64 protein-coding genes and 1 tRNA gene (2 of these 65 cut by a window edge) are annotated in these 54,110 nt (G+C 65.5%); 34 read left to right on the top strand and 31 right to left on the bottom strand.

The window, feature by feature from the left end:
- Both proB and proC read right to left on the bottom strand, forming a co-directional pair.
- Positions 1–346, bottom strand: partial view of a glutamate 5-kinase gene (gene proB / locus KM295_RS00945; protein WP_256027987.1) — the 5' portion only. 503 nt of this gene lie to the left of the window's left edge; only the first 346 of its 849 coding nucleotides appear in the window; it begins with the start codon at positions 344–346; its stop codon lies beyond the left edge, outside the window.
- Positions 339–1,082, bottom strand: coding sequence for a pyrroline-5-carboxylate reductase (gene proC / locus KM295_RS00940; protein ID WP_256027986.1), 744 nt, complete (start codon positions 1,080–1,082; stop codon positions 339–341). Before proC ends, proB begins: the two co-directional genes overlap by 8 nt.
- Between proC and KM295_RS00935 the strand changes: the two genes are divergently transcribed.
- Positions 1,081–1,356: a hypothetical protein gene (locus tag KM295_RS00935; RefSeq protein ID WP_256027985.1), complete on the top strand. Its 276-nt coding sequence runs from the start codon at positions 1,081–1,083 to the stop codon at positions 1,354–1,356. The genes proC and KM295_RS00935 overlap by 2 nt on opposite strands.
- A gap of 48 nt (positions 1,357–1,404) precedes the next feature.
- Complete coding sequence (locus KM295_RS00930; RefSeq protein ID WP_256027984.1) at positions 1,405–2,388, top strand: nucleoside recognition protein; 984 nt, start codon at positions 1,405–1,407, stop codon at positions 2,386–2,388.
- A gap of 40 nt (positions 2,389–2,428) precedes the next feature.
- Here KM295_RS00930 and KM295_RS00925 read toward each other — a convergent pair whose 3' ends face one another.
- Both KM295_RS00925 and eno read right to left on the bottom strand, forming a co-directional pair.
- On the bottom strand, positions 2,429–3,790 hold the full coding sequence (locus tag KM295_RS00925; RefSeq protein ID WP_256027983.1) for a glycerate kinase type-2 family protein: 1,362 nt from the start codon (positions 3,788–3,790) through the stop codon (positions 2,429–2,431).
- Positions 3,787–5,043, bottom strand: a complete 1,257-nt coding sequence (eno, locus tag KM295_RS00920; protein WP_256027982.1) for a phosphopyruvate hydratase — start codon at positions 5,041–5,043, stop codon at positions 3,787–3,789. The genes KM295_RS00925 and eno overlap by 4 nt, the downstream gene beginning before the upstream one ends.
- Positions 5,044–5,324: 281 nt before the next feature.
- Here eno and KM295_RS00915 point away from each other — a divergent pair, with 281 nt between their 5' ends.
- The 3 genes from KM295_RS00915 (at position 5,325) to KM295_RS00905 (ending at position 7,217) form a co-directional block, all read left to right on the top strand.
- Complete coding sequence (locus KM295_RS00915) at positions 5,325–6,407, top strand: THUMP domain-containing class I SAM-dependent RNA methyltransferase (RefSeq protein ID WP_256027981.1); 1,083 nt, start codon at positions 5,325–5,327, stop codon at positions 6,405–6,407.
- 206 nt (positions 6,408–6,613) lie between these two features.
- The gene (locus KM295_RS00910; RefSeq protein WP_256027980.1) at positions 6,614–6,820 is read left to right on the top strand and encodes a hypothetical protein; all 207 of its coding nucleotides are present in this window, start codon (positions 6,614–6,616) and stop codon (positions 6,818–6,820) included.
- A 223-nt stretch (positions 6,821–7,043) separates the two neighbouring features.
- On the top strand, positions 7,044–7,217 hold the full coding sequence (locus KM295_RS00905; protein WP_256027979.1) for a hypothetical protein: 174 nt from the start codon (positions 7,044–7,046) through the stop codon (positions 7,215–7,217).
- Positions 7,218–7,226: 9 nt separating this feature from the next.
- Here KM295_RS00905 and KM295_RS00900 read toward each other — a convergent pair whose 3' ends face one another.
- Together KM295_RS00900 and KM295_RS00895 are read right to left on the bottom strand one after the other, a co-directional pair.
- Positions 7,227–7,631 carry an RNA-binding domain-containing protein gene (locus tag KM295_RS00900; protein WP_256027978.1) on the bottom strand — a complete coding sequence of 135 codons (405 nt, stop codon included), beginning with the start codon at positions 7,629–7,631 and terminating at the stop codon, positions 7,227–7,229.
- Positions 7,628–8,161 carry an AAA family ATPase gene (locus KM295_RS00895; protein ID WP_256027977.1) on the bottom strand — a complete coding sequence of 178 codons (534 nt, stop codon included), beginning with the start codon at positions 8,159–8,161 and terminating at the stop codon, positions 7,628–7,630. Before KM295_RS00895 ends, KM295_RS00900 begins: the two co-directional genes overlap by 4 nt.
- Positions 8,162–8,268: 107 nt before the next feature.
- Between KM295_RS00895 and KM295_RS00890 the strand changes: the two genes are divergently transcribed.
- From KM295_RS00890 to KM295_RS00880, 3 genes are all read left to right on the top strand, one after another.
- Positions 8,269–8,372: transfer RNA gene (locus tag KM295_RS00890), tRNA-Arg, on the top strand.
- A gap of 179 nt (positions 8,373–8,551) precedes the next feature.
- The gene (locus KM295_RS00885; RefSeq protein ID WP_256027976.1) at positions 8,552–9,619 is read left to right on the top strand and encodes a DNA-methyltransferase; all 1,068 of its coding nucleotides are present in this window, start codon (positions 8,552–8,554) and stop codon (positions 9,617–9,619) included.
- Between the two features lie 82 nt (positions 9,620–9,701).
- On the top strand, positions 9,702–10,628 hold the full coding sequence (locus tag KM295_RS00880; RefSeq protein ID WP_256027975.1) for a peptidyl-alpha-hydroxyglycine alpha-amidating lyase family protein: 927 nt from the start codon (positions 9,702–9,704) through the stop codon (positions 10,626–10,628).
- Between the two features lie 28 nt (positions 10,629–10,656).
- On the opposite strand, the gene hisG is transcribed toward KM295_RS00880, so the two are convergent.
- Positions 10,657–11,502, bottom strand: a complete 846-nt coding sequence (gene hisG / locus KM295_RS00875) for an ATP phosphoribosyltransferase (RefSeq protein WP_256027974.1) — start codon at positions 11,500–11,502, stop codon at positions 10,657–10,659.
- Between the two features lie 167 nt (positions 11,503–11,669).
- Between hisG and KM295_RS00870 the strand changes: the two genes are divergently transcribed.
- The gene (locus KM295_RS00870) at positions 11,670–13,025 is read left to right on the top strand and encodes a protein kinase domain-containing protein (protein ID WP_256027973.1); all 1,356 of its coding nucleotides are present in this window, start codon (positions 11,670–11,672) and stop codon (positions 13,023–13,025) included.
- Positions 13,018–13,752 (top strand): hypothetical protein, encoded by a 735-nt coding sequence (locus tag KM295_RS00865; RefSeq protein ID WP_256027972.1) that lies wholly within the window; start codon positions 13,018–13,020, stop codon positions 13,750–13,752. Before KM295_RS00870 ends, KM295_RS00865 begins: the two co-directional genes overlap by 8 nt.
- Here the strand turns inward: KM295_RS00865 and KM295_RS00860 are convergent, their stop codons facing one another.
- Positions 13,753–14,067 (bottom strand): DUF7573 domain-containing protein, encoded by a 315-nt coding sequence (locus KM295_RS00860; RefSeq protein WP_256027971.1) that lies wholly within the window; start codon positions 14,065–14,067, stop codon positions 13,753–13,755.
- A gap of 86 nt (positions 14,068–14,153) precedes the next feature.
- Between KM295_RS00860 and KM295_RS00855 the strand changes: the two genes are divergently transcribed.
- A complete protein-coding gene (locus KM295_RS00855) occupies positions 14,154–14,375 on the top strand; it encodes a DUF8024 family protein (RefSeq protein ID WP_256027970.1) in 222 nt (73 codons plus the stop codon).
- On the opposite strand, the gene KM295_RS00850 is transcribed toward KM295_RS00855, so the two are convergent.
- Together KM295_RS00850 and KM295_RS00845 are read right to left on the bottom strand one after the other, a co-directional pair.
- Positions 14,329–15,318, bottom strand: a complete 990-nt coding sequence (locus tag KM295_RS00850; protein WP_256027969.1) for a 5,10-methylenetetrahydromethanopterin reductase — start codon at positions 15,316–15,318, stop codon at positions 14,329–14,331. The two genes, KM295_RS00855 and KM295_RS00850, sit on opposite strands and share 47 nt — an antisense overlap.
- A complete protein-coding gene (locus tag KM295_RS00845) occupies positions 15,315–16,067 on the bottom strand; it encodes a coenzyme F420-0:L-glutamate ligase (protein WP_256027968.1) in 753 nt (250 codons plus the stop codon). Before KM295_RS00845 ends, KM295_RS00850 begins: the two co-directional genes overlap by 4 nt.
- 110 nt (positions 16,068–16,177) lie before the next feature.
- On the opposite strand from KM295_RS00845, the gene KM295_RS00840 reads away from it, so the two are divergent.
- From KM295_RS00840 to KM295_RS00820, 5 genes are all read left to right on the top strand, one after another.
- Positions 16,178–17,443, top strand: coding sequence for an eIF2B alpha/beta/delta subunit family protein (locus KM295_RS00840; RefSeq protein WP_256027962.1), 1,266 nt, complete (start codon positions 16,178–16,180; stop codon positions 17,441–17,443).
- 78 nt (positions 17,444–17,521) lie between these two features.
- A complete protein-coding gene (locus KM295_RS00835) occupies positions 17,522–19,555 on the top strand; it encodes a PAS domain-containing sensor histidine kinase (RefSeq protein WP_256027960.1) in 2,034 nt (677 codons plus the stop codon).
- Between the two features lie 50 nt (positions 19,556–19,605).
- Positions 19,606–21,492, top strand: a complete 1,887-nt coding sequence (locus tag KM295_RS00830) for a NosD domain-containing protein (protein WP_256027957.1) — start codon at positions 19,606–19,608, stop codon at positions 21,490–21,492.
- Positions 21,489–22,214 carry an ABC transporter ATP-binding protein gene (locus KM295_RS00825; protein WP_256027956.1) on the top strand — a complete coding sequence of 242 codons (726 nt, stop codon included), beginning with the start codon at positions 21,489–21,491 and terminating at the stop codon, positions 22,212–22,214. Before KM295_RS00830 ends, KM295_RS00825 begins: the two co-directional genes overlap by 4 nt.
- Positions 22,211–23,080 carry an ABC transporter permease gene (locus KM295_RS00820; protein ID WP_256027955.1) on the top strand — a complete coding sequence of 290 codons (870 nt, stop codon included), beginning with the start codon at positions 22,211–22,213 and terminating at the stop codon, positions 23,078–23,080. The genes KM295_RS00825 and KM295_RS00820 overlap by 4 nt, the downstream gene beginning before the upstream one ends.
- Positions 23,081–23,196: 116 nt before the next feature.
- On the opposite strand, the gene KM295_RS00815 is transcribed toward KM295_RS00820, so the two are convergent.
- From KM295_RS00815 to KM295_RS00805, 3 genes are all read right to left on the bottom strand, one after another.
- Positions 23,197–23,796 carry a nitrous oxide reductase accessory protein NosL gene (locus tag KM295_RS00815; RefSeq protein WP_256027954.1) on the bottom strand — a complete coding sequence of 200 codons (600 nt, stop codon included), beginning with the start codon at positions 23,794–23,796 and terminating at the stop codon, positions 23,197–23,199.
- A gap of 78 nt (positions 23,797–23,874) precedes the next feature.
- Entirely contained in the window at positions 23,875–24,384 is a 510-nt protein-coding gene (locus tag KM295_RS00810) for a winged helix-turn-helix transcriptional regulator (RefSeq protein ID WP_256027953.1), read from the bottom strand.
- Between the two features lie 59 nt (positions 24,385–24,443).
- Positions 24,444–25,796, bottom strand: a complete 1,353-nt coding sequence (locus KM295_RS00805; protein WP_256027952.1) for an oxidoreductase — start codon at positions 25,794–25,796, stop codon at positions 24,444–24,446.
- A gap of 103 nt (positions 25,797–25,899) precedes the next feature.
- On the opposite strand from KM295_RS00805, the gene KM295_RS00800 reads away from it, so the two are divergent.
- Positions 25,900–26,301, top strand: coding sequence for a helix-turn-helix domain-containing protein (locus KM295_RS00800; RefSeq protein ID WP_256027951.1), 402 nt, complete (start codon positions 25,900–25,902; stop codon positions 26,299–26,301).
- 36 nt (positions 26,302–26,337) lie between these two features.
- Here KM295_RS00800 and KM295_RS00795 read toward each other — a convergent pair whose 3' ends face one another.
- Positions 26,338–26,613 carry a DUF7967 family protein gene (locus KM295_RS00795; RefSeq protein WP_256027950.1) on the bottom strand — a complete coding sequence of 92 codons (276 nt, stop codon included), beginning with the start codon at positions 26,611–26,613 and terminating at the stop codon, positions 26,338–26,340.
- Positions 26,614–26,958 carry a thioredoxin gene (gene trxA, locus KM295_RS00790; RefSeq protein WP_256027949.1) on the bottom strand — a complete coding sequence of 115 codons (345 nt, stop codon included), beginning with the start codon at positions 26,956–26,958 and terminating at the stop codon, positions 26,614–26,616.
- A 244-nt stretch (positions 26,959–27,202) separates the two neighbouring features.
- On the opposite strand from trxA, the gene KM295_RS00785 reads away from it, so the two are divergent.
- Positions 27,203–28,099 (top strand): MBL fold metallo-hydrolase, encoded by an 897-nt coding sequence (locus tag KM295_RS00785; RefSeq protein WP_256027948.1) that lies wholly within the window; start codon positions 27,203–27,205, stop codon positions 28,097–28,099.
- A 37-nt stretch (positions 28,100–28,136) separates the two neighbouring features.
- Here the strand turns inward: KM295_RS00785 and KM295_RS00780 are convergent, their stop codons facing one another.
- The 3 genes from KM295_RS00780 to KM295_RS00770 are packed head-to-tail and all read right to left on the bottom strand — an operon-like array spanning position 28,137 to position 30,495.
- The gene (locus KM295_RS00780) at positions 28,137–28,850 is read right to left on the bottom strand and encodes an ABC transporter ATP-binding protein (RefSeq protein ID WP_256027947.1); all 714 of its coding nucleotides are present in this window, start codon (positions 28,848–28,850) and stop codon (positions 28,137–28,139) included.
- Positions 28,847–29,617: an ABC transporter ATP-binding protein gene (locus KM295_RS00775; RefSeq protein ID WP_256027946.1), complete on the bottom strand. Its 771-nt coding sequence runs from the start codon at positions 29,615–29,617 to the stop codon at positions 28,847–28,849. Before KM295_RS00775 ends, KM295_RS00780 begins: the two co-directional genes overlap by 4 nt.
- Positions 29,614–30,495, bottom strand: coding sequence for a branched-chain amino acid ABC transporter permease (locus KM295_RS00770; protein WP_256027945.1), 882 nt, complete (start codon positions 30,493–30,495; stop codon positions 29,614–29,616). The genes KM295_RS00775 and KM295_RS00770 overlap by 4 nt, the downstream gene beginning before the upstream one ends.
- Positions 30,496–30,638: 143 nt before the next feature.
- Between KM295_RS00770 and KM295_RS00765 the strand changes: the two genes are divergently transcribed.
- The 3 genes from KM295_RS00765 to KM295_RS00755 all read left to right on the top strand — a co-directional run bounded on the left by KM295_RS00765 (position 30,639) and on the right by KM295_RS00755 (position 33,788).
- Positions 30,639–31,994, top strand: coding sequence for an ABC transporter substrate-binding protein (locus tag KM295_RS00765; RefSeq protein WP_256027944.1), 1,356 nt, complete (start codon positions 30,639–30,641; stop codon positions 31,992–31,994).
- A 12-nt stretch (positions 31,995–32,006) separates the two neighbouring features.
- Complete coding sequence (locus KM295_RS00760) at positions 32,007–33,188, top strand: branched-chain amino acid ABC transporter permease (RefSeq protein ID WP_256027943.1); 1,182 nt, start codon at positions 32,007–32,009, stop codon at positions 33,186–33,188.
- Positions 33,189–33,332: 144 nt separating this feature from the next.
- On the top strand, positions 33,333–33,788 hold the full coding sequence (locus KM295_RS00755; RefSeq protein WP_256027942.1) for a MaoC family dehydratase: 456 nt from the start codon (positions 33,333–33,335) through the stop codon (positions 33,786–33,788).
- Between the two features lie 18 nt (positions 33,789–33,806).
- Here the strand turns inward: KM295_RS00755 and KM295_RS00750 are convergent, their stop codons facing one another.
- Entirely contained in the window at positions 33,807–35,483 is a 1,677-nt protein-coding gene (locus tag KM295_RS00750; RefSeq protein WP_256027941.1) for an aldehyde ferredoxin oxidoreductase family protein, read from the bottom strand.
- Between the two features lie 92 nt (positions 35,484–35,575).
- Between KM295_RS00750 and KM295_RS00745 the strand changes: the two genes are divergently transcribed.
- From KM295_RS00745 to KM295_RS00730, 4 genes are all read left to right on the top strand, one after another.
- Positions 35,576–36,415, top strand: coding sequence for an MBL fold metallo-hydrolase (locus KM295_RS00745; RefSeq protein ID WP_256027939.1), 840 nt, complete (start codon positions 35,576–35,578; stop codon positions 36,413–36,415).
- Between the two features lie 4 nt (positions 36,416–36,419).
- Complete coding sequence (locus tag KM295_RS00740; RefSeq protein ID WP_256027938.1) at positions 36,420–37,379, top strand: alpha/beta hydrolase; 960 nt, start codon at positions 36,420–36,422, stop codon at positions 37,377–37,379.
- Between the two features lie 52 nt (positions 37,380–37,431).
- Positions 37,432–38,928: a sulfatase gene (locus KM295_RS00735; protein ID WP_256028170.1), complete on the top strand. Its 1,497-nt coding sequence runs from the start codon at positions 37,432–37,434 to the stop codon at positions 38,926–38,928.
- A gap of 72 nt (positions 38,929–39,000) precedes the next feature.
- A complete protein-coding gene (locus KM295_RS00730) occupies positions 39,001–40,194 on the top strand; it encodes an MFS transporter (protein WP_256027937.1) in 1,194 nt (397 codons plus the stop codon).
- A gap of 24 nt (positions 40,195–40,218) precedes the next feature.
- Here the strand turns inward: KM295_RS00730 and KM295_RS00725 are convergent, their stop codons facing one another.
- The 6 genes from KM295_RS00725 to KM295_RS00700 all read right to left on the bottom strand — a co-directional run bounded on the left by KM295_RS00725 (position 40,219) and on the right by KM295_RS00700 (position 43,767).
- Positions 40,219–40,341: a hypothetical protein gene (locus KM295_RS00725; RefSeq protein WP_256027936.1), complete on the bottom strand. Its 123-nt coding sequence runs from the start codon at positions 40,339–40,341 to the stop codon at positions 40,219–40,221.
- A gap of 92 nt (positions 40,342–40,433) precedes the next feature.
- Positions 40,434–40,850, bottom strand: a complete 417-nt coding sequence (locus KM295_RS00720) for an iron-sulfur cluster assembly scaffold protein (protein WP_256027935.1) — start codon at positions 40,848–40,850, stop codon at positions 40,434–40,436.
- Between the two features lie 62 nt (positions 40,851–40,912).
- Positions 40,913–42,151 carry an aminotransferase class V-fold PLP-dependent enzyme gene (locus KM295_RS00715; protein ID WP_256027934.1) on the bottom strand — a complete coding sequence of 413 codons (1,239 nt, stop codon included), beginning with the start codon at positions 42,149–42,151 and terminating at the stop codon, positions 40,913–40,915.
- Between the two features lie 94 nt (positions 42,152–42,245).
- Positions 42,246–42,536, bottom strand: a complete 291-nt coding sequence (locus tag KM295_RS00710) for a DUF424 domain-containing protein (RefSeq protein WP_256028169.1) — start codon at positions 42,534–42,536, stop codon at positions 42,246–42,248.
- A 5-nt stretch (positions 42,537–42,541) separates the two neighbouring features.
- Positions 42,542–43,279 (bottom strand): tetratricopeptide repeat protein, encoded by a 738-nt coding sequence (locus KM295_RS00705; protein ID WP_256027933.1) that lies wholly within the window; start codon positions 43,277–43,279, stop codon positions 42,542–42,544.
- Positions 43,280–43,407: 128 nt separating this feature from the next.
- Positions 43,408–43,767: a winged helix-turn-helix transcriptional regulator gene (locus tag KM295_RS00700; protein WP_256027931.1), complete on the bottom strand. Its 360-nt coding sequence runs from the start codon at positions 43,765–43,767 to the stop codon at positions 43,408–43,410.
- 376 nt (positions 43,768–44,143) lie between these two features.
- Here KM295_RS00700 and KM295_RS00695 point away from each other — a divergent pair, with 376 nt between their 5' ends.
- From KM295_RS00695 to KM295_RS00670, 6 genes are all read left to right on the top strand, one after another.
- The gene (locus KM295_RS00695) at positions 44,144–44,563 is read left to right on the top strand and encodes a DoxX family membrane protein (RefSeq protein WP_256027929.1); all 420 of its coding nucleotides are present in this window, start codon (positions 44,144–44,146) and stop codon (positions 44,561–44,563) included.
- A 4-nt stretch (positions 44,564–44,567) separates the two neighbouring features.
- Positions 44,568–45,398 (top strand): DsbA family protein, encoded by an 831-nt coding sequence (locus KM295_RS00690; protein WP_256027926.1) that lies wholly within the window; start codon positions 44,568–44,570, stop codon positions 45,396–45,398.
- Positions 45,399–45,459: 61 nt separating this feature from the next.
- Complete coding sequence (locus KM295_RS00685) at positions 45,460–46,452, top strand: glutathione S-transferase family protein (RefSeq protein WP_256027924.1); 993 nt, start codon at positions 45,460–45,462, stop codon at positions 46,450–46,452.
- 105 nt (positions 46,453–46,557) lie between these two features.
- Entirely contained in the window at positions 46,558–47,232 is a 675-nt protein-coding gene (locus tag KM295_RS00680) for an HAD family hydrolase (protein ID WP_256027922.1), read from the top strand.
- Positions 47,229–48,212, top strand: a complete 984-nt coding sequence (locus tag KM295_RS00675) for a phosphotransferase family protein (RefSeq protein WP_256027920.1) — start codon at positions 47,229–47,231, stop codon at positions 48,210–48,212. Before KM295_RS00680 ends, KM295_RS00675 begins: the two co-directional genes overlap by 4 nt.
- Before the next feature lie 202 nt (positions 48,213–48,414).
- Positions 48,415–48,645, top strand: coding sequence for a hypothetical protein (locus KM295_RS00670; protein ID WP_256027918.1), 231 nt, complete (start codon positions 48,415–48,417; stop codon positions 48,643–48,645).
- 9 nt (positions 48,646–48,654) lie between these two features.
- Here the strand turns inward: KM295_RS00670 and KM295_RS00665 are convergent, their stop codons facing one another.
- Positions 48,655–48,777, bottom strand: a complete 123-nt coding sequence (locus tag KM295_RS00665; RefSeq protein ID WP_256027917.1) for a hypothetical protein — start codon at positions 48,775–48,777, stop codon at positions 48,655–48,657.
- 347 nt (positions 48,778–49,124) lie between these two features.
- On the opposite strand from KM295_RS00665, the gene thpR reads away from it, so the two are divergent.
- Both thpR and gnd read left to right on the top strand, forming a co-directional pair.
- Entirely contained in the window at positions 49,125–49,673 is a 549-nt protein-coding gene (gene thpR, locus KM295_RS00660; RefSeq protein ID WP_256027916.1) for an RNA 2',3'-cyclic phosphodiesterase, read from the top strand.
- Positions 49,674–49,716: 43 nt separating this feature from the next.
- Positions 49,717–50,616, top strand: coding sequence for a phosphogluconate dehydrogenase (NAD(+)-dependent, decarboxylating) (gene gnd, locus KM295_RS00655; RefSeq protein ID WP_256027913.1), 900 nt, complete (start codon positions 49,717–49,719; stop codon positions 50,614–50,616).
- Positions 50,617–50,621: 5 nt separating this feature from the next.
- On the opposite strand, the gene KM295_RS00650 is transcribed toward gnd, so the two are convergent.
- Positions 50,622–50,912 carry a DUF7553 family protein gene (locus KM295_RS00650; protein WP_256027912.1) on the bottom strand — a complete coding sequence of 97 codons (291 nt, stop codon included), beginning with the start codon at positions 50,910–50,912 and terminating at the stop codon, positions 50,622–50,624.
- A 223-nt stretch (positions 50,913–51,135) separates the two neighbouring features.
- A complete protein-coding gene (locus KM295_RS00645) occupies positions 51,136–51,954 on the bottom strand; it encodes a nucleoside phosphorylase (protein WP_256027907.1) in 819 nt (272 codons plus the stop codon).
- 225 nt (positions 51,955–52,179) lie between these two features.
- Between KM295_RS00645 and KM295_RS00640 the strand changes: the two genes are divergently transcribed.
- Positions 52,180–52,509 (top strand): ArsR/SmtB family transcription factor, encoded by a 330-nt coding sequence (locus KM295_RS00640; RefSeq protein ID WP_256027905.1) that lies wholly within the window; start codon positions 52,180–52,182, stop codon positions 52,507–52,509.
- Here KM295_RS00640 and KM295_RS00635 read toward each other — a convergent pair.
- From KM295_RS00635 to KM295_RS00625, 3 genes are all read right to left on the bottom strand, one after another.
- Positions 52,506–53,195: a hypothetical protein gene (locus KM295_RS00635; protein ID WP_256027903.1), complete on the bottom strand. Its 690-nt coding sequence runs from the start codon at positions 53,193–53,195 to the stop codon at positions 52,506–52,508. The genes KM295_RS00640 and KM295_RS00635 overlap by 4 nt on opposite strands.
- A gap of 31 nt (positions 53,196–53,226) precedes the next feature.
- Entirely contained in the window at positions 53,227–53,487 is a 261-nt protein-coding gene (locus KM295_RS00630) for a glutathione S-transferase N-terminal domain-containing protein (protein WP_256027900.1), read from the bottom strand.
- Positions 53,488–53,680: 193 nt separating this feature from the next.
- A protein-coding gene (locus KM295_RS00625) for an acetamidase/formamidase family protein (protein WP_256027899.1) crosses the window boundary here: on the bottom strand, positions 53,681–54,110 show its end. 554 nt of this gene lie beyond the right edge of the window; 430 of the gene's 984 nt are visible here — the last part of the coding sequence; the start codon falls outside the window, past its right edge; its stop codon occupies positions 53,681–53,683.

The following is a 54,110-nucleotide window of genomic DNA, read 5'->3' as shown; positions in this document are numbered from 1 at the left end:
TCTGGTCGTAGCGATCGAAGCTCTGGGTGTAGTGTCGCATCAGCAGGCTCTGGCCGACCGTCGACAGCGCCTGGTTCTCCGCGACCATCTCGGTCTCCTGATCGACCCGACCGCGCCCGGCGCCGACTGCGCCCGAGGAGATCAAGATCACGTCCTTGCCCCGGTCGCGCAGGTCCATGATGTCGGCGACCAGTTTGTCGAGTTTCACGCGGTCGAGCTGTGAGTCATCGTCGGTCAGCGAGTTCGTCCCCGCCTTGACGACGACCAGCTCGGCCGCAGCCGCCCGGTTCCGGACGCGATCGACCGTTTCGGCGTCCACCGGCTCGATCGCAGCTGTCTCACTCATCGTCGAAGGCCTCGGCCAGTTCCTGGGAGCGTTCCTCGGCCGCAGCGACGGCGTCGATCACCGCCTCGTCGGCGTCGCTGTCCCACAGCACCTCCATCCCCTCGATCGTCGTCCCGTTCGGCGAACAGACCGCGTCGATGAGTTCGTCGACGCTTCGGTCGTCCCGGAGGACGGTCTCGGCGGCCCCCTTGAACGTCTGGGCGGCGAGCGTTTCGGCCTGGTCGGGCTCGAGGCCGCCGTCGACGCCGGCCTGCTTCATCGCGTCGATCAGATAGAAGACGAAGGCGGGACCGCTCCCGTTGACCGCCGTCGTGATGTCCATCAGTCCTTCGTCGATCTCGACGAACTCGCCGAGGTCATCGAGCAATCCCCGGACCTCGTCGGTGAGGTTCTCATCGGCCGCCGCGGCCGCCATGTTCCCTGTCTCGGCGGCGAGGTTCGGCATGATCCGGACGACGGAGGCGTCGGTGCGATCCGCGACGAACGCCCGGGAGACGCCCGCCGCGAGGGTGACGAGCGTCTGATCGGCGGAGAGATCGAGGTCCTCCAGCACCGCCTCGGCAATATCCGGCTTCACCGCGAGCACGACGATGTCGGCGTCCTTCGCCGCGTCGATGTCGTCGGTCGTCTCCGACGCGTCCGCCTCGACACCCGCGAGTGCCTCGGGATCGAGGTCGATCGCCGTCAGGTGGTGCGATCCGGTCCGGGCCAGCCCCTTCAGGAAGGCCCCGCCCATGTTCCCGCAACCGATAACGCTCACTCGTGTCATCTTGGCCGTACCGAGTGGACCGAACGCTATACCAACTGCGGTTTCCGTCGTCGGAACGCGAGGGGCGGGATTAACGACGATCGGCGAACACTACGACAGCCGCACCCCGGCGGACACCGACGCCCGGCCTATCGGGAGTCCCGTCCGTGACATCGACGACGCCGGGATCGACTGCTGTCTCCCGGCGAAACTCTCACAGACCGGCCTCGATACCGGTCGCGGGGCGTTCGAGGGAGGATAACCGACGAAGCACAACGGTTTCGGTCCCGCCGTCCGTTCTCCCGATCACATGGATCCCGCCATCGGCTCGCTCATCGTGGGCGAAGTGTTACCGCGAGTGCTGACCATCGCGGTCGCGATCGCCGGCGGGGTCGCCTTCGCGAACGTCCTCGTTTCCTTCGGTGCGATCCAGTACATCGCGGCGCTGTCGAAGCCGCTGACCGGCCCCGCGAACCTCCCCGAGGAGGTCGGCAGCGCGATCCTGACGACCGCCGCCTCCACGACGGCGGGTTACGGGATGCTCGCGGAGTACCGCGACTCGGGGCTGCTCGACGACCGGGCGACGCTCGTGGCGGTCACGATCAACACCTTCTTCGGGTTCGTCCAGCACATCTTCACCTTCTATGCACCGGTGTTGATCCCGATCCTCGGGCTGAGGGTCGGCCTCCTGTACGTCGGGACGCGGGCCGGAATCTCGCTTGCGATCACGGCCACCGGCGTCGTCGCCGGGGCGTTCCTGCTCTCCGAGCGGAACGTAAACCCCGACGCGATGGCCGACGTCGAGGGACGGCCCCGTGCCGACGGCGGCGACGACCGGACCACTTCCGAGAAACTGCGCGAGGCCGGCCGCGGCGGCCTCGAGAAGACCCGGGAGATCCTGCCGCGGCTGGTCGTCGTCTACACGCTCGTCGTACTGATAACGGCGACGTACGATCTGGAAGCGGTGACCGGCGGCGCGGCCGATCCACTCGCTTCGGTGACGGGGCTGCCGAGCGCCGCCGTCCCCGTCATCGTCATCTACGCGTTCGACACCACCAGCGGCGCGGTGACGATCGCCCCGCTCGTTCAGGACGGCACCTTCACCGCCAGGGCCGCAGTCGCGACGATGCTCATCGGCGGGATCGTCTCCTTTACCGTCTCGACGTTCAAACGTTCGATCCCGTTCCAGTACGGCATCTGGGGGGCCGAGTTCGGCACGAAGGTGATCGTCGTCAACACGTCGCTGAAGGTGCTCTGGATCTCGATCGCACTGGCGGGGCTTTTGGCGCTGTAGCCGCGGCGACGACCGACGGTCCGGTTTCGTCCGCCGGGAACTACTCGGAGCGGTCGGCGACGTAGACGAGCCGGAGATCGTTGACGTTCGTTCCGGGACGGGTGTACACGTCGTCTCCGATTTCGGCGAGCGCGGTCGTGGTGTCGTGAGCACGGAGCGCCGCATCGATATCGACGCCGGCGTCGGCCGCCCGTCTCGCGGTGTCCCCGTCGACGATCCCGCCGGCGCGTTCCGTCGGACCGTCGGTGCCGTCGGTGTCGACCGCGACGACGGTAACCGCGAGCCCATCGATCCGATCGGCACACGCGAGCGCGAACTCCTGGTTCGGGCCGCCGGTCCCGGCGTCGTCGGGAACCGTCACGGTCGTTTCGCCGCCGGAGACGAGTACGCAGGGCGGCTCGAACGGCCGGCCCGCTTCGGCGATTTCCGCCGCGATACTCGAGATCGTCCGCCCGACGGTTCGGCTCTCGCCCTCGATCGATGTCGAGAGGATCGCGGCCTCAAGCCCCCTCGACCGCGCGCTCTCTTTGGCCGCGTCGCAGGCGTCGGCACCGTCCGCGAGGACGGCTACCGCCGCCGGCTCGTGAAACGACGCCGGCGTCCCGCGTCGGTCGCCATCGCGGAGGTGTTCCCGAACGGCCCTCGGCGCTTCGTTCCAGCAGCCGTGGCGTTTCAGCGCCGCGATCGCGTCCGACGGCGTCGTCCGATCGGGGACGGTCGGTCCCCACGGCTCGCCCGCGACCTCGTCGATCACGACGAGGGTAACGACCGTCGCCGGCCGGAGCCGCTCGGTCAGCCGTCCGCCCTTGATCCGGCTCACGTGTTTCCGAACGGCGTTGATGTCCTCGATCGGGGCGCCCGCCCGCAGGAGCGTTTCGGTGACAGTCGCCTGTTCGGCTACCGTCACCCCCGGTGGCGGAGTCGAGAGCAACGCCGACGCCCCGCCGGTAACGACGACGAGGACGAGGTCGTCGGTCCCGGCCGTATCGGCCATCGAGAGGACGGCTTCGCCCGCCCGCTCGCTTTCCGTCGAGGGGATCGGATGGTCGGCTTCGAGCACGTCGACGCCGGCGATCTCGCTCGTCTGGTCTCGTTTGTCGACGGCGATCCCGTCCGTCAGCCGATCCTCGAGGGATTCGGACAGCGGCCGGGCGAACGCCGTCGCACCCTTGCCGGCCGCGAGGAGATACCGGCTCTCGAATCCATCGAGATCGTAATCCGTGCCGTCGATCGAGAGGTCGTCCCCCTCCAGGCTTACGGTGTCATCTATCAGCCGTGCCGGGCGAAGCGCCTCGAGTGTGTCTTCGAGGATATCGAGCACCACGCGCCGGCCGGCCCGGTCGCCGTGGCCGAGCAGCCGGGCGCTGTTTTGGACGAACCGGTCCCGGTCGCCGGAACTCATCGTGGCCACGCCGCGTACCCGCCGTCACACTCCGCTTCGATTTCGAGCAGGCGGTTGTACTGTTCGGTCCGCTCGCTCCGGGTCGTCCCTGTTTTGATCTGGGCCGCGCGGAGTCCGACCGCGACTTCCGCGAGCCAGGTGTCGGCCGTCTGGCCGGATCGCTCGGAGACCTGGATCGCGTACCCGTTTTCCCGTGCGGTTTCGACCGCCTCGATCGCTTCGCTCACCGTCCCGACCTGATTTATTTTGCACAACAGCGCGTCGCCGGCACCGATGTCGATCCCCTTCCGCAGCCGCTCGTCGTTCGTCACGAAGAGGTCGTCGCCGACGATCTGGGCATCGAGTCGATCGGAAAGCGTCGCGAACCCCTCGAAATCGTCCTCCTCGAGGGGGTCTTCGATCGAGACCAGCGGATACGTCTCCTCGAGTTCGGCGTAGAACTCGAGTAATTCGCCGCGCGTGTAGGTCCCGTCGGCGAGCCGGTACGTCCCGTCGTCGGGATCGTGGAAATGCGTCGCGGCCGCATCGATCCCCAACTCGAAGACGTCCTCGTAGCCGCACGCCCGAACCGCGTCGAGAATGCTGTCGAAGGCGTCGCGGGGATCGGTCATCGTCGCGGGCGTGTATCCCCCCTCGTCGCCGACGCTCAGTGCGCTTTCGCCGTGGCTTTCGGCGAGTTCGTCGCCGAGTTCGTAGTAGACCTCCGCGCACATCCGTATCGCATCCCCGAAGCTGTCGGCCCCGGTCGGGACGATCTGGTGTTCCTGGAACGGAAGGCCGCTGGCTCCGAGTTCGCCCCCCTCGATCAGATCGACGAGCGGGATCGGGATCGTCGTCGCGGCTGGCCCGCCGAGATACCGGTACAGCGGGAGGTCGTGGGATTTCGCTCCCGCCTTCAGCGCCGCGAGCGACACGCCGGTCAAGCTGTTTCCGCCCAGGTTCGATCCGTCGGGGGTGCCGTCGAGTTCCCGAAGCAGCGCGTCGATCCCGGCCTGATCGGTCACGCTGTGGCCGACGAGTGCCGGTTCGATCCGCTCTTCGACGTTTCTGACCGCGGTTTTGACCCCCTTTCCCCGGTAGCGATCCCCGCCGTCCCGCAGATCGACGGCTTCGTGAACGCCGCGGGAACGACCGCGCGGGACGTCCGCCTGTCCGGCCGTCCCGTCCTCGGTTCGAACCGTCACGCGGAGTGTCGGTTCCAGCCGGTTGTCGAGTATCTCCCGTGCCTCGACGGCGTCGATCTCGCGGGTCACGTCAGACGGCCTCCCCTGTGTTCGGACGACTCATACCACATATCGACGCGGCGGGGGAAATAAACCTACACCTCTCGATGCCCCCGCGTTTCGATCCCGTCTGGATCGAACTCTCGGAGGGCATTGAACTGGTGACGGTGACAGCGTCGGATCGCCGTGCAGTCTCCCGACCGGGACCTGGTTCCGGACCGATTCCGTTCGTGATAGACTTCCGTAACGGTTCGACCGTCTCTCCTGCGACCCGGCGCGACGCTTTTCACCGGGCGGTCGCTACGACTGCCGTGAGACTGCTCGCGACGACGAACGGCGGGCTGGAGGCGATCGCGGCCGAGGAACTGGCCGAGCTTGTCGGCGCCGACGCCTCGGTCCACCACCGCGGGGTCGTCGAGTTCGAGGGTAACCGGGAGGACGTGTACGCGCTCCACTACCGGGCCCGGAGCCTCCATCGGGTCATGGCGGTGTTAGCCGACGGTTCGATCGACGGCCTCGAGGACGTATACCGGCTGACCGCCGGGGCGGCTATCGCCGAACGGCTGCCGGAGGCCGATTTCGGCGTCGTCGGGACCCGACACGGAACCCACGAGCTCACCAGCATGGACGTCGCCGACCGGGTCGGACAGGCGGTCATCGACACGTATCGGGAGGCGACCGGGACGCGGCTCCCGGTCGATCTCGACGATCCGACCGTCCGGCTGGAGGCGTACCTCTACGACGACCGTTTTACCCTCGCGGTCGATCTGACCGGCGATTCGCTGCACAAACGGCCCTACCGGATCTGTGAGCACGACGCGCCGCTCCGGAGCACGATCGCGTACGCAATGTTACAGATCGCCGGGTACGACGCCGGCGACCGGCTCGTCGATCCGATGGCCGGGTCGGCGACGATCCCGATCGAGGCCGCACTGGCCGGGGCCGACCGCATCCCACGGCCCGATCTCGATCCGATGTTCGAGGCGTTGCCGGACTACGACGGCGAGCGGTTTCGGGCACTCCGGGACGAACACGTCCCCGAGCCGGCGTCTCTCGATATCGAGGCCCGGGACCGCCGCGAGAAGTGGCGGCGGTGTGCACGCGAGAACTGTGAGGCCGCCGGTCTCTCGGAGGCGATCGATGTCGTCGCCGCCGATGCCCGTGAAGCGTCGATCGACGCCGACTGCGTCGTCACCAACCTCCCGTTCGGGATCCGCGTCAGCGAGGACCTTCGGGCCCTCTATACCGCGTTCTGCGAGCGGCTCCCGGCGGGGAGCGTCGACCGGTTCGTCGCGCTCACGACCGCCCCGGAACTGCTGTCTTTCGAACCGACCGACCGCTATGAGATCCCGTACGGTCGACTCGAGGCCACGATCGTCGTCTACGAGCCGTGAGCGATGGGACTGGTCCGCCGGCGGCGTGGCGTCTCGACCCCCGCTCTCGACCCGACATCGGTATCCTTATTAACAATCATGTAATATAGCGAACCGCATGCGAGACACCGCTTGCGACCGTGGGTTACTGCTCGCGCTCGGCGTACGTGTACGCTGACTTATTTTCCGAACGTACGGCCGACGACTACTCCCGAACCCCAACCGAAATGAGCACGAACCCCAAGACGACGACCGAATCGCAGCCGACAATCAGCCCCACGACGGAGATCGAAGCCCGCGGCGATCCGGACCCGTGGGCGGCCCCCGACGAGACGCCCCGGATGCCGTCTGCCCGCACCCAGCGACAGTTCGAGCCGACGTGTCGCAAGCGGCTCAGGAACCTCACCGACAGGGAGAACGCCTACTGCGAGTAGCGGTCGGTGTTCGTTCCGCCGAGAGTCCGATTCGCTTTCCGGTGATGCGGGAGACGCCCGAAGAGCCGGCCGCTGAACCCCGCGACCGGAACCCCCCGCTGTCGTCACTGGCTGATTAATCGCCTGATCAACCATAGTGAGACGTTATCCAGTGTCACATTCAACCTCGGGAATAATGATGGTTCTACAGGCTATAGGCGTCGGTGGCCCCCGGTTCTTCACGATGGGACTTTTCGTCCTCGTCATCGCAGCGGCGATGGCCTATTGGGTGTATACCGACGCGGAGAAACGCGGCAAGGACAACGCCCTGCTGTGGGGGCTGGGTGTCGGCATACTGACGCTCCTGACGCTGCTCGGCGGGATAGTCGCCCTCATCGTCTACGTCTGGAAGCGCTAGGCGGGTCGGCTACTCGATCGGCCGGCCCCCTTCGGTCGGCGGCGCGATGTGGTCGATAAACGCCTCGATGTCCGGCTCTTCGACCGTCACCCGGACGTGTAGATCGCCGAGTTCGCTCCCGTCGCCGACCGCGAAGTTGACTCTCCCCTCGAAGGCCGCCTGTTTCTTGAGATCGAAGCTGAACGTCTCGCCCTCGCGGTTCGAAAAGAAGGCCCCGCGGGCGGCCTCGAGGATCGCCTGCTCGTGGAGCCGCTCGGAGAAGTGCTCCATCGAGTGCGTTCTCGCCAGCAGTTCGCCCGGGTGTGACTCGGTTTCGGCCTCCGGAAAGAGGTTCCCGATCGCGTCGGCGACCCGATCGGTCACTTCGGTCGGCTTGACGGGCGCGGTGATCTCGACGTCGACGCTGTAGATCATCCCAGGACCTCCCTGACGCGCTCGCGGAACCGTTCCAGCGAGTCGGTGTTCTCGATCGTCACGTCGGCCCGACCCAACGCCTCACCGAGGCCGAACCCCAACTCGCGTTCGTCGCGGGCGGCCAGGCCCTCGCCGTCCTCCGTGTCGTCGCGGCCCCGCTCGGTGATCCGCTCTTTGCGCACCTCGAAGGGCGCCTCGATACCCACGAGGTCGAAATCCTCCCCGAAGTGCTCCTCGAAGATGTCGACCTCCGTATCCGAACGGATCCCGTCGACGACGACGGTATCGTGTTCCTCCAGTGCCGCCTCGATGTGGGGAAGCGACGCCTCGGCGATCGCCGTCGGGCCGTTCTCCTCGCGGAGCGTAGAGGCGACCTCGCCGTGGTGCCCGGCGGGATCGAGCCCGCGCTCGCGACACTCGGCGCGGATCACGTCCCCCATCGTCACGACGGGCACCCCCTGTCGCTCGGCGACAGCCGCGAACTCGCCTTTCCCGCTGCCCGCCAGTCCGACAGTTCCGATGACTCGCATTCGCATTCCGGTAGGACGAGCGTGCGTTTGAAGCCTTTGTTGTGCGGTTCGGTCCTGTCGGGCCAACCCGTATCGCTTTTGAACGCCCCGCGAGTATCGGGACTTGAGGGCACGTAGCTCAGCTCGGACAGAGCGTCGGACTTCTAACCGCGCCGGTGTTCCGGTGTGGGGAGACATCCGATGGCCGTGGGTTCGAATCCCACCGTGCCCGTTATCTGCGGGCGAAGTGAGCAGTAACGGCACCGGATTCGAACCCTGGAAGTCGCAGCGGCCGAGCGAAGCGAGGCCGACCGTCTTCCTCCGGTGAGACTCCCACCTAATTCAGCGAGGGAGTCCCGCCAACCGACGCTGACGAAACGTTAAGGGACCGCTATCCGCTATCGACACTCGATGGAAACCACCCACCGCGTCGTGACGGGGGATTCGCGGTCGCTCTCGGAACTCGAGGACGACTCCGTCGAGTTGGTCGTCACCTCGCCGCCGTATCCGATGATCGAGATGTGGGACGAGCTCTTTTCGGATCTCGATCCCGCGATCGGCGAGTCCCTCGAGGCGGGCGAGGGGCGGGCCGCCTTCGATCGGATGCACGAGGAACTCGGGACGGTCTGGGCGGAAGTCAGCCGCGTGCTCGTCGACGGCGGGATCGCGTGTATCAACGTCGGCGATGCGACCCGGACGGTCGACGGCAGTTTCCGCGTCTTCCAGAACCACTCCCGGACCGTCGACGCCTTCGAGGGACTGGGGTTCGAGCCCCTGCCGGAGATCCTGTGGCGAAAGCCCGTCAATTCGGGGGCGAAGTTCATGGGGTCGGGAATGCTCCCGCCGAACGCCTACGCGACGCTGGAACACGAGTACCTCCTCGTCTTCCGCAACGGCAAACAGAGCCGGCGCTTCGAGCCGAACGCCGAGCGCCGCTACGAGTCGGCGTACTTCTGGGAGGAGCGGAACCGATGGTTCTCCGACCTCTGGACGGACGTAAGGGGCGAGATACAGACGCTCGGGGACGGCGAACTGCGGGACCGATCCGCGGCCTACCCCTTCGAGATCCCCTACCGGCTCATCAACATGTACTCCGTCTACGGCGATACGGTCCTCGATCCGTTCTGGGGGACGGGGACGACCTCGCTCGCGGCGATGGTCGCCGGCCGCAACTCCGTCGGATACGAACTCGACGAGGCGTTCCTCCGGCGGTTCGAGGAAACTGTCGACGAGGTCCCCGAATACTCCCGGCGGATCGCAAAACGGCGGCTGGAGGACCACAGCGCGTTCGTCGAAACACGGCGCTCGGCGGGTGAGACCTTCGAATACGAGGCGGACAACTACGACGTCCCTGTCACCACGAAACAGGAGACGGCGATCCGATTCTACACCGCTTCGGCGGTTCGGGAAACCGAGGGGGGATACAGCGTCTCCTATGACCCCCTCGAGGAGGCCGGTATCCGGGCTGACACGCCATAGGACGACGTGGCGGCGTCGGCCGATATCCACCCCCATCGGACGGCCGCATAGGGTTAAGTCGGTCCCCGACGGAGCCTCTCCCATGCGCTACGGTAACGACGATCACGTCTACGAACTCCTCGACGAGTGGGCCGAGTTACCCGACGTGGATTCGTTCGTCGACGTCGGTCGAGTCTGTATCGACGAAGACGACATCCTCGTGTTGAACCGGAGCGAGCGCCCGGTGCTGAAGTTCGACGCCGCGGGGCGGTTTCTGGACTCATGGGGCGAGGGGTGCTTTTCGGGTCGACCCCACGGGATGGGGATCGGCCCCGAGGGCGAGGTCTACTGTACGGACGACGGCAACCACACCGTCCGGACGTTCACCCCCGACGGGGACCACCGCCTGACGCTCGGCACGGAGAACGACCCCTCGGAGACGGGCCACCGCCACAGCGACGACGTCTTCGAGCGGATCGCCTCGATCGACCGGGCGGCCGGCCCGTTCAACGGACCGACCGGTGTGACGGTGCCCGACTCCGGGGAGATATTCGTCTCCGACGGCTACGGTAACGCCTCCGTCCACGTCTTCGGCCCCGACGGCGAACTGCGCCGATCGTGGGGCGCCCCGGGCGCCGGCCCGGGCGAGTTCCGGCTCCCGCATTCGATCCACCACGACGATGCGGGCCGGATCTGGGTGACCGACCGGGAGAACTCCCGGATCCAGCGCTTCGATCCCGACGGCCGCTTCCTCGGGGAGTGGACCGACCTGATCCGCCCGACCGACGTGGCCATCGACGGGGAAACGGTCTACGTCGCCGAACTCTGCAGACGGGTCAGCGTGTTCACGACCGACGGAGATCTCCTGGCACGGTGGGGAAACGAGGCCGACCCCGAGGATCCGCTTTTCGTCGCGCCCCACGCTGTCGCCGTCGACTCGGTTGGTGACCTCTATGTCGGCGAAACGTCGTACGCCTACACGGGCATCGACCGCGGCGTGCGAACTCTCCAGAAATTCCGGCGGGTCTGATCCGTTCCTCGGCAGGACCGATCCGGGTTCAGGGTATCAGCCGCTCGATTTCGGTCACGAGGATGTCGCTTGCTCCTGCCGCCTTCAGGTCCGGGATCACCTCGAATACCTCCCGCTCGTCGACGACGACGTGGACGGCGACCGTCTCGCCGTCGGCGACGTCCATCACCGTCGGGCCGCCCATCCCCGGGATCTCCGTTTTCAACTCTTCGAGCGAGTCCGCCGGAACGTTCATCATCAGGTACCGCTTGCCGTCGGCGTCGAGCACCGACCGCAGCGCTGTCTTGATCTGTGTCAGTTTGGGGTCGTCGGCGAGTTCCGGATCGGCGAAGAGCCGGACCGACGACTCGAGCACCTCGTCGACGACCGAAAGGCGGTTCATCCGGAGCGTCGTCCCTGTCGAGGTGATGTCGACGATCGCGTCGGCGATGTCGACGTGTGGCGTCAGTTCCGTCGCACCCGAGACTTCGACGATATCGGGCGTGACGCCGACGGTCTCGAAGTACTCGTGGGTAATCGTCGGGAACTCCGTGGCGACGGTGCCATCGGAGAGTTCCTCCGGCGATCCCACGCCGCCGTCCTCGGGCGAGGCGAGGACGAGCCGGCAGGCCCCGAACTCGAGATCGAGGAGATCGACGAGGTCGGACTCGGACTCTCTGACCTGATCGAGGCCGGTGATACCGAGCGCCGCCGCCCCGTCGGAGACGTACTCGGGGATGTCCGCCGCCCGGGCAAAGAGGATCGAGACCTCCGGGTCGACGGTGTCGGCATAGAGCTTCCGCTCGGCCTCGCCCTGTACGTGGAGCCCGGCGCGTTCGAGGAGTTCCAGCGCCGGGTCGTGGAGACGCCCCTTGTTGGGTACGGCGATTCGCATACCCGGAGTTGGGGCGGGCGGGTCTTTTCGTTGTCGGGTCCATGCCGTCCCGGCGGGGCTTTCCGCTCGGGACTCCGGTTCGGCACTCGAATCCACCACAACCGTATTCAAAACGGCCTGCCTATCCGCCGTATCCGGACGGGACCCACCGGCAAGCCGGAACGAGAATGAACATCGAAAACGCCGATCGCCGGGATGCGAACCGCATCCTCTCGGCGGCGCTCGACGATCCGGGGACGCTCCCGGATCGCGACCTCGATCGAACGCTCGAACTCCTCGAGAGCGACGCGAAACGTGTCCGGATCGGCGCGGCGTGGGTGTTTGGTATTGTCGCGACCGACACGCCCGGCCGGGCGCTCTCGTACGTCTCAAAAATAGTAGACCGACTCGACGACACGGAGATCGGGTCCGAGGTGACGCGGGCGCTCGCCTACATCGCGGATGCGGACCCGGAGAGGATCGAGCGCGAACTCCGATCGATGGACGAAGAGACGGCACGGCGGTGCCGGGCGGCCCTCTGGGGTGAACTCGCCGAGCGAACGGTCGTGCGGACACCGACGGACGACGAGAAGGCTGACGGGGACGCGATGGGCCGACCCGAGAGCGACGAGTGGGGATGGATCGGCGGCGGCAGGCGGACCGAGGTCTACGATACCGGCTCCGAGCCGGATCGACGACGGCCGCCGACCGAACGGCCGGTCGCCCCTTCGACGGTCGACTACGACTACGATCAGTATACGCCCGTCGGGACGATCTATCGCGATGAAGCCGTAGAGAGTTTCAAAGTCAGCTACCGGACACCCGACGGCGGTACTGCACCAGGTATTTTCAAACGGTTCAGACCGCCCGAGGAAGGCGACTTCGAATCGACGTTCGATCGGCGGATCCGGATGTGGCAATCGATCGACGACCACGAGTCGATCCTCCCGGTCGTCGACTGGGGGACCGATCCCGTGCCGTGGGTCGTGACGGCCTACGAGGACGTCAACGGTGTCGCGACACTCGGCCGGAACGGACGGCCCGATGCCGCGGTCTGGACGCTCTCGAACGTCGCGGAATCGCTCTGTTTCGCGCACCGACGCGGCGTGATCCACGGCGGCCTGACACCCGGATCGATCGTCCGGAGTTCGATCTTCACCGAGCCCAACGCGTGGCGTCTTCCCCGCGTGACCGACTGGGGATACGTGAGCCTGCTCCGGAAGACCGCGCCGCTCGAGTCGGTGTCGGCGCGCTATCTCGCCCCGGAACACGTCGATCACGGATCCCCCGGCGTCGTCGACGGCGTTACGGACGTCTACGGGTTCGGGATCGTCGCCTACGAGGCACTGGTCGGAGAGCCGCCGTTCGGACCCGACTCGGACTCCGAGGACGGACTCTCGATTCCGGCCGCCATCGACCGGCGGTTCCCCGAGATCGAGAGCTTCCTCCGCCGCTGTCTCGCCGACCGAAAGCCGGAACGCTTCCAGACCGTCGAGGAAATGATGACGGCGTTCAGATCCGCGACGGAGGACGCCGATGGCTGAGCCGACGGTCGTCGGGTCGGGCGTTCTCGCGCGGTTTCTCGCCTTCGTCGTCCTCTTTGTTGCCTGCGGTGTCACCACGGTCTACGCCGCGTTGAACGACCGACGCGGCACGCTCTCGGTCGAGATCTGGCGATACGTCGTCGTCGCGATGGGGATCGGGATGGTCTATGCCGTCTTCGGCGGGTACGAACTGCTCGGGTCGACCCTCCTTTCGGACGCCGCGCTCACGGGACTCCGGCAGGTCTCTCAGCTGTTTTTCATCATCCTGCTCTCGCTTTCGATGCGGGAGCTCTACTACCGGCTCCCCTACCGGGACGCCGATTCGAACGCAACGCTGCTCTCCCACGGTCGGGCGCGGCTACTCGAAGCCGCGTTTATGGGGATCGTCTTCGTCGAGTTCGTGGTGGTCATCTCGATCGGGCTGACAGTCGCCGTCCAGGCTATCCAGGCCGTCGCGAGCGTCGCCTTCGCGGCCTACGGGATCTCGTTTGCCGCCGGAACGCGGGCCGAGGCGATGGCCGGCGGCACCGTCGTCGACAGCCTGCTCGTTCGGTTTATCGCCGTGTTGACGTGTCTCGGCGCGGCGGGCGCGCTCGACGGCGGGGCGCTCGTCGGGCTGCCGCCGACGCTCGTGGCCGGCGCGGTCACCGTTTTTCTCGTCATGTCGGCGGCGTTTCTGATTACGCTCGCGCTCCGGCTCAGGGCTAACGTCGAGGCGGCGGTGTAATCACCATTCCTTGCAGTCGGCACAGACGAGCCGCCCGTCGTCTTGCCAGCGACGCTCGACCGTCGTCCCGCACCCCGCACAGGTGGCCCCCACGGACGTCCACGCGTAGGTCGCCGTCGCAGACTCGGGGGATCGCTCGGCCGTCGTCTCTTCCCCGCTCGGATCGTTCGCCCCGTCGGCTCCGTCTTCGCGGTGGCTCGACCCGCTTTCGGTGTCCGTTGTCGCTTCACTGTCTCCGTCGTCCTCGCCCGTTGTCGGCGCATCTCCTTCGTCGCCCGACCCGCCGAGAAAGTCATCGAGCGAGGTCTCGCGCATACTGCCGTCTACTGTGTGCGGCTACTTCAACCGTTCCGTCGTGCGAGACGGATACACACAAGTAGGTGCGCCCGCCAACACTCGGTATGGTTGATATTCAGACGGGATTACGGGAGAACACCGTCGGTGCAATCGAACAGTTCCTCGAGATCGCCAGCGTCGATCCGCTCGTGGCGGCCATGCTGCTCAGCGGCGCGATCCTCGTCGGCTTCTCGGCCGGCGTCTTCGGGATCGTCACGCTCGGGGCGATCGTCACGGCGATCAGGCGCGGTCTCGCCGGCTCGGAAGAACCGAACCAGCCAGTCTGACCGCCGCATCGAGATCCGGCCCCAGCGGCGAGCCGACGACGAAGCTGTCGGCGTACTCCAGTACCGCGTCGATCCGGCTTTCGATCGTCGCCGGTTCGCCGGCGATACAGAAGGCGTCGATCATCTCCTCGGTGACCGCCCCGAAGGCGGCCTCGAAGTCGCCCGCGGAGATGTGATCGCCGATCGTCCCTGCCAGCTCCCCGTCGATCCCGTGGCGATCCAACACCGGCGGGGCCGCCCCGGCGGCGATGAACGCGACCGGCGGGCGGGCTGCCTCGCGGGCTGCCTCGCCGTCGGTCGCGACCGAGACCGAGGCGTAGGCGGCGAAGTCGAACGCCCCGCGTTCCTCGGGGCGTTCCTGGAGTCCGGCCTCGACCTGTTCGGCCGCCCACGCGAAGTCCTTCGGATGTGAGCCGTTCAATAGCACGCCGTCGGCGTGTTTGGCGGCCATCCGGATCATGTGTGGCCCCTGTGCGCCGACGTAGATCGGGATCCGTTCGCTCGGGGGCTCGAAGTTCAGCCCCGCGTCGGTCGCCCGGAAGGTGCCGTCGTGATCGACCCGCTGGCCGGCGAAGAGATCTTCGGCGACTTTGAACGACTCGAGTACCCGCCGGAGCGGCCGGTCGTGTTCGACGCCGAGGTTCTCCAGCGTGGATGGATCGCCGGCGCCGATCCCGAAGACCGCCCGCCCCCCCGACGCCTCGTCGAGGGAGGCGACCCGGGAGGCGAGCGTCACCGGATGGGTCTCGTAGGGGTTGGCCACGCCCGGTCCGAGCCGGACGTCGTCGGTCCGCCCGGCGACTCGATCCAGCGCGATGAAGGGGTCGCGGTTGTTGTAATGCGAGGAGCTAAACACCGTATCGAAGCCGTTGGCTTCGGCGGCCGCACCGAGTTCGCCGATGCGGTCGACCGGATGTTCGGGGGTGAGTTCGATCCCGATCATGCTCCGAACTCCCACTCGCGGAGCGCCTCGCGAACGATGTCGTCCTTCTCGCGTCGGAACAGGTCGTCGCTTCCGGCGTGGTCGCCGAACTCGAAACCGCGGACGACGGCCGCGGGCGTGCCGTCGCCGCCCTCGCCCGTAAGGAGGTTCGCCGCCGCGGCGAGTTCGTCGACGACCGCCTGGACAGTGACGTCGAGTTCCCGGCCGTCCCGATCCGTCTCGCCGCGCCAATCGCGGGCCGCCGGCAGCCCCGCCCAGCCGACCGCGACACCGCGTTGGCCGTACCGGAACGGCCGCCCGGAGGTGTCGGTCACCACGACCGGCACGCCGAGGGCCGCCGCGAGACGGTCGGCCGAGGCGGACGGGTCCTCCGGCAACAGGAGTAACTCGGCGCCGGGCACGTTCGAGCGGTCGATCCCGGCGTTGACCGTCACGTGGCCGAACCGCGTCACCGCGAGGAGAAACGGGACTTCGGTGAGCAGTTCCTCGCTCTCCTCGAGGACCGCCTGCGCGAAGCGGGGGTCCTTCGGTTCGCCGGTCACCGCTTCGAGGCGGCCGGCGATCGATTCCGCCCGCTCTGAGGCCGGGAACGCCGAGAGATCGGCCTTCCGGTCCTCGGCCTTCGAGACGACGGTGCTCGCGAGACAGAGCACGTCGCCGTCCTCGAACTCGGCCCGGGCGTCGACGAGATCGGCCAGATCGTCGCCGCCCCGGATCTCCGGCAATCCCTCGATAGCGAAGGTCTCCATACCGCAATAGAGGGGGAGGACGAACAAAAAGGAACCCGGTACCGGAGACACCTCCGAGCTGCCGGCCTTCCCGACCCGGAATATAAACCCCCGCGAGCCGAGCCTCCGCTATGAACGGCGAGATCGCCGTCGGGTTCTTCCGACACGGGACGGAGGTTCCCATCGTCCGTCACGAGGACGCGCCGCCGGTACGGTGGGATGCCGTTTCGGTCCGATCCACTGCCGACGGACGCGATCGGCGGCGGCCGGTCTCGGCGCTTGATGATACCGACGCCGCCACGCTCGTCCGGAGCGCCGATCCGATCGACGTCGGGACCACCGCTGGCTCGGCCGACCGGACGATCCGGCCGTACCTCTTCGAGTGTGATACCCGCGAGTTGTCGCTTTTTTCGGACGGTTCGTTCGCGGCCCACGCGTGGGTACAGCCGCCAGCGCTGCTCGACCGGGAGACGGCTCCGGGGCTGTGGGAGGCGTACCTCGCGGTCGCGCCGTCGATCCCGACGGTCCGTGAGGACACCGATCACGGGGCCAGCTACGTTTCGCTTCGGGCACTCGAGACGCTCCGGGACCGGGCGGCCGCCGCGGCGGCGACCGGCGAGGGCTACGATTCGGTCGCCACGACCGCCCGCGAGTTGTGCCGTGCCCGTCCGAGCATGGGCGTCGTCCGGACCCGGATCGACCGCGTCATGGCGGAGGCCGACTCGGACCCGGGGTCGGTCCGCGATCGGGCGATGAAAGCGTGTGCGGCGGCGGTCCGTGCTGACGAGGCGGCGGCCGAACGCGCCGCTTCCCGCCTGGGCGATCGGGTGTTCACGCTGTCGCGATCGGGGACGGTTCGGTCGGCGCTGGAAGCCGCGGGCCCCGATGCGGTGTTCGTCGCGGAATCGCGCCCCGCCCGCGAGGGGGTCGGGATCGCCGAGCGACTGGCCGAGACAGAGGCCGAAACCGAAACTGAGACCGGAAACGAAACCGGAACCGACGTGACCCTCCTGGTCGACGCCGCGATCGAGGGTCTCCTCGCCGACGGAACCGTCGATACCGTCCTCGTGGGCGCCGATACCGTCCTCGAGGACGGGAGCGTGATCAACAAGGTCGGCTCCCGGACCGCGATGCGGGCCGGGACGGCGGCCGGAATCGACTGCTATGCCGTCTGCTCGCGGGACAAGATCGTTCCGGGGACGGAGTTCGACCCCGAGTTCGGGCCGGCGGCGGCAGTCTACGGGGGCGAGGCCGACCTCGCCGTCTACAATCCCACCTTCGAACGCGTGCCGCCGCCGGCCGTCTCGGGTATCGTCACCGAGGACGGCGTCTACGGGCCCGACGAGATCGGGCCGATCGCGCGGGAACACGCGTTGTACCGCCGGTGGGACGGGTGATCCCCCCACAGACGCGGTCGGTTCGCTCACGCACCCCATTCACGACATTTTTATACGGTAGTGCACATAGCCGGCGTAATGGATAGCGACGTTTCCGAGCGGTTCCTCGGCGGGATCATCGTTGCCGCACTCGGTGCCGTGCTATCCGTCGTGACGGTCTTCGATATCTACGAAGACGCCGTTCTTCAGGGCGATCCGCTCTATCTGACCCTCCTGGAGAACGTAGTCCCGATCGGGGTCGATCTCGCCTTGATCGTCGTCGGGTCGCTTCTCGTCATCGGGCGGATGCCCTACGCCGGGTTCGCCCTGCGGATCGCCGGCTGGTGTCTCTTCGGCGGCGCGGCGCTTTTCGCGATCACCGGCTGGGTCTACTACTTCCAGATCCTCCAGGGCGATCTCAAACCGCTGGTCGTCTTCAGCCACGTCGTCGCGATGGGCGCGCTCGCGGGGCTTTTGATCGGCGTCTACGACGGCAGCCGGCTCGAACGGGAGACAGAACTCAGGGTCGAGCGCGACCGGACCTCCACGCTCTTCGAGAACAGCTCCGATTGTATCGCCGCCGTCGAGTTCGTCGACGGGCGGCCGGTCGTCAGGCGGATCAACGACGCCTTCCGTCGGACGTTCGAGATCGACGACGAGGACATCGTCGGCGAAGTGATCGACGACGTCATCGTTCCGCCGGAGCGAAACGACCGGGCCGAGACGATAAGCGAGCGGGCCAGCCGGGGCCGCCACGTCGAAGAGGAGGTGCTTCGGCTGACGGCCTCGGGCGAGAAACGGGCCTTCCGGATGCAGGCTATCCCCCTCGAGACCCCGGCAGCGGCCATCGACGGCTACGCCGTATACACCGACATCACCGGACAGCACCGGTACGAATCCCGGCTGGCGGCGCTTCACGACGCGACGAGAGAGCTGATGGAGGTGGGTTCGCCAGACGGGATCACCGAACGGGCCGTCCGTTCGGTCGACGACGTGCTCGGGTTCCGGACCGCCCGAATCTTCCGTTATGAGCCCTCGACCGATCGTCTCGAACCCGCGGCCCGAACCGAACGGGCCGGCGAGATCCTCGGGGACGCGGCGCCCCTCGAGCGAGGGGAGACGGTCGTCTGGAGCGTCTTCGAGACGGGCGAACCGGAGTTCGTCCGCGACGTTCACGCCCGCTCGGACACCCGATCCGATGTCCACAGAGGCGACTCCCCGATCCGTAGCGAGCTGCTCCTCCCGATCGGCGAGTGGGGGGTGCTGGTGATCGGCTCGGAGTCGGCCGATGCCTTCGACGACTCTGATCTCTCGCTTTCGCGGACGCTGGCGGCGAACGTCGAGGCCGCGATGGACCGGGCCGACCGCAGACAGGAACTCGAGGCACAGAACGAACGCCTCGAGACCTTCGCCAGCGTCGTCAGCCACGACCTCCGGAACCCGCTCGGGGTCGCCCGTGGCTTCCTCGAGTTGGCCCGGGAGGGCGAACCGGACGCGCTCGATCGGGCCGCGGACGCGCTCGATCGGATGGATCGGCTCATCGATACGCTGCTCGCGCTCGCCCGGTCCGGCGAGTCGATCGGTGACCTCGAGGCGGTTTCGCTCGACGACGTCGCGAGGTCCGCCTGGAGTACCGTCGAGACCGACAAGGGGACCCTCGAGATCGACGTCGGGAACGGAGCCGACGCCACCGTCCGGGCCGACCCCGATCGGCTCCGACAGCTCCTGGAGAACCTGTTTCGGAACAGCGTGGAGCATGGCTCCACGGGCAGTCGGACACAGTCCGACGACAGCGTCGAACACGGTTCGACGAGCAATCGGCTGCAGGCCGATGACAGCGTCGAGCACGGCTCCACGAGCGATCGGCCGGAGGCGGAGACCGACGACGATACGGGCATCACCGTCCGAGTCACACGGTTCCCGGAGGGGTTCGCCGTCGAGGACGACGGGGCGGGGATCCCCGAACCGGAACGCGAGAAGGTGTTCGAACGCGGGTACACGACCGACGAGGAAGGGACCGGTCTCGGGTTGATGATCGTCCGCGAGATCGCCGAGGCACACGGGTGGGCCGTCTCGGTCGGCGAATCCGAACCCGGCGGTGCGCGGTTCGAGTTTAGACTTTCGGAGCCGTGATTCGACCGTCGAACCAAACCGCCTATTCGTCTCGAAGGTCTCGGTTCGCTATGGCGATCCGAGTCGCAGTCCTGGTCGTCTGTTGTCTCCTCGCCTCGGTCGGTGCTGTGTCGTTTCTGGTCGCCCCGGGAGCTTCGGACCCCGACCCCGCCGAGTTCGATCGAACCGTCGCGATGGGGTTGACACTCGAAGAACAGCGGACCCTCGGGGAACGGGTCGTACCCAGGGCACAGATCGCGTACTCGCAGTATCCCTACCTCGTCGGCTATCGCGGTATCGGGCTCGCGGCCGCCGCGGTCGACGACCCGCTCGTCAGCCAGCAGTTCGGCTACCCACAGGTCGTCTACGTCGAGACGGCCCCCCCTGACGTCTCCCTCGACGACTCCGGATTCCTCGTCGGGGAGTACACGGGCGAGTGGATCCCGGCCGCCGAGGCAGTCTTCGTGATAGACAGCGCCGCCAGGATCCCCTCGGGGCCGACGCCGGTCGCCTTCAACGAGGAGGATCGGGCGGCCGCCTTCGCGTCGACCCACGGCGGCGAGGTCGTCGGCTGGGAGGAGCGCGGCCGGTTCGAGGCGCCGCCTTCGGACGGATCGGACGCACGCGATCGGATCGACGCCCAACACGCTGCGGCGAACGAAACCGTCGATTCGGCCTTCGAACTCCTCGATCGACCGACCGGAACGGTCGTCGGCGAGGACGCGCCGACGCTTTCGGCCGCGCTCGAAAACGCCGAGGCTGGCACCGTCGTCCGGCTTCCCCCCGGTACCTACCGGGGTCCGGTCGAGATCGACCGTTCGGTGACGCTTTCCGGCGAGGACGCAGTGATCGTCGGTGACGGCAACGGGACCGTCGTCACCGTCTCGGCCGACGATGTCGCTATCTCGGGCGTCTCGATCGCCGGTGTCGGGGAATCGCTCCAGCCGGAGGACATCCCGGACGAGGATCGCTCCGACTGGGACCGTCAGACAGAGGCGGCCTACGGGTACTCCGACGCCGCGATCACCGCCGACGGCGTCGATAGACTGCTCGTCACCGGCGCCGCGATGGACACCCCGGCGTCTGGAATTATCCTCCGCGATACGCAAGGCGCCGTTGTCGACGGTGTTCGGGTCAACGGGACCGACGAGTGGCGCGATGGGTTCATGGGTGTCGTCACGATCCGCTCGCCCGCCGTGATACAGCGTTCGACGTTCGACGGCGGGCGCGACGGGGTCTACACGCACCGGTCCGACGGGATCGTGATCCGGAACAACCGGTTCGTGGACGGCCGGTTCGGCACACACTTCATGTACACCTCCGACGGACTCTTCTCGGGGAACTGTGCGAGCGAACAGGCGCTGTCGGGGATTACCATCATGACGAGTCCGGCGGGGAACGCGATCGCGGACAACGTCATCACGGACACCGAACAGGGGATCTCGACGAGCGGATCGGATTCGTACATCGGAGGAAACGTCGTCGTCGACACCGACCAGGCGATCCGGACGAGCGCACGGAACTCGCTGTACGCCGACAACACCGTGGTCGGCAACGCGGTCGGCTTCCGTGCCTCCTCGGTCTTCCCGACGAGCGTCGTCGTCCGCAACGACGTCGCCGACAACGACCGACACGTTCGGGCCACGAGCGGCCCGCTTCGGGTCTGGAGCGAGGGCGAGGAGGGCAACTACTGGGAGGGCGCGGAGGGACTCGACAGGCGGTACAGCCCGACCGATCCGGTCGACGGACGGCTCCACCGGACCGAGGCGGCCCGGACGCTCGCGGCGGCCCCGATCGTCCGTGGCCTCCGGACGCTCCGTGGATCCGTCCCCGGGATGCGCGGCGAGAGCGTCATCGACGCTGCTCCCCGCGACACGCCGGTACACCCGGACCGACTCGAGACTGCCCGACGGATCGCCGACGGCAGTGCGGATCCCGGAGAGGTGTGCGCCGCGTGACCGACGACCCGGTGCTCCGGTTCGACGGTGTCTCGAAATCTTTCGGGACTGTCCGGGCGCTGTCGGAAGTGTCGGCGGCGATCCCCTCGGGTTCGGTCGTCGCGGTGATCGGACCGAACGGTTCCGGGAAGACGACATTGATCCGGATCCTCGTCGGCGATCTCGCCGCGACGTCCGGGGCCGTCTCCTATGAGGGTCCCGACGCCGACAGACCGATCGGCTATCTCCCCCAGGATCCGACATTCCGCCCGGGCTTTACCGCCGCCGAGACCCTCTCTTTTTACTCGTCGCTCGTCGACGGTTCCGGGCCGGAACCGCTGCTCGATCGGGTCGGGCTGGGGGCGGCGGCCGACCGGAACGTCGAGGCGCTGTCGGGCGGCATGCGACAGCTTCTCGGGATCGCACAGGCGACGGTCGGCGATCCGCCGCTGGTCGTCCTCGACGAACCCGCGAGCGGACTGGACCCCAACATGAGCGCGAACGTCTTCGAAACGGCCGCGGAGATGGCCGGTGCGGGGACGACAGTGCTTCTCAGCTCCCACGACATGACGCTCGTCGAGGAGACCGCCGATTCGGTGCTCGTTCTCGCCCGCGGGACGGTCCCAGCAGCGGGGACGGTCGAGGAACTCCGCGCGGCGTTCGACGCCGACTCGCTGCGCGGCGTGTTGAACGCCGTCGTCGAAGACACCGAACAGGTCGCCGTCGTGGGGGGTGACCGATGAGCCGTCTCCGGGGCGTCGGTCCGATCGCCTGGCGGGAGATATCGACGGTCGTCCGGACGCGCGGCTACCTCCTTTTGTCGTTCGGACTCCTCGTCGTTTTCCTCGGTGTCCTCCGGGGTGGCGGCGGGATCCGAGGTGGCTACGTCCCGACGGCCGTCGATCTCCTGTTGCCGCTGGAGTTGCTCGTCCCCCTCGTCGCCGTCGCGCTCGGCTACCGCGCCTTCAGCGGCGACAACGACGACCGGTCGGTGCTGCGGACCTATCCGGTCTCCGATCGATCGCTGGCCGTCGGCGTCTTCGCCGGTCGGTTCGTCGGTCTCGCCGCGATCGTCGGCACACCGCTTGCGGTCGTCGGCCTCGCCGTCTCGAGGATCGGCGGCCCCTCCTCGTCGGTCTTTGCCACCCACCAGGGCGTCGACTCGCCGGTGCTTTTCGTCCGGTTCATCGCGCTGACGATCTGTTTCGGCGCCGCCGTGCTCGCGATGACGATGGCGGCGTCGGTCCTCGTCCGGACGGGACGGGCGACGCTTGCGGCCGCCCTGGCCGTCCTCGTGGTCGTCGTCGCTGGCGGGGATCTGCTGGCGTTGATCGGGCTCACCGCCGGCGTCATCGAGGACGACCTGCTCGGGACGGCGCTGGCCGTCAGTCCCAACGCCGCCTACCGCGGGCTGGTCCTCGAGTCGGTCGTCGGCGTCGCGACGGATCAGGGCGGCACGATCGACGTCCCGGTCGCCGTCGCCGGGCTCGCCGGCTGGACGGCGGTGAGCCTGGCCGTCATCGCCGGCCTCGGGCGCCGGACTGTGTCGAAGATTCGGAGCAGATTCCGGATCGGATTCGAACGGCTAAAAGATACGGTACCCCGCTGACGGCCTCTCCGCCCGCGAGCGTCCTCGGACTCTGCGTCTGGTGGGCGGGCTCGCTTGCCGTCGCGGCCGTCGCGATCCGCCGGTAACGAAGTATAGTCCCGTTTTCGTCGGTCGGGCTACGCACTGAGCCCGGACAACACTTCACGGGTGATGTCGTCGTGTGTGAGGATCTCGCCGCCGTGCTCGTCGGCGAAGGCGGCGGCGTCGTCGGCGTCGGTGAACCCGATGAGCGAACTCCCCATTGCGCCTTCGACGTCGCTGTTGGTGACGAAGTTGAGATCCTGGAGCTCCGCGAACGCCTCGGCGCTCAGGTGGGCGCTGATGACGGTGGTCCCGCTGTCGTCGGTGAGTTCGTAATCGACGCTCGAGTAGTCGGTTCCGTAGGCGATCTGTGGTTCGTGACCCTGCTCTTCGTTTTCGAGGAGGTAGTTGTACGTACAGCTCGAGCTACAGAACCGGGCGATACCGTTCTCGCGGTCCTCGGGGAGCGACGGCGGGGCGTCGCCACCGTAGAAGGCCTCCCCGACCGGCCCGGGGTGCATCTCGATCCGCATGTTGCAGTAATCACACGACTGTCCCTGATCGAGAGAGACGGGGTCGGGGCCCTCCCCATCGCCGCCCAGACAGCCGGCGAGCATCCCGATCCCGCCGACCGCGACCGTCGTCAGGATCGTCCGTCGAGTCCGATCGGCCGTGTCGAGAAGCTTGCTGTCCATACGTGGAATAACGGACGGCAAAAGTATATGTTGTCTGGTATGTGTATGAAAAGAGGACCCGGAACGGTCGATCCGCCGCTACTGTTCGAGAAGCGAGTCGACGAGCCGCGAGAACCGATCGACGAGCCGGTCCGGTAGAGTCGGATCGATCTCGACGAGCGTCTCCCTGAGCAGTTCCGGTCGCGTCGGTCGAACCGAGACGGTTCGCCCCTCGTATTCCTTCTCGACGAGGTCGTACTCGAGGAGGTTCGAGAGGTGCCACTCGACGGTGCTGCGGGCGACGTCCAGCTCCTCGGCGAGGGTCGATGGCGTCGTCTCCCCGCCGTCGAGCAACAGCATGACGAGCTCCCGTGTCGTTTCGCGGCGCAACAGCGCGATCGCGGCCCGCTCCCGTTCGGAGTACCCGTCCGGGAAGTAGTGGGTCCGGCCGCAGATCTCCTCGCTGTGGAGGGTTTCCGCCCGGAGGAGCCGCCGGAGGTGATACTGGGTCTGTCCGGTCGCGATGTCGAGGTTCCGGCTCACGGCGTTGAAATGCACCCCCGGGTTGGTCTCGACGTGGGACCGTACGCGGCCTCTGGTGTCTGTCATGGTGTAATCCGGTCGTATGTTTTCTATGGATCGGCTGTACGTGAACGGCTGGCGGATTCTCATTCAGTGGGATCGCCGTCGTCCCTTTCGTTACCGGTCCGGTCGTATGCGCCCCGCTTTCGGAGCGCTCCCGCCTCCTCGAGTACCGACGGCGTCCGGCAGTTCCCACTCGCGCCCGCCGCCTGTGCGACCGCACAGTTGTTGCAGTCCTCACAGACGGCCCGGGTATCGGCCGGCCCGTCCAGCAGTCTGGCCGGGAGCCGGGGCTCGGCGTAGAAGGGCCGTCCCATCCCGACGAGGTCGGCCGCGTCGCCGAGGTAGCTGTCGAGTTCCGCTCGCTCTCGGAGACCCCCCTCGAGGAAGACCGGGATATCGACCCGCGACCGGACCCGCCGGGCGAGATCCGCGTTCCACCCCGGTTCCCGGTCGTACCGGCGCGACTGGAGCCAGTTGCCGGCCGCGACCGCCGTCGCTCGCGTTCGACTCCCGAACGCCTCGCGATAGCCCTCCTTGAGTGTCGGGTCGCGCCAGGCTCGGGCCGGGAACGCCCCCCGGACGATGCTCATATCCCAGAAGACCGAACAGCGGACCGGGACGACCCCGTCGTAGCCGATCGAGTCCAGACGGGCGGCCGTCCGGATGGCGTCCGCATCCGAGAGCCGGGGCTGGAGCGGGGCCGGGGCGGCCGCCTCCGAAGGAACTTTCGTGATCAGCGGCACGTCGCCGGCCCGATCGCGGATCTCCTCGTGGACGCGTTCGAGAAACCGGACGCCGGACCCGACCTCGGGGTCGATCCCGAACTCGTCCTCGCGGCGGTTGTAGAACGGCGAGAGAAACTGCTGGATGATCCCCATGTTCGCGCCCGCCAGATGGATCATATCGTAGCCGGCCTCGACCGCCCGGGCGGCGGCGCGACCGAAATCCGCCGCCAGCGCCTCTACCTCGTCGGTGTCCATCACCCTCGGATTCAGGTCCAGAAAGCCGACCCGATCCAGCGACCGGAGTATCCACGGCGGTCTCGAGACGACGAGCTGTTCGAGGCCGGGGTTCGATCGCCGGTAGCCGGCGTGCCAGACCTCCATACTCCGGAGTCCGCCGTACTCCAGCTGGATCGCGATCGCACTCCCGTGGGCGTGGACCGCCTCGGTCAGCTCCTCGAGCCGTTCGACGAAGCCGGAATCGGCGACGCGGGTCATCCCCGGGGCGGCACAGCCGCCGGCCTCGCGGACGATCGTCGCGCCCTGATGGATCAGTCCGGCTCCCGATGCCGCGGCGGGTTCGAGCTCGTCGATCAGCGTCTCGACCGCCTCCGGCCCGTTACCCGCACACTCCAAAAGCGGCGCGCGGTACAGCCGGTTCCGGATCGGTCGGCCGCCGACGGTGACGGACGATTCCAGCTGCGGTCCGAGCATAGACAGGATTACGGACGCGTTCGGCTTCATCGTTCCGCCCGCGGTTTAATATTGTGCTATGTGTGCAAACACTTATGAGGAAACGACCACTACCACAGGTATCATGGCCGACGCAATGAGCGAATACCTCAAGCAGGATATGCAGTGTGAGAGCTTGCTCGAGTGTGTTCATGGACTGAAGGAACTCGACATGGAGATCTTCCAGGTATTGACCGAACGGTCCGAACCGCTGACCGTCGACGAGGTCGCCGAGGCGGTCGACCGCGAACGCTCGACGGCCTACCGGTCGATACAGCGGCTCGTACAGAGCGGATTCGTTCAAAAAGAGCAGGTCAACTACGAGCAGGGCGGCTACTACCACGTCTTCCGCCCCACCGACGCCGACGAGGTCGCCGACGACATGCAGCGGATGCTCAACGACTGGTACGCGAAGATGGGACAGCTCATCAGCGAGTTCCGCGAAAAGTACGATCAGGCGGGGGACCGTGCCGCCGTCGAGAACTGACTGCGCCCGTCCCGTCGGCCCGTCTGGAGCCCTCCGCTACAACGCGGCGTCGGGGTCGTGTTTCGCCGCCATCCGGGATACCTCGTCGGCGTACCGCGATCTCGTTTCCGGATCCGCCACGACGCCGAGGTTCGTCTCCTCGACCTCGAGGCTGACCGGGGTTCGTCTCGAAGCGCCGGTAAAGCTCGTCAGCGCACGCTCCTTCCGGAAATCCCGGTGACCGTCGGGCGTCGCGTACGTGAGGATAATGAGGTTCTGTTCGTCGTCGGAGTAGGTCCGCTCGACGAGCCACACGCGGGTCGTCTCGGGCATCTATCCCGTCTGCTGGACGATCGCTTGTTTAAGATCGTCCGCCTGCTGGACACCCACGAAGCGCTCGACGAGGTCACCGTCCGCAAAGAGCAAAAGCGCCGGGATGCCCTGAACCCCGTACTGGCCGGCGAGCCCCTGAAACCGATCGACATCGACTTTGAGGACGGCGGCGTCGGTTTCGGCCGCCAACGCCTCGATCGTCGGCTCCATCATCCGACAGGGGCCACACCAGTCGGCGTAGAAATCGACGAGGACGACCTCGTGTGTCGAAACCGCGCTCTCGAGGTCGCTTTCGTCGGTCAGCTGTATCGGTTCGGACGGGATCGGCTCGATCTCTGAACTCATCGGCCCTTTCTACGGTCCCTGTCGGTTAATAGTTTTGGGTTAATAATACAATATTAACTGTGGATACCGTTCGCGACTGTGGCTTTCGAGTCCGAAAGAGGTTCAATATAGTATTTATTCGACAAACGCCGGCCATGTATTATGTTTATATTGTACAATATTATAAAAACTGTACGGTAGCCGGTAACGGTCCGGCCGGAGCCCGCACCGAACGACTTTACAACTGACGCCGGCTACCGCCCGCATGGACACGTTTCAGGTGACCGACGGCGTCTACGGGATCGACACCGGACTGTTCGACAGTTCGTTCACCTCGGTGTATCTCTTCGACGACGCCGAGCCGACGCTCGTCGACAGCGGCGCGGCGGCGACGGTCGATGCTGTCCTCGAGGGACTGAACGCGGTCGGCGTGCCGCCCGAGGACCTCGCGAACGTCGTTCTCTCGCACGTCCACTCGGATCACTCCGGCGGCGCGGGCGATCTCCTCGAGTACGCTCCCGGAGCCGACGTCTACATCCACGAGATGACCGCACCGCACCTGTCGGACCCCTCGGAGCTGATCGAGAGCAGCCGGCAGGCGATGGGCGAACAGTTCGAGGCGATGGGCGAACAGCGCCCCGTCCCCGAGGGAAACATCGTTCCGGTCCCCGAGGCGGGCACAACGGTCGATATCGGCTCGAACACCCTCGAACTCGTCTATGCGCCCGGCCACTCGCCCGACCATTTCGCCGTCTGGAACCCCGAGCGCGGGCTGTGTTTCGCCGCCGAATGCCTCGGGGGGTATCTCGCCGAGGCCGACCGCTGGACCCCGCCCTCGACGCTGCCGAACTTCGACGTCGAGGACTCGGCGGTGGCGATCGACCGGCTCGAGGCACTCGATCCCGACCGGATCGTCTTCCCGCACTTCGGCGTCTGGTCGGGCGAGCCGGCGGCGGCCTTCGAGACCGCCCGCGAGACGCTGTATCGCTTCGACGAGCGCGTCATGGAACTGTACGACGCGACGGGCTCGATCGAGGCGACACGCCGGGCAGTCGCCGACGAACTGCTCGATATCGCCCCGCCGTACGACGGGCGGATCGAGTCGTTCTACTCGACGCTTCTCACCGACGGCTACCTGAAATACCACGGAGTCGAGGTCTGATCGATCGCGATGAACCGGTCGGGAGAAAGCGTCGGCGCTACTCCTCGACGCCGACAGAGAGGTACTTCTCGAGGAGGTCCTCGCGGTCGCGAAGCTCCTCGATGGTCCCGTCCCAGGCGTTCTCGCCGCTCTCGATGATATAGGCGCGCTCGGAGAGTTCGAGCGCGAACTCGACGTTCTGTTCGGTGATGAGGACCGTCACGTCCTCGCTGACGATGTCCTTGAGGATCTCCTCTAGGTCCTCGACGATGACCGGGGCCAGCCCCTCGGTCGGTTCGTCGAGCAACAGTAGATCGGGGCTCTGGACCAGCGCCCTCGCGACCGAGAGCATCTGCTGTTCCCCGCCGCTGAGGTTCTGGCCGTTGTTCCCCCGGAGGTCGTCCAGAATCGGGAAGATATCGTACATCTCCTCGATCGGACGGCTCTCGCCCTTACACGAGTCACGCGAAAGCATGAGGTTCTCCTGGACGGTGAGCGTCGGGAAGATGCGCCGTTCCTCGGGGACGAGCTTGATCCCCTTGTTGCTGATCGCGTCTACCGAGTCGTCGACGATGCTCTCGTCCCGGAAGTCGATCCGTCCCTCCCGGCGGGGGATCGTCCCGGTGATCGACCGAAGCGTCGTCGTCTTGCCGGCGCCGTTCCGCCCCAGGAGCGCGACGACCTCGTTTTGATCGACGTGCAAATCGAGATCGTACAGGATGTGGCTGTTCCCGTAGTAGGCGTTGACGTCCTCGAGTTCGAGCGCGCTCATGCTTCACCCCCGAGGTAGGCCTCACGAACCTGCTGGTTTTGCATCACTTCCTCCGGCGTCCCGTCGGCGATGAGTTCCCCGCCGTCCAGAACCAGGATACGATCGGAGATACCCAACACGACCCCCATGTCGTGTTCGGTGAGCACGAACGTCGTGTCGGTCTGCTCGTTGAGGTCGCGAATGAGATCGACCATCTTCTCGGTCTCGGTCGCGTTCATCCCGGCGGTCGGCTCGTCGAGCAACACGACCGAGGGGTCGGTCCCCAAAGAGAGCGCGATCTCCACTTTTCGCTTGTCGCCGTGCGAGAGGTTCGCACATTTGGTCTCCGCGACCTCCTCGAGGCCGACCATCTCGATGACTTCCCGGGCCTCCGCGGTCAACTCCTCGTCGTCCCGTGCGACCGAGCGGACGTCGAGTGTTCGGTCGTTACGGCTGATGCGGGCGATACGGACGTTGTCAGAAACGCTCAATCCCTCGAAGATGTTGTTGATCTGGAACGCCCGCGACAGCCCCTTCCGGTTGATCTCGAACGGCTCCATACCCGTGATCTCGACGAGGTCCGTCCCGTCGTGGGCCCGGAGGTGCACCGTCCCGCCGGTCGGCTTGAGCCGTCCCGAAAGGAGGTTGTAGAACGTCGTCTTGCCGGCCCCGTTCGGGCCGATGATACTCGTGACGTCGTCGCTGTCGATCGAGACGGTCACGTCGTCGACCGCCAGAAGCTTCCCGAAGCGGCGTTCGAGCCCTTCGGTTTCCAGTACCGTCGTCACGTGTTGGCACCTCCCGTGAGCCCCTCCGGCTTGAGAAGCAACACGAGGATGAGCGCGATAAAGGGGAACAGCTGTCCCGCGCCGGCCGCGAAGATGCTCCCGACCGCGATCATGATCCCGACGAGGTAGGCACCGAAGAAGGTGCCGACGAACGAGCCGAGGCCGCCGATGACGACGATGATGAACGCTTCGATGATGACGGTTTCACCGAGGGCGGGCGTCACCGACTGCAGCGGCGCGGCGAAGGCCCCGCCGATACCGGCCAGGGCGGCCCCGATGAAGAACACCATCGTATAGAGCCGGGGGACGTTGACACCGAGCAGCGATGCCATATCGCGGTCGCTTGAGGTCGCCCGGACGAGCCGACCGAAGTTCGTCGTCTTGAGCGTGAGCAGGATCCCCCCCATCACCGCAAAGGAGACGAGGATGACGAACACCCGGTAGGAGGACATCGAGTACCCGGCCACCACGATGTCGAAGCCGAAGGCGGACGGCGGGTCTATTTGCCGGGTCCCGGAGCCGAACACCATTCTGATACCGTCCTCGAGGATGAGGACGAACGCGAAGGTCAAAAGCAGCTGTTCGAGTTCCTCCTCGGCGCGTCCGTACAGCCGCCTGATGAACCCCATCTCGATGATGATACCGAGGACCCCGACGACTACCCCGGCTGCGACGACGCCGATCCAGAAGTTCCCGATGGAGCTCGAAACAGCTGACACGGTCACGTACGCGCCCATCGCGAACAGGACGCCGTGGGCGAAGTTCAACACGCCGAGCACGCCGAACACCAGGCTCAACCCGATCGACACCAGAAACAGCCAGCTTCCGATGCTGAGTCCGGTGAGGATCTGGTCGAGTACTATTCCAGCATTTACCATTATAGTACCTCTCTGTCAGTTGCGGGTTAAAATTTTCGCTGTGTTAACGGCCATCTTCTTCCGCTTTTTCGATAGCCCCCATCCAGAATGTCCGTATTGTAACCAATACTTATTTGTATAATATCCGTGAACAACCGATAGACATGTCTCGACATGGTGATAGACCTCACGCAACGTCCGACAGCAACCTGTCGGGTCGATTCAGCCGACGAGGATTTCTCGCAGCCGCCGGATCCGGGGCTGCCGTCACTCTCGCCGGATGTAGCGGGAACGGCGACGGTGAGGGGCCGATCCGGATCGGTGGGACGTATCTCCTCTCGGGGCTCGCCGAGGCGCTGGGGGCCGGCTCCGAAGCGGCCGCCCAGGTCGCGGTCGACGCCATCAACGAGGACGGCGGTATCGACGGACGCGAGATCGAACTGGAGGTCCGCGACCACGGCGACGACCCGCAGGCGCAGGTCCGGAGCCTGGTCCAGGAGTTCGAAGCGGACGTGCTGCTCGGGATGACCTCCTCGGGCGTCACGCTGAACACCGGCCCGACCTGGGAACAGCTCGGTGTCCCGATCACGCTTACCGACATCGGGACGCCGTGGATAACGGAGCACGACACCGAGACCTACGGCAGCTACTACGAGGAGGACGGCACCGCCGCGGGGATCCCGAACCTGTTCCGGACGAACTCCCATACGGCCCACATGACGTACGCGATGGCGCAGTTCACCGTCGACAACTACCCGGATATCACCCGCATCGCGAACATGGGCCCCGACTACGCCTACGGCGAACAGACCTGGGAGTACTATCAGGCGTATCTGGACGGCCTCGGATTCGACTACGAGGTCGTCGAATCCCAGTTCCCCGAACTGGGATCGGGCGACATGACGCCGCAGATCACGAACGTGATGAACGCCGATCCCGAACTCGTCTTTACGAGTTTCTGGGCGAGCGATACGGTCACCTTCACGGACCAGGCGGCCGAGGCTGGGCTGTTCGATGAGGTCGTCGACGTCCTCGACACCATCGGGGCCTCCCCGGACAACTTCGAGGCGCTCGGCGACACGATGCCGGAGGGCGTCCACTACTCGGGTTGGTACTGGCCGGGCTCTTACGACACCGACGCGGATCAGGCGTTCGTCGACCGGTACCAGGAAACCTACGCGGATGACGACTCCATCACCGAGTATCCCACGTTCACCGGCGGGAGCACGTGGGCGGCGGTCCAGATCTACGCCGACGCTATCGAGGAAGCCGGCGGGACGAATCCCGACGACCTCATCGACGTCATGGAGGGGTACACCTACGACGACGACCCGCGCGGCTCCATCACCCTCGATTCCACTCACCACCAGGCGAACGCGTCCTGTGTGATCGGCGAGTCGTCCTTCGACGCCGACGTCCCCTACGACGGGGCCGGCCAGGTGAACATCGAGACCTACGAGATCGAACGCGAGGAGGCGCTCGATCTGCTCGAAGGTAGCGACCTGCCGCCGGGAATGTAACTCGGGGCAACAATGAGCTACGCATTCAGAGATCGGCTAGCGACAGCGGACAACACGACGTGGCTAGCGGTAGCCGTCGCTGCCCTGTTGCTCGCGGCGCCCTTCTTCCTCGGCGGGTTCCAGACCTCGCTTTTGACCCGGACGCTCATCTTCGCCCTGTTCGCCGTGGCGTTCAACCTGCTGTACGGGTACACGGGCCTGCTCTCGTTCGGACACGCGATGTTCGTCTCCGTCGCCGGATACACTACCGCGAAGACGGCGACAGTCATCGCGCCCGCGCTCGGGTTCGGCGAGCTGTTCGGCGGCATCGCGCCGGTCGTCACCTGGATACTGATACTGGCACTGTCGGTCGTTGTCGCGACGATCGTCGCCGTGACCATCGGGTACCTCTCGGTCCAGTTAGAGGAGATCTACTTCGCGCTTATCACGCTCGCGTTCAGCATGGCCATCTTCGTGGTGTTCCTGCAGGACACCATCGGCGAACTGCTCCACTCCTTCGGGCTCGGCGACGGCACCTGGAGTAACGGCTCCGACGGTCTCACCTTCCGCATGGGCGAGGTCCAGTTGTTCGGCTCCGAGTTCCGCCTGGTGAGCCTCGTCGATCCGTTCCACTATTACTTCCTGGCGCTTTTCATCGTGACGCTCGGGCTGTACGCGCTGTGGCGGATCGTCCGGTCGCCGTTCGGGATGATCTGTCAGGCCATCCGGGAGAACCCGGATCGAGCGAGGGCGCTCGGGATCAACGTCACCTACCACCAGTGGATGACGTTCATCATCTCGGGGATGTTCTCCGGGCTCGCCGGCGGCCTGCTCGTCTCGCTGTCCGGACAGGTCAACCCCGAAGCCCACGCCCACTGGTCCTTCTCGGCGGTCCCGGTCCTCATGACCGTCATCGGCGGTCCCTACTCGTTCCTCGGGCCGGTGTTCGGCGCGTTCGCCCACGAGTACCTGCGCTGGATCATCCGGCAGTTCCCGTTGCTGGAGGAATACTGGCAGTTCAGCTTCGGCGTTCTGCTTTTGATCGTCGTGCTGTTCCTCGACAACGGTGTCGCCGGCGGGATCAACCGCTTCCGCGCGTGGCTGGGTGTCGCCTCGACCCGCTATGCGGACGACGGCGCCGGCGGTGTCGTGGCGTTCACCCGCGAGACCGTGACGCATTATCTCTCGCTGGCCGGGGAAAAGCTCGCCAGGTAGCTTTCCTCGGCGGCTCGCTTCTTTCTGGTCCGTTCGGCCGATCAACGGTGGAGAGGCTCGGACGATTCCATCGACCGACCACACCCGAACGGCGGCGGTCATCGCGGGCAAAGACACAAGTCGGTACGGGAAAACACCCCCTGTATGTCGCTGTACTTCGAGGACCTGACGGTCGGCGACCGGTACGAGGCCGGCGCCTACACCATCGAGAAAGACGAGATCGTCTCTTTCGCCGAGCAGTTCGACCCCCAGCCGTTCCACGTCGACGAGGAAGCGGCCAAGGACTCGATGTTCGGCGAACTCGTCGCCAGCGGGCTCCATACGCTCTGTCTGTCGGTTCGGCTGTTCGTCACCGAGTTCGTCTCCCCCGAGGACGGCCTCCAGAACATGGGCGGGATCGGCATGGACGAACTCCGGTGGCACGCACCGGTGCGTCCGGGCGAGACGCTCGAAATCGAGATCGAGGTCGCCGACAGGACGCCCTCCGAGAGCCGCGACGACCGGGGGTACGTCGAGTTCGAACGGTCCACCTACACCGACGAAAAGGTGCTGTCGATGCGGTCGCACAACATCGTCCGGCGGCGGGACGCCGACCGCTGACGGCGACCGGCCGATCGATCAGGCCGCGCTGGCGACGTCCTCGGGCAGCGCCGTCTCGGGGACGACGCCTTCCTTCCAGCCGCGGGCGTCGTAGTACTCCCGGATGCCGTCCTCAAGGCCGGGCACGTCGTACGGGAGGTCGTCGTCCTCGGCGTCGAAGCCGCGCTCGTTGTTGAAGTGCCGTTCGAGCGTGACCGTTCGGGCGCCGACGTCCAGAAGTTCCTGGAAGTCCGCCCCGAAGAGCGCCTCGTAGCGCTCGGGCGACATGTAGTCTCTCGAGAACTTACAGACGACGCCGCTGTCGGCCAGCGCCATCAGGTTCTCCCGCTCGACGAGTACGTCGGCCTTCCCGGTCGCGCCCTCGGGATCCACCGCGTCCTCCTCGGGGACGAGGGGGTACTCGACCGAGTAGAAGGTGGCGTACATGTGGTCGGCGCCGCGGTTGGCGACGGCATACGAAAGGCCCTGCCCGTGGAGGACGCGGCCCTCGTGGGCGGCGAAGTCCATCCCCTTGACGGACCAGTTCTCGACGCCCAGCTCGTCGTGGGCGCGGTCGATACCCTCCGCGAGGGTGTCGCCGACCCCTTCCCGGTAGGCGATCTTCTCGACCAGCTCGTGGGTCAACTCGGCGTTCCCGAACTCGTCCTCGCTGGCGAGATACGCCGCGACGGTGTTGCCCGCCGAGATCGCGTCGAGCCCGTAGTTGTCACACAGCTCGTTGGACTTCATCACCTCGACGATGTCATCGATACCGGAGTTCGAGCCGAACGCCATCGCGACCTCGAACTCCGGCCCTTCGGTTTCGACGCCGGCTTCCCCGTCCTTCGTCGGGAGCTTACACGCGAAGGCACAGGCCGAGCAGGTGCCCTTCTTGTACTTTTTCTCCTCGACGGCGGCGCCGTTGATCCCCTCGACGCCCTCGAAGGACTGCTCGGAGAAATAATAGGAGGGGAGCCCGTCGACCTCGTTGGCCAGATCCATCACCGCGACCGTCCCCTGGCGTTTCATGATGTGGTCGTCGGTGGCGGCCTCGCGGTGGATTTCGGCCTGGGTCGCCGGGATCTCGATCTCCGCCGCCGAGTCGCCCTCGAACGTCATCGCCTTGACGTTCTTCGAGCCCAACACGGCGCCGAGGCCGCCGCGGCCGAACGCCCGTTCCTCGGTCGTCATGATCGAGGCGAACCGGACCCCGTTCTCGCCAGCCGGGCCGATGACGGCCGTGTGGTCGCTCTCGAGGCCGTGTTCGGACTCGATGTAGGCGGTCGTCTCCGGCACGGTCGCCTCCTCCAGTTCCGGGACGGCCTCGAACTCGACGCCCTCGTCGGTGACGTGGACGATCGTGAGCTCCTCGGCCGCGCCCGCCACCTCAAGGGCGCCGTATCCCGTGTCGGCGAAGTGCCGCGACATGAACCCGCCGGCGTTCGAGGAGAGCAGGCCGCCGGTCAGCGGCGAGACGCCGGTACAGTTCATCCGGCCGGTGAAGCTCATCTGGGAGGCCTGCATCGGCCCCGTGGTGAAAAACAGCCGGTTCTCGGGGCCGAGCGGATCGGCGTCGAACGGGATCCGATCGTGTGCGAGCTTCGTCCCGAGGCCGCGTCCTCCGATGTACCGCTCCTGTATCGGTCCGATGTCGGTTTCGGTCGTCGTCTTCCCGTCGAGATCGATCGTCAAAAGCGGGCCCTCGCTGTGTAACATGTCTAATACTCTGTCCGCCGACGGGCATAAATGTTCATCGGACGGACCGCGACCGACGCACAGTTTTTGTACCCGGCGGCGCACCGACCCGTATGGACGCCGCCGAGGGATGGTACGACGTGACGCGGCTCACCGACCGGAGCTACCGGATCACGGAGGCCGAAGCGTACGGCGCCTTCCTGATCGAGGGAACGGAGCGTTCCGTCCTCGTCGACGCCGGGATCGGTGTCGGGGACCTCCCCGATGTCGTCTCGGGGCTCGTCGGGACGCCGGTCACGCTCGTTCTTTCCCACACCCACTGGGATCACATCGGCGCAGCGGCCGGCTTCGAGGACGTACGCGTCAGCCCCGCCGAGTTGCCGGCCGACGGCCGGGTCGCGATCGACAGCCTGAGCGAGGAGTTCACCGAACGGCCCGCCCAGTTCACCGAGCGCTGGCTCGACGCCGGCAACGATTTCCCCGACGGCGTCGATCACGACGAGTACGCGATCGAGCCAGCCGACGCGACCGCGCTGCCGGCCGACGGGTCGATCGATCTCGGCGATCGGACCCTGGAGGTCGTCCCGCTACCGGGGCACTCCCCCGGCCACGTCGGCCTCCTCGATCCGGCGACGGCGACGCTCTACGGCGGGGACGTGGTCCACCGCGAGTACGGACTCTACATCCACTTCGAGGACTGTGACCTCGACGCCTACGTCGAATCGCTCCGTCGGCTCCGGGAGCTTCGGGACGAGGCGGCCTTCGAGACGCTTGCCACCAGCCACAACGAGCCACTGTCGGGCGGGGACCTCTCGTTGATCGACGACCTCCTGGCGGGACTCGAGGAGATCCGGGCCGGAAAGCGCACCCCCGAGCCCGTCGACACCGACTGGGGCCCTGCTCACTCCTATTGGGTCGGCGACTCGGAGGTACTCACGACGACGGATATCTGAGACCATGCAGACCGACACACACCGGATCCAATCGACGGACGGAATCACGATCAGCCTCCGGGAGCGGTCGCCGACCGACCCCGACTCTGCCGTCGTGTTCGTCCACGGGGCGACCTACGCCGGCCGCGCCGTCTTCGACCCCCGGGGTGCCCCGGAACACTCCTGGCTGGTGTGGTCGGCCGACGCCGGGCGGGCGGCGTTCGCCGTCGATATCCGCGGCTACGGCGACAGCGACCGCCCGCCCGCGATGGACGCCGAGGACGACGGGCAGGCGCCGCCGGCACGCGCTCCGGAGGCGGCGGCCGACGTCGCGGTCGCCATCGAGGCTGTCCGCGAGCGGTTCGGCTGCCCCGTCCATCTGGTGGGGACTTCCTGGGGGACGATGATCGCCGGGCGGCTCCTTACGGCCGCCGACGCGCCCGAGGTCGCCTCGGTAACGCTGTACGCGCCGGTTTTCGAGCCGGACCCGTCGCTGCTCGAGGGGATGCGCACGGACCCGCCGCCGACACGGACGGTGTCCCGAACGGAGGCCCGATCGCGGTGGAACGAGCAGGTCCACACGGACCCCCCGGCGGCGATCAGGGGCGGCACCGCGGACTCGGATCCGGTCTTCGAGGCCTTCTGGGCGTCGCTCGCCGCCTCCGGGCAGGGGGTCGAGGGACGGGACGCGATCGTCGCGCCGAACGGGACGCTCGCGGACCTGGCCGACGGCAGCGCCGGCGACCCGCCGTACGACCCCGGGGCGATCGACGTTCCGACGCTCGTCGTCCGGGGATCGCTCGATCCGACCGCGACGCGGGCGGACGCACTCTCCGTCTACGACCGGCTCGCCGTTTCGGACGACGAGGCCGTCTACGCCGAGATCGACGGCGGCACCCACTTCGTGCATCTCGAACGCCGCCGGAGGGCGCTCTATGAGACCGTTGAGGCGTTCCAGTCGGGCGTCCGCGAGCGAACCCGTTGAATCCGACGGCGACCCGCCGTTTCTTGTCGTCGCCGGTCGAACCAGCCGGACGATGGCGCCCACCGACGGCCGGAACGTCCTGTTCGTCGTCCTCGATACCGTCCGGAAGGACCACCTGACGCCGTACGGGTACGACCGCCCGACGACGCCGGTACTCGAACGTTTCGCCGATGAGGCACTCGTCTACGAGGAGGCGATCGCCCAGGCCCCGTGGACGCTGCCCGCCCACGCGTCGATGTTCACCGGCCGGTATCCCTCCGAACACGGGGCGACCCAGGAGTCGCCGTACCTCCCCGAGGGGGTCGGGACGCTCGCCGAGGCGCTGTCGGCCTCGGGGTATCGGACCGGCTGTTTCTCCTCGAACGCCTGGATAACGCCGTACACCCGCCTGACGGCCGGCTTCGAGGCCCACGATAGCTTCTTCGGCGCGCTGCCCGGCGGGGCCGTCCCGTCGGCGGCGGCCACCCTCTGGCGTCGGCTCGTCGACGGTCGGCTCCGCCCGCTCGCGGATCGGCTCGTCGAACTCGGCAACGCGCTCCACGAACGGCTCGCCGCCCGCGGGGCCGACTCGAAGACGCCCGCGGTCGTCGATCGCGCCCGGTCGTTCATCGAGACCGCCGACGGGCGATGGTTTACCTTCATCAACCTGATGGACGCCCACCTGCCGTACGTCCCGCCGACGGAACACCGCGCCGAGTTCGCCCCGGACGTCGACCCGACGGCCGTCTGTCAGAACTCGAAGGTCCACAACGCGGGCGTCCGGACCGTTTCTGACGCCGAGTTCGACGCGATCCGCCGGCTCTATGACGCCGAGATCCGGCACATGGACGCCCAACTCGGCCGGCTCTTCGGGTGGCTGAAACGAACCGGCCGGTGGGCTGACACCGTCGTGATCGTCTGTGCCGATCACGGGGAACTCCACGGCGAGTTCGGCCGCTACGGCCACGAGTTCGCGGTCTACGACCCGCTTGTCAACGTGCCGCTCCTCGTCAAACACCCCGATCTGCCGCCCGGACGGACCGGCGAGACGGTCGAGTGTCTCGACCTCTACGATACGGTCCTCGAGAGCGCCGCCGCGACCGACGCCCCCGGAGTCGTCGGCGGCCGGCCGTTCGAGCCCGAACGGTCGCTCATGTCGGAGGGCCGGGCGATCCCGGGCGGGGAGTACGCCTTCCTCGAATACCACCGGCCCGTCATCGAGCGCCGACAGCTGGAGACGAAGGCCGAACGGGCCGGGATCGGCCTCGAGGACCCGCGGTTCGACTCGCGGATGTGGGCCGTCCGGGGACCGGACGCGAAGTACATCCGAAACGAGCGGTTCCCGGACGAGGCCTACCGGCTCGACGACGGCCCGATCGAGGGGACGCCGATCGATCCCGAGGGACCGGTGGCCGCGGCGCTGTCGGCCGAACTCGATCGATTCGGCGCACGCGTCGGATCGACGTGTATGGACGACGACGGGAGCACCGACGGTACCGACGCCGAAACGACGGTTGCCAGGATGGACGCGGCGACGCGACGGCGGCTCCGCGATCTCGGGTACCGCTGACCCGGGACGGATCCGATATCGGTGCCGAGGGACATCAAAATACTACTAAGCGGGGTCGTCGTACCGCCGTCCGTGTCCGGAACCCACGCCGAGCAGGGGACGGAGGAACGTCGAGGGCGGGCGCTGGGGACGCTCGCGTTCGGGACGGTCGCGCTGTTGGCCGGACAGCTCGTCGTCTCGCCGCTTCTGCCGACGATAACCGAGACGTTCGGAATCACCTCCGGGACGGCCGGCGCGGCGCTGACCGCGATGTGGGCCTGCGGGGCCCTCTCGATGTATCCGGGCGGGCGGCTCTCGGATACGCTCGGCCGGCGGCCCGTGCTGGTGGTCGCCCTCCTCGTGGCGTCGGTCGGGCTCTGTCTCGCCGCCCTGGCGCCGAACTTCCCGACGTTCATGCTGGCGCTTTCGCTCATCGGCGTCGGGATCGGCCTCTACGAGCCGACGAGCATGGCGACGGTCGCGGATCTCTTTACCGCAAGACGGGGGCGGGCATACGGCGTCATCTCGGCCTGTTACAACGTCGGCAGCGGCGTGGCGGCTGGGCTCGCGATCGCGGCGCTTTCCGTCGGAAGCTGGCGGTCCGCCTTCCTCCCCGCGGTCGGCGGGCTCCTTTTCGTCGGCTGGCTGCTCCATCGGTTCCTGTCGGCGCCGTACACGCCGTCGTGGGTCCGACTGCGGCCGGGCGAGTCGTTCCGTCGGGTCTTCGTGACCACCGAGCTCCGGTACCTGCTCGTGTTGTTCTGTGTCAACATGTTCCTCTGGCAGGGCTCGATCAGCTTCTTTCCGACGCTTCTGCAGTCCGATCTGGGCGTCGCCCCGACCGCCTCGACGGTGGCTTTCGCCTCCATCTTCGCCATCGGCCTCGTCATGAGCCCGGCCGTCGGCACGCTCGGCGATCGGGTCGGCCACCGCCGTGTGGGCCTGCTGACCCCCGTCGTCGGGACCGTGGGGCTGGCGATCCTCCTCTTTGTTCCGACGGGGCCCGGCCTCGTCGTCGGGACGGGGCTTTTCGCGGTCGGGATGGTGACGTTCTGGCCGGTGATGACCGCCGATCTGATCGGCGCCCTCGACGACGAGACGATGGGCGCCGACTACGGGATCACGCGCGCACTCTTTTATGGGTTCGGGAGCCTCGGCCCGTCGTACGTCGGCTTCGCGGCCGAACGGACCTCCTTCGTCGTGGCGTATGCGGGGCTGGGCGGCTGTTTTCTCGTCTCCGCGGTGGTCTTCGTCCGGATCGTGTGGTTCGGTTCGACGGACGGGTGAGGGCCACGCTTGGCCTTCGTCGGGTCACCCGGTGAACGATCCCTTGCGGTGGAACGCCTCTTGCCGGCGGAGGTACTCGCGTTGGATCCCGTGGTATCCCCCCGGCGAGAGCCTCGCCGTCCTCGGGTCGCGTTCGGGACCCGGCACGCTTCCACGACGGCCTCACACTCCGGATCGGCCGCCGTCCGGCCGACCGACACGGCTTCGGGCCTCCGGTCGATCGGTATACGTCCCGTCGCTTACTCGGTCGTCGTCTCCTCGACGTCGAGTTCGCCATCGTGGATCTTGATCCCGTCCTGGGCGACCTTCTCGGCGAGTACCGCACACTTGATCCGCATCGGGCTGAGTTCGACCCCCAGCATGTCGATGATGTCGTCTCTGTCCATCCCTCTGACCGCCTCCAGCGAGCGGCCCTGCAGTTCGTTCGAGAGCATACTCGCCGAGGCCTGACTGATCGCACAGCCGTCGCCGACGAAACTCACGTACTCGATCGTCTCTTCGTCGTCGTCCAGCCTGACGAACATCTTGATTGTGTCGCCACACATCGGGTTCTCCCCGACGTGTTCGATGTCCGCGTCCTCGAGTTCCCCGTAGTTGCGGGGGTTCTTGTAGTGATCGAGGATCTGCTGGCGGTACATGTCCGATCCGATTCCCATTAGTACCGTTGAAAAGGGGCGTGAAACCCAAAAGACCACCGGTCGCGGGGTATGGGGGCCGACTACGCGAACAACTGTCTGGCGTCGTGGACCGCTTCGACGAGCCTGTCGATCTCGTCTTTCGTGTTATAGATATAGAACGAGGCCCGCGCGGAGGCGGCGGTGCCGAGCACGTCGTGTAGCGGCTGGGTACAGTGGTCGCCGGCCCGGATCGCGACAGCGCTGTCGTTGAGGATGCTCGAGAGGTCGTGAGCGTGGACGCCCTCGAGATTGAACGCGACCAGCCCGCCGCGGTCATCTGCCGGGGGGCCGTACACCTCGACGTCGTCCTCTTCGGTCAGCCGCTCGTAGGCGTAGGCCGCCAGTTCGGCCTCGTGGCGTTCGATCCGTTCCATCCCGATGTCGTCCAGGTAATCGCAGGCCGCCGCCAGGGCGATCCCCTGACAGATGATGGGCGTGCCGGCCTCGTACTTCCAGGGGAGTTCGTTCCACTTCGAGTCCTCGAAGGTGACCTTCAGGATCATATCGCCGCCGTAGAGGTACGGCTCCATCTCCTCGAGGATGTGCTGTTTCCCGTATAGGACGCCGATCCCGGTCGGCCCGGCCATCTTGTGACCCGAGAAGGCCAGAAAGTCCGCGTCGATCTCCGTCACGTCGACCGGGCGGTTCGGGACCGACTGGGCGGCGTCGACGGTGATGTAGGCGTCGTGGTCGTGGGCGATATCCGCGAGTTCGGAGACGGGATTGATCGTCCCGAGCGTGTTCGAGACGTGGACGACCGAGACCATCTCGGTGTCGTCGGTGACCAGCTCTTTGGCAGCCTCCATATCGAGCCGTCCCTCGTCGGTGATCGGGATGTACTTGCATTCGGCGCCGGTCCGTTTCGCGATCTGCTGCCAGGTGACGAGCGAGGCGTGGTGTTCCATCTCCGTCAACACGACCTCGTCGCCGGGGCCGAGTTCGTTGAGCCCCCACGCGTAGGCGACGAGGTTCATCGACTCGGTGGTGTTCTTCGTGAAGATCACTTCCTCGCGGCCGTCGGCACCGATGAACTCCGCGACCCGATCGTGGGCCTCCTCGTATGCGATCGAGGCCTCCTGGCTCAGTTGGTGGATGCCCCGGTGGACGTTGGCGTTGTAGTTGCGGTAATAATCGGTAATCGTCTCGACGACCGGCTCCGGCGTCTGGGTGGTGGCGGCGTTGTCGAGATAGACGAGCTGTGTACCGTCGAACTCCCGTTCGAGGATCGGGAACTCCTCGCGGATCCGCTCGACGTCGAGCGTCTCGGCCTGTTGACTCATTATTTACCTGTTGGGGTTCGAGGCTGGTTACTCCTTCGGTCGGGGCGAGCCTCCGGTTTCGCCGCTCGTACTCCGGGACAGCGCCCTGGTTACATCACATCCGGAGATACTGTGCGTGCAGCGTCCCCTCGAATTCGAGGACGTTGCCCTCCTCGACGAATCCGTGTTCGATCGCCGTCCCGACCGACTCGGTACCGACGAGGTTCGCGACGGCGGCCTCCGCGAGGCTGGTCGCGACCGCCTCGGCGTCGGCCTCCTCGCCGTCGTAGAACTCCGGATCGACGGTCAAGGAAACCTCGCCGTTCTCGAAGGTCTCACCCAGGATCTCGGCGTCGCAAACGGAGACCAAAAGTCCCTCGGGCGTCGACCGCTCCCGGAGCAACATCGCCGTCATCGCTCTTCGACGAGCCGGTCCTCGGCCGCACCGCGGATCTCTTCGGCCTCCTCGACGAGTTCCTCGGCGCGTTCGTCCTCGCCCATCTCTTCGAGCGCTTTGGCCTTCTCCTCTAAGATCTCGGCGTTGCGGTGGCCGAGTCTGAGCGCGTTGTCGAAACAGGAGACGGCGTCCTCGGCTAGCCCCCGTTCGAGCAGGAAAAAGCCCCGGTTGTACCAGCCCTGGGGGAACCGGGGGTCGATCTCGACGGCGCGTTCGGCGTGCTCGAGGGCCTTCTCGCCCTGCCCCGAGTTCCACAGCGCGTACGCGAGGTTCGTCTCCGCCGAGGCGGCGTGTTCCGAATCGCGGTCGATCCGCAACGCCTCCCGGTAGGCGTCGATCGCCGCCTGAAACTCCTCGAGTTCGGCGTGGGCGGCGCCCTTGTTGATCCGGGCTTCCTGTTCGATCCCGTCGTCGTCGGCGAACTGGGCGGCTCGCTCGAAGGTGTCGGTCGCCTGCTCGTGGCGGTTGATCCGCATGTACTCGAGGCCGACGTCGAGCAGTTCCTCGGTGTCGATCTCTTCGGTCGGGACTTGTCGGCGGTCGAGCGTATCCGAGACGACCCGAGAGTCGACCGGATCGACCATCTCGGGGTCGACGTCGAGTTCCGGCGGATCCAGATCGAACCCCTCGTAGGGGTCTCCGAAGCCCTGTCCCTCGGAGAACTCGTGGTCCCGTGGTTCGTCCTCAGTCATGCTCCAGTCTTGGCCACGAGCACTTCTAAGGGTTGTGTTGTCCGGAGGGCGGTGGGAACGCGGTCCCTTCCTCCCCTCTATCGTAGCGATCGGGGTATTGCTCCCCGAGTGAAGTAGAGTGATGCCGTCTACTCCGACTGGATCTCCGGTTCAGCTACGTCCATGTACTCACGCGCCCACGCGTCGATTTCGTCGAAGGCGGCTTCGAGTGCTTCACCTTTCTCGGTCAACCGGTAGTAAACGGCGATCGGCGACGCCCGCTCCGTTCGCTCGGTGACCAGCCCGTACTCTTCGAGAGTATCGAGTGTCTGCGAGAGGGTTCGCGAACTCGCCCCCGTCGATTCCTTGAGCTCGTTGAATCTCTTTTCGCCGTCCTGAAGATCGTAGAGCACGTTCAAACGCCACTGCGTTCCGATGACGTTCAGTGATTCGACCGTCGGACACACCGCCGGGTTCAGTTCGGCCAGTCGCTCGTCGTCAGCAGTCATTACTCGTTAATTGCGTTAATTGAAGAAAAAAGTGAAGGGTGCTCATCCCGGTGGATTGATCGCAGTAACGGTTACATCTTCGTCATCATACACTCGATGTATCGTCGAGATCGTATTTTTTGATTTTCGGAGAGGGTAGGTGTAGGTCCCTTCGCCGTTTTATCTGCTGGTTGAACGATATCGCGAGACCCCGGTATACCTCGGTACACCTGATATTCACAACTTCCCTCGGTAAAACATAATTTACTTGATAATTTATATGGGTGGCGCTCATCGTCTCGAATGCGATGCACGTAAAACCGTATTCGCGGCTGAAGCAAGGCATTCACAGTACGAATAGACAACTGACCAACATTTCAGTGGAGGTTGATAGCTGATGACGCTCGAAGCGACCGGGACCGCAGAGGCGTTGTTGATCGCTCGAACGCTGTTCGCAGCAGTCCTCGGATACCTCGCGCTCGGGAACTTGCTGGATCTCTCCGGAGCGATCGACTACGCTGCGAGCAAGGGTGCGCCCCTCCCGCGGCTACTGGTGCCCGCCACCTCATTCGCGTTGCTTGCGGGCGCAGCAGCCATCCTCATCGGTGCGTATCCCGCTCTCGGGGCGATCACAATCCTCGCATTCTTCATCGGCGTCACGCCCGTAATGCACGACTTCTGGAACGAAACGGGTATGCAACGCGATAACGAGGAGTATCACTTCCTGAAGAACGTCGGCCTCGCCGCGGGTGCGATGGTCTTTCTCGCACTGTCAGCCACGACGTGGCCGTACGCCCTCGGCATTGGGTTGTGGTGATTCCATGCAGGTCACGCTTACCGAGTTCACTGATCCGTTCTGTACGTGGTGCTGGGGTGCTGAACCCGTCCTGCGTCGTATCGAGGAGACGTACGGCGATCAGATCGACACCAGGTTCGTTATGGGTGGACTTGTCGCAGATTTCGGATCGTTCTCTGATGCCGCTAACGGAATCACGGAGCCTGCAGATGTCGCGCCCCACTGGGAGACGGCTGCGCGACAGCACGGCATGCCCGTCGATGCCGACATCTGGCTAACCAACCCACCCCGGTCGTCGTACCCGGCATGTATCGCCTACGAAGCCGCAGAACTTCAGGGAACCGACGCTGCCAACCGGTATCTCAGACGATTGCGTGAGGCAATCGCCACGGAACGCCAGAACATCGGCGACCGTGAGGTACTGACCGATCTCGCCGCTGACGTCGGTCTCGACGTCGAGCGGTTCCGGGCGGCGTTCGCCGGTGATCGGGCACGCGCGGCGTTCGAAGAAGACCGAGTACACTCCCGCGAGCAGGGCACGACAGTGTTTCCGACGTTTCGAGTCGAGGCCGGGGATGACGAAAGGCAGCTTGCGGGATCTCAGTCGTTTGACTCCCTGGCCGAGGCGATAGAGGCAGTCGCCCCCGATCTCGAACGGACGCCTCCGCGACCGCTCCCGAAGTTCGTTGAACAGTACAGCCCGGTTGCGACCCGGGAAGTCGCGGAGGTGTACAACCTCAGCGACGACATAGCACGACTGCGGCTCGAAGACCTCGCCTCGGCAGGGAGAATCGAAGAGTCGATTCGGGGAACCGGATCGCTGTGGAAAACGGTTGCACACGAAAACTCCGAGTGAGCAGACACGCAAACGACCGGCCGAATCGATCACTGAACCGATCACGATCCAACCTACAACAATGGGACGACTCATAGACGGCACTTGGCGTACAGACATCACGAACGAGGACACTGCGGAGATTGACTACAACGAAACGGCGTTTCGAAACAAACTGCAAGAAGGCGGGCGTCATCCGCCCGACCCGGAGCGCTATCATCTGTACATCTCCCGGGCCTGCCCGTGGGCTCATGGCGCGGTCCTCACCCGGACACTCCTCGGACTCGACGACGCGGTCACGATGGATGTCGTCGATCCGTATCGAGCCGAGGACGGCTGGCAGTTCACCCCGACAAAAGCGGGGTGTACGTCCGATACGGTCAACGGCAGTGATTACCTCCGGGAGGTGTACACGACAGCGGATTCCTCCTACACCGGGCGGGTATCCGTACCCGTCCTGTGGGACAAACGCGAGGAGACGATCGTCAACGAGGAATCCGACGAAATCATGCGGACACTCGCCGTCGCGTTCACTGACTACGATGGCGTCGATCTCTACCCGGCGGATCGCCGTGGCGAGATCGACGAGGTAATCGAGGCGATCTACGCTCCGATCAACAAGGGCGTCTACCGTGCTGGCTTCGCGTCGACCCAAGACGAGTACGAGACAGCCGTCCGGGGTATCTTCGAGGCGCTCGATCGCTGGGAATCGATTCTCTCGGATCGGCGGTTCCTCCTCGAAGATCTGACACTCGCAGACCTACGGCTGTTTCCGACACTGGTACGCTTCGACGCGGTGTATTACACGCATTTCAAAACTAACCTTCGCCGCATCAGTGACTACCCGAACCTCCGGGCGTACACGAGGGACATCTATCAACTCCCGGGAGTTGCCGAGACGGTCAACATGGATCACATCAAGGAGCACTACTACCGAAGTCACGGGGAGATCAATCCGGGTGGGATCGTGCCGACCGGTCCCGAACTAGATTTCGAGAGATCACATAACCGGAACACCCTCGGCGGACGGGTTCCTGATGAACTCGGTGAGACGCCTGATGGGGAATCCGATTGACGGCCCGGACACAGAACGGTGGGTGAGATCCGATACCCCGGGGGACTGGAGGATATCGATGCCTATGCCGTCGGGGTTTTGCTACGCCGAACCGAACGCCGTTCTGTGAGCGATTTCGACGCCGTCCTGTTCGACCTCGATGGGACACTCTGCCACCGCACTCAGGACAGCGAGGTGATGTACGAACGGGTCTTCGACCGCACAGGCGAGACACCGTTCGGCAAGCCTGATGACTTGTGGGCCGCGCTCTCGGGCCCTCCCGATCACGACGACCCAGTCGGATACTACGGCGCAGGGTTCGCCAGGATGGCGGCCCAACAGGACCGGACCGACGTCGATCCGCTCGCGCTTGCCCGGGCGCTTCTCTCCCTCATCGACGACACTGAGGTGGCGCTGGCCCCCGGAGCCCGGGAGGCACTGGACGCGGCCGAGGAGGTCGGCCCTGTGGGTGTCGTTACGAACGGTCCGGCCGACCGACAGCGGACAAAACTCGGGGCGATCGGCATCACGGATCGCTTGGCGACCGTCGTGTTCGGCGCGGAATTGCCTCGGGCGAAGCCGCACACGTTGCCGTTCGACAGAGCACTCGATGCTCTCGGTGTGGAACCCGACCGGACGCTCTACGTTGGAAACACGGTGGAATACGACGTTGCAGGCGGGCAAAACGCCGGCCTCGCCGTCGCGTGGTTACACGACGGCGAAGACGCCGGAGCGTATTCACCCGAGTACGTCCTCGACTCGCTGGCCGACCTCCCATCGGTTCTTCGAGGTGACCGATGAACGAACCGTCACTCGGGGAGGCATTCGAAACCGAGTCCCTGCGAGCCGCAGCAGCTGCTGCGCTCAGAGTGCTCGAGGAATCCCCGATCGGGGTGACGCGGATCAACCGAGGGAACCGCAAACAGACCGCTATTGCCCGGTTCGAAGCACGGGGCCCGGTCGTGATACAGGTCTGTAGCGAACGAACGTGGCTGCGAACCGAGGCGGCGCTCTTGTTGAAGATCCGGCAGCGTACCTTCGTGCCGGTTCCGCCAGTGCTGGCGGCGGGAACACACGATGGCGTGGCATACATGCTCACCGCATATGTCGCCGGGGAGGATCTACACGAACGATTCACTACGGTCAGCGCTGAGACGCGGCGTGGACTCGCCCGCTGGTTCGGCAAAGCGTTAGCCCGCCTCCACGAGGCGTTCGGATTCGGTGCTTTCGGCCGGCTATCTGTCTCCGAAGAAACGTCATCCCTGACCGCGGATCGCTCCGATTTCAGCCAATGGTTTCGAGACTTCGGTCGCCGGGCGCTCGCCCGACTGCCGCCGGCGTTCGATCCGGTTCGGAGCGACCTGGATGCGCTGTTCGATACCCCGGCAGTCGAGTCAAGCCACCCATCACGGCTGTTTCCCTGGGACTTTCGCCCCGGAAACGCGCTGGTTGCGGACGGATCAGTCACTGCTGTGGTGGACTGGGAAGTACCCCTCGCAGGTCCGCCAGCCCTCTCGGTCGCCAAGTCCGAATATCTGGTAGCCGACTGGTACGCTGACGATCCAGAGCCGCTTCGGCAGGCATTCAGGGACGGCTATGCGGAGATCAGGAACTTTCCGACGGTCCATCCGATCCACAGAGGAGTGGCTATCGCGGAGAGTGCGGTCGATTCATCGGGGGCCGTGACGAACCCTCGTTACCCAGCAGTCGGACGCGAGGAGGCTATCGCCTTCCATCTGGATGCCCTGGAAGCGGTCGTCACCGAGGCAGACTGCCGGTGAAGACTGATTAGCGTGTCGGCCTTTCACGGCGGCTGAATCCGCTCGTCACGGGAGAGCTCCAGGTCCAACTCACACACGGGGATGTCACCGCAATCTCTCGATTCAGTTCATTACACAGACAGTCGACGAGTTTCTGGCACACGACATCTCGAGGATGATTCCGGACCAGTGTGGGATCAAGCAGTTCCACAAACTCGATGTAATGAACGAAGAAATCGCGAAGGTGCCCGGGTTCAATCACGCACAGATCCGGTACGTTCAGACCGCGATTCCGGGTGGACGAGCGCGCGGTTATTCCGAGGCGCTGATCGGTGCCGATGGCGACTGGGGGGATCAAGGTTCGGGTGTTACCACACGAACAGGCCGTCATCGAGAATCACTCACGATCCCGGATGTAGACTGCGAGCGCGAGGAACCCACCAAAGAACGCTAGGATCGTGAGTCAACCGACCGCCAACGCCCACAGTGCGGTGTTGTCCTTGCCGCGCTTGTCGGCATCGTTGTACACCCAATAAGCTGAGACGAACGGAAGGGTCAGACCGATAATACCGATCAGCACGAACACCAGCAGTTATCGACCGCCGGGAATTCCGAGTTGGAGGGCGAACATATGCTCAATTCGTTGCGATCTGAACAAAAGTTCAGTGGAGTTCGTTGATTGATCCCGGAGGCTGCAGAGATCACCGCGTCACTTCCCGGAGTAGTCGTTCGTATTCCCCGATACGTCGCGTTCCAATATTGTCCGAGATGATCCAACGAGAGTCGGAGGGAAACCCGAGTAAAACCCGCGTTCGGTGTCTCGTGGGGGTCATCGTTGGCGCTCGGGTCCACACGGTAATCTATCGACACGATCGCATCCTCCGGTTCGACGGGAGCAAAGCGAATTATATTCCAGGCCCTCCAAAGGCGGGTATGCGGCTGTTCGTGAGCGTCGGCGTCGAACCGCTCTCCGACCGGATCGAGACCGTTCAGGAACCGCTGACCGGACTCGAGGGCCTCCGGCCGACCGATCCCGGGCAGGCCCACGTGACGGTGAAGTTCCTCGGCGAGTGCGATCACGACAACGGGGCCCTCGAAGGGGCGATCGGCCGGGCGGTCGCCGAAGCCGGCGTCGGATCGTTCGAGGCGACCCTCGAGGGCGTCGGCGCGTTCCCCTCGCCGGAGTACATCCGCGTCGTCTGGCTCGGGTTCGGCGACGGCACCGAGCAGTTGTCCGAACTCCACCGGCGCGTCGAAGCCGAGACCACCGCCCTCGGGTACGACGAGGAGCGCCACGCGTTCACGCCACACGTCACGCTCGCCCGGATGGACAACGCCGCCTCGAAGGCCGACATCCAGCGGTTCCTCCGGGAGCGCGACCCCACGGCCGGAACCGTCGAAATCGAAGAAATCCGGCTCACGGAGAGCGAACTGACGCCCGAGAGCCCGGACTACCGGACGGTCGAACGGTTCGAACTGTAGTCCGAATCACAACCCTCACTTACCGGCCCGCCGACCTTCTGGTATGCAACTCGGAGTCATCGGTCTCGGGCGGATGGGGCAGATCGTCGTCGACCGGCTGCTCTCGGACGGCCACGACGTGGTCGCGTTCGACCTCGACGAGGCGTCGGTCGAAACGGCGGCCGACGCCGGGGCCGAGCCCGCGGATTCGATCGACGACCTGGTCGCGATGCTCCCCGAACGGAAACGGATCTGGCTGATGGTGCCGGCCGGCGACGCGGTCGACGCGACGCTTTCGGAGCTCGACCCGCTGTTGGACGGCGAGGATATCGTCGTCGACGGCGGCAACTCCCACTTCGAGCGCTCGATCGATCGCGGCAACTCGCTTTCGGCGGCATACCTCGACTGTGGCACTTCCGGCGGCCCTGCGGGTGCCGAACTCGGCTTCTCGCTCATGGTCGGCGGTCCCGCCGGGGCCTACGAGGAACTGCGGCCGGCCTTCGACGCCATCGCGACCGGGCCCGCCGGCCACGACCACATGGGCCCCCAGGGGTCGGGCCACTACGTCAAGATGGTCCACAACGGCGTCGAGTACGCCCTCATGCAGGCCTACGGCGAGGGGTTCGAACTCCTCGCAGAGGGCCGCTACGACCTCGATCTGGAGTCGGTCGCCCGCACGTGGAACGACGGCGCGGTGATCCGGTCGTGGCTCTTAGAGCTCTGTGAGGAGGCCTTCCGCGAGGAGGGGTCGGACCTCGGCGACGTCGACGATCACGTGGCTGGCGGCTCGACGGGCACCTGGACGGTTGAGGAGGCGCTCGAACAGGAGATCGCCATCCCGCTCATCTACGAGGCGCTGGGCGAGCGCTTCGACTCCCGCCTCGAGGACGGCAAGTTCTCCCGGCGGCTGGCGAACCGGCTCCGGTACGGGTTCGGTCGCCACGAGGTCAAACGGCGCGAATAAGCGTTCTAGTGCTGTTTCATGCCGCGATCGTCGAGTGTCCCGAGAAACGAAAGGATATGCTCTCGGGCGTCCGCCAACGACTCCGCTACGGCCTGCTCCTGTGTTTCGGATTCGATCTCACGGAGTTTCGTCTGGACGCGATCGAGGATGCCGAGGGCCGGTGTTGTGTCCCGGGTGGCCTGTGATTCCAGTTTTGATCCGAGTTGATCCAGTCGCTCTTTGATTTCCTCATCAGTACTGACCTCGATTGCCGTATTGACTGCGTCGGCTGCTTGATCCAAGCTATCTCGTGACATAATTACTGATCGCCTTCGAGTGCTTCGAGTCGTTTCTCTATTTGCTCTAGCTTGTCGTATAGCGTCCGGTGACGCCCGGTCTCTATCCTGCTCTTGTTGTTCGTACCACAGCAGCAGCCACATCGGGGCTGATGTTCCTGTGGAGACGTTCGTCCGTGCATCACAGATATATTGTAATATGCGAATATAATTAAATCTACTCCCGGGGCCGTCCCGGGGTCGTTCAAACGCCTCCCGAATCGGATCGGTAGGCTGTGATCGCGGCATCGACGATCTCCAGGGCTGCTGTGCTCCCGTTCGCATCACCCTTCTCGAACTCGCTGTCGCCTTGTCCCATCTCGTTTGTCACGTATGCGAAACAGACGACCGAGCAGTCCCGCTCGGTAGCGAACGTATAGAGGGCGGCCGCCTCCATTTCCACAGCGAGGATCCCCTCCGTTCGTGCCCGTTCGATAGCGCCTTCCGTCTCTCGAAACGGGGCGTCAGTCGTCCACGTCGCCCCCGTATAGACTGGCCGGGACACCGATCGACACGCCGTCTCGATCCGATCTTTGAGATCAGCGGATAGCGTCGCGTATCGGTCGGGTGGTCTGTAGTGGTGACTGGTCCCTTCGTCACGGAGCGCTCGTTCGATAAGCACGAAGTACGGCGGGTTGTCCTTCGGAACGATCTGTCCCGAGGAAGTGATACTCACGAGAAACTGACACCCCGACGCGAACAACTGCTCGGCGACGAGGACCGCAAAGGGTGCGCCGACTGCACAGCCGATGATTCCGACCTCGTTCCCGTCGAGAGAGAACCTGTAGAGATCAGTGTGGTAGCCCGGCCATGTCCGATCCTTCTCGCCCCGCCCCGTCGAGACGAGATGTCGGACGACATCGCCGTCCGGATCGAGGACGCAGACGTCGGGAACGTCGTCGTCGGGGAGCTCCTTCTGTCGACGTGCCTCCGTGAGGAGCGATTCGGGTGTGAATACGGACGGGTCATCGAACCGCTTGGCCCCGAGAAGCGGCGATTCCGGCCCTTCGTCGAAATCAGTCATACCCCTTTTATTCGAGTCTGACGCAAGATGATGGCGATTGCGGTATCGGTTCCCCACGGGGCAGCTATCGCAGCCTTATCCGGATCACGACGTTCCACTATAGTTCCCTCTTCGATACCCAGAAAACACTCTTGAGCCCCGTCACTGTATACCCGAATATAATACGAGTGTGGGTTCCGATAGGTAGAAGCGAACGCACATATTCGTGGAGTCGAATACAACGCCATGACCGACGCAGACGACGCCCTCTACGAGCGCCACGCCGAGTTCTGTAAGATGTTCTCGAATCCCAAGCGGCTGCGGATCCTCCATCTCCTGAAAGACGACGAATACAGCGTGGGTGAGATCAGCGACGAGACCGGGATTTCACAGCCGACGGTCTCCCAGCATCTCCGGAAGATGCGCGATCAGGGCGTCGTGACCAAACGCGATGCGGGGCTCAACAAATACTACGCGATCGCCGACGAGCGGATCGTCGAGGGGATGGACACGATGCGCGACGTGTTGCTCGATCGGATGGCCGACGACGCGGCCGTCTCGGAACGGAGCAGTTAACAGATCGTTTTCGGGTCAACGTCGCCCGTCTCGTCCATGGCCTGTTTTTGCGATTTCCTTGCGATATCGAGGAACGCGTCGGCGGTCTCCTCGACGGTTCCGACGACAGATGTATCGGCGTCGAAATACCGGGAAAGTAGCTGTTTCCCACGTTCGATGGCGTCCTCCTCGGGTGGGATGATCGTCTCCCGGTAGAGATTCGCAGTCCGGGGGTCGGCGTTGCCGGTCGCGACGAGGGTCGCCTGCTTGTCTTTGACGACGCGAAGTTTGGGGGCAACGACGAACCCCGCGGTGAGCCGGGCGACCGGATCGGTTAGGTCGGCCATGAACTGCAGCGTTTCACCGTGTAACTCGTATTCGATCGGATCGGGATCGACCCCGCGACTTACGAGATGCTCGGTCGCAGCCTCGTACTGATCGACGGATCGTCCCGCTTTCCACGCTGCGGCCAGCGTGGCATCCGCGTCCAGGCCTGTGACATTCTGCTGGTCTGCCCAGTCACTGTAGAGGACGGCGCTCTGGACGGACCGCCACCGTGCGATGCGCAACAACGTATCTACCGACAGGTCACCGCGCGTGTCCGCCGTGATACCGCCTGATGTAGCTAACGCTTCGATCTCATCGTCGGCCGTCTTCAGGACGTCCTCGAATCTGGCCGACGTCTCCGCCTGTTCTGCCTCTGTCATCGAAGTAATAGTCTGTATATCAGTTCGTCCGTTATTCGTAGTGTTCTTGGAGGTAACCAACGATGTCGTCGCTTTCGTACATCGTTACGCCGCGTTCGCTGTCGACGAGATACGGGATCTGGTCTTCACCGCCCGCTGTGAGTTCGTCGTGGGTGACCGCGTTGGTCACATCGCCCCCCTCGTCGCCGGGAAGACGCGGGTTGTGAATAACGTACGAGACGCCGAGTTCCGAAAGCTTCTCTCGAACCTTCGCACAGTACGGACAGCCCTCGGACTGATAGAGTTCCAGCATGGATTACAATAGATTCGAAGATACGAATATACTAAAGTCTTGATTGTTGTCTCGTAGTCGGATGTTAGTCGACGTATTCGCGTCTTATCTCACGCACTGCCCTACAAGATATTGGGATTTGACCTCTACAACTCTAATGTGACACACCGCTATGTATGGCGAATCCCACCGTCACTCGAACCTACCGTTGGTTCTATTGATCGGCGCTTTCGCCCTCTTCGTCGGGGAAGATACTCTCCGGCAGGTACGCCGAGACCGTCCAGTTCGGGGCGTCGACGACCTGATTGATCTTCAGATCGACCGCGACCGAACAGAGGATGTAGGCCTCCGCCCGCGTGAGCCCGTGTGTCTCCGAGAGGTGATCGATCATATGCCGGATCGCCCGCTTGGTCGCGTCCATGAGATCGTCGGCGATCCCCGTCGTCGCGTAGGCCGGCTCGTCGGCGCCGGTGGCGGTGAACGGCCCAGTCGTCTCGAACTGTGGCTCTTCGATCGCCATATCCGACCGGACGTCGAGCCGGGCGGTGACCGACATCGGGGCCTCGATCGCGGTCACACACACCTCGCCGTCACCCTGTGCGGCGTGACAATCGCCGATGCTGAAAAGCGCCCCCTCGACTTCG

Origin of the sequence: Natronomonas aquatica (assembly GCF_024449025.1) — an archaeon.
GTDB classification, from domain to species: Archaea; Halobacteriota; Halobacteria; order Halobacteriales; family Haloarculaceae; genus Natronomonas; species Natronomonas aquatica.
Note: the sequence above shows the minus strand (reverse complement) of the source record. Positions and strands in the feature narration are given on the sequence as shown.

Bases quoted from the DNA above. Each gene is read 5' to 3' on its own strand.
- KM295_RS00640 (WP_256027905.1), top strand. From the start codon at position 52,180: ATGACCGACGCAGACGACGCCCTCTACGAGCGCCACGCCGAGTTCTGT.
- KM295_RS00685 (WP_256027924.1), top strand. From the start codon at position 45,460: ATGGGACGACTCATAGACGGCACTTGGCGTACAGACATCACGAACGAG.
- KM295_RS00905 (WP_256027979.1), top strand. From the start codon at position 7,044: ATGGGACTTTTCGTCCTCGTCATCGCAGCGGCGATGGCCTATTGGGTG.
- KM295_RS00750 (WP_256027941.1), bottom strand. From the start codon at position 35,483: ATGTTACACAGCGAGGGCCCGCTTTTGACGATCGATCTCGACGGGAAG.
- KM295_RS00805 (WP_256027952.1), bottom strand. From the start codon at position 25,796: ATGCTCGGACCGCAGCTGGAATCGTCCGTCACCGTCGGCGGCCGACCG.
- KM295_RS00885 (WP_256027976.1), top strand. From the start codon at position 8,552: ATGGAAACCACCCACCGCGTCGTGACGGGGGATTCGCGGTCGCTCTCG.
- KM295_RS00925 (WP_256027983.1), bottom strand. From the start codon at position 3,790: ATGAGTTCCGGCGACCGGGACCGGTTCGTCCAAAACAGCGCCCGGCTG.
- KM295_RS00720 (WP_256027935.1), bottom strand. From the start codon at position 40,850: ATGGGAATCGGATCGGACATGTACCGCCAGCAGATCCTCGATCACTAC.
- KM295_RS00785 (WP_256027948.1), top strand. From the start codon at position 27,203: ATGGACACGTTTCAGGTGACCGACGGCGTCTACGGGATCGACACCGGA.
- KM295_RS00855 (WP_256027970.1), top strand. From the start codon at position 14,154: ATGGTTGATATTCAGACGGGATTACGGGAGAACACCGTCGGTGCAATC.
- KM295_RS00935 (WP_256027985.1), top strand. From the start codon at position 1,081: ATGTTCCCGCAACCGATAACGCTCACTCGTGTCATCTTGGCCGTACCG.
- KM295_RS00865 (WP_256027972.1), top strand. From the start codon at position 13,018: ATGGCTGAGCCGACGGTCGTCGGGTCGGGCGTTCTCGCGCGGTTTCTC.
- KM295_RS00795 (WP_256027950.1), bottom strand. From the start codon at position 26,613: ATGCCCGAGACGACCCGCGTGTGGCTCGTCGAGCGGACCTACTCCGAC.
- KM295_RS00835 (WP_256027960.1), top strand. From the start codon at position 17,522: ATGGATAGCGACGTTTCCGAGCGGTTCCTCGGCGGGATCATCGTTGCC.
- KM295_RS00630 (WP_256027900.1), bottom strand. From the start codon at position 53,487: ATGCTGGAACTCTATCAGTCCGAGGGCTGTCCGTACTGTGCGAAGGTT.
- hisG (WP_256027974.1), bottom strand. From the start codon at position 11,502: ATGCGAATCGCCGTACCCAACAAGGGGCGTCTCCACGACCCGGCGCTG.
- KM295_RS00860 (WP_256027971.1), bottom strand. From the start codon at position 14,067: ATGCGCGAGACCTCGCTCGATGACTTTCTCGGCGGGTCGGGCGACGAA.
- KM295_RS00765 (WP_256027944.1), top strand. From the start codon at position 30,639: ATGTCTCGACATGGTGATAGACCTCACGCAACGTCCGACAGCAACCTG.
- KM295_RS00760 (WP_256027943.1), top strand. From the start codon at position 32,007: ATGAGCTACGCATTCAGAGATCGGCTAGCGACAGCGGACAACACGACG.
- trxA (WP_256027949.1), bottom strand. From the start codon at position 26,958: ATGAGTTCAGAGATCGAGCCGATCCCGTCCGAACCGATACAGCTGACC.
- KM295_RS00845 (WP_256027968.1), bottom strand. From the start codon at position 16,067: ATGGAGACCTTCGCTATCGAGGGATTGCCGGAGATCCGGGGCGGCGAC.
- KM295_RS00830 (WP_256027957.1), top strand. From the start codon at position 19,606: ATGGCGATCCGAGTCGCAGTCCTGGTCGTCTGTTGTCTCCTCGCCTCG.
- KM295_RS00745 (WP_256027939.1), top strand. From the start codon at position 35,576: ATGGACGCCGCCGAGGGATGGTACGACGTGACGCGGCTCACCGACCGG.
- KM295_RS00735 (WP_256028170.1), top strand. From the start codon at position 37,432: ATGGCGCCCACCGACGGCCGGAACGTCCTGTTCGTCGTCCTCGATACC.
- KM295_RS00650 (WP_256027912.1), bottom strand. From the start codon at position 50,912: ATGTCACGAGATAGCTTGGATCAAGCAGCCGACGCAGTCAATACGGCA.
- KM295_RS00815 (WP_256027954.1), bottom strand. From the start codon at position 23,796: ATGGACAGCAAGCTTCTCGACACGGCCGATCGGACTCGACGGACGATC.
- KM295_RS00755 (WP_256027942.1), top strand. From the start codon at position 33,333: ATGTCGCTGTACTTCGAGGACCTGACGGTCGGCGACCGGTACGAGGCC.
- KM295_RS00840 (WP_256027962.1), top strand. From the start codon at position 16,178: ATGAACGGCGAGATCGCCGTCGGGTTCTTCCGACACGGGACGGAGGTT.
- KM295_RS00695 (WP_256027929.1), top strand. From the start codon at position 44,144: ATGACGCTCGAAGCGACCGGGACCGCAGAGGCGTTGTTGATCGCTCGA.
- KM295_RS00670 (WP_256027918.1), top strand. From the start codon at position 48,415: ATGAACGAAGAAATCGCGAAGGTGCCCGGGTTCAATCACGCACAGATC.
- KM295_RS00810 (WP_256027953.1), bottom strand. From the start codon at position 24,384: ATGACAGACACCAGAGGCCGCGTACGGTCCCACGTCGAGACCAACCCG.
- KM295_RS00740 (WP_256027938.1), top strand. From the start codon at position 36,420: ATGCAGACCGACACACACCGGATCCAATCGACGGACGGAATCACGATC.
- KM295_RS00780 (WP_256027947.1), bottom strand. From the start codon at position 28,850: ATGAGCGCGCTCGAACTCGAGGACGTCAACGCCTACTACGGGAACAGC.
- KM295_RS00675 (WP_256027920.1), top strand. From the start codon at position 47,229: ATGAACGAACCGTCACTCGGGGAGGCATTCGAAACCGAGTCCCTGCGA.
- KM295_RS00930 (WP_256027984.1), top strand. From the start codon at position 1,405: ATGGATCCCGCCATCGGCTCGCTCATCGTGGGCGAAGTGTTACCGCGA.
- KM295_RS00870 (WP_256027973.1), top strand. From the start codon at position 11,670: ATGAACATCGAAAACGCCGATCGCCGGGATGCGAACCGCATCCTCTCG.
- KM295_RS00910 (WP_256027980.1), top strand. From the start codon at position 6,614: ATGAGCACGAACCCCAAGACGACGACCGAATCGCAGCCGACAATCAGC.
- gnd (WP_256027913.1), top strand. From the start codon at position 49,717: ATGCAACTCGGAGTCATCGGTCTCGGGCGGATGGGGCAGATCGTCGTC.
- KM295_RS00880 (WP_256027975.1), top strand. From the start codon at position 9,702: ATGCGCTACGGTAACGACGATCACGTCTACGAACTCCTCGACGAGTGG.
- proC (WP_256027986.1), bottom strand. From the start codon at position 1,082: ATGGGCGGGGCCTTCCTGAAGGGGCTGGCCCGGACCGGATCGCACCAC.
- KM295_RS00690 (WP_256027926.1), top strand. From the start codon at position 44,568: ATGCAGGTCACGCTTACCGAGTTCACTGATCCGTTCTGTACGTGGTGC.
- KM295_RS00850 (WP_256027969.1), bottom strand. From the start codon at position 15,318: ATGATCGGGATCGAACTCACCCCCGAACATCCGGTCGACCGCATCGGC.
- KM295_RS00705 (WP_256027933.1), bottom strand. From the start codon at position 43,279: ATGACTGAGGACGAACCACGGGACCACGAGTTCTCCGAGGGACAGGGC.
- KM295_RS00700 (WP_256027931.1), bottom strand. From the start codon at position 43,767: ATGACTGCTGACGACGAGCGACTGGCCGAACTGAACCCGGCGGTGTGT.
- KM295_RS00770 (WP_256027945.1), bottom strand. From the start codon at position 30,495: ATGGTAAATGCTGGAATAGTACTCGACCAGATCCTCACCGGACTCAGC.
- KM295_RS00820 (WP_256027955.1), top strand. From the start codon at position 22,211: ATGAGCCGTCTCCGGGGCGTCGGTCCGATCGCCTGGCGGGAGATATCG.
- KM295_RS00800 (WP_256027951.1), top strand. From the start codon at position 25,900: ATGGCCGACGCAATGAGCGAATACCTCAAGCAGGATATGCAGTGTGAG.
- KM295_RS00635 (WP_256027903.1), bottom strand. From the start codon at position 53,195: ATGACAGAGGCAGAACAGGCGGAGACGTCGGCCAGATTCGAGGACGTC.
- KM295_RS00715 (WP_256027934.1), bottom strand. From the start codon at position 42,151: ATGAGTCAACAGGCCGAGACGCTCGACGTCGAGCGGATCCGCGAGGAG.
- KM295_RS00645 (WP_256027907.1), bottom strand. From the start codon at position 51,954: ATGACTGATTTCGACGAAGGGCCGGAATCGCCGCTTCTCGGGGCCAAG.
- KM295_RS00710 (WP_256028169.1), bottom strand. From the start codon at position 42,536: ATGTTGCTCCGGGAGCGGTCGACGCCCGAGGGACTTTTGGTCTCCGTT.
- KM295_RS00900 (WP_256027978.1), bottom strand. From the start codon at position 7,631: ATGATCTACAGCGTCGACGTCGAGATCACCGCGCCCGTCAAGCCGACC.
- KM295_RS00895 (WP_256027977.1), bottom strand. From the start codon at position 8,161: ATGCGAGTCATCGGAACTGTCGGACTGGCGGGCAGCGGGAAAGGCGAG.
- thpR (WP_256027916.1), top strand. From the start codon at position 49,125: ATGCGGCTGTTCGTGAGCGTCGGCGTCGAACCGCTCTCCGACCGGATC.